Genomic DNA, 57,671 nt, shown 5'->3' with positions numbered 1-57,671 from the left:
TTGTTAAGCACATGTAGACATACTCATTAATTTTTTGTCTAAATATTTTATAAGATAGAACACGTAAAACAATAAGTTAAATTTTCACACTGAATCTGTAACAAACGTAAGAGAGGGCACTCCAACAAAAAGTTTACTTTCTAAAAAATATAGGGAAAGCTACTTTTTGCTATCAAAAGTCCCATTATAATTCTTGAATAATTGTAATCAATCAAAATGTTATTATTCCTATCTAATAAATGTTAGGACGTTATAACATTATTTTATTAACAAAATTTCATTATAACTATTGTTAGCTGTTTAGTAGTATATCGACCTAACAACACGAAAGGTTTAATAGATCCACATAAACCCATAATTTTTAATTGATTTTTAAGAATAGTTAGCATCCCAACTCTGGTGTACAAAATTGGGTATCTCTGAAAAGCAAAACCTCTTATTCATGTTTTCTTATTTTACAACCACTACATCAATGTAATAGTATATTAAAAATGATAAGTATTTAATTTAAGTCTAATTCAATATAAGAGGTGTATACTTTGTCCGGAGAAGTGTATAAATATAAACGTCCAGGTACCAAAAAACATTTTCACTTAAAAGAAGCAGACGTTTTTATGTTAACAGTTTTATATTACAAAAGAGCTCTTACAACACGACAAATCACAATGTTATATAGTGCATTTGAGGGAAGAGGATGTTCTGAAGCTAGCATATTTACAAAGCTTGATCGATACTCACAATACGGAGCTTTGCTAACTAAAAAAATAGATAAAAGGGATGACAGCATTACGAAACGCGCCTTGTTTGCCTTAAAAGAAAAAACAATTGAATTTTTAATGGAGATAGGGAGAATTCCTAAAAAAAGTTCCAAAAGAAGGTACTCACGAGCAACTTCTTTTCACACAGTATGTTCACGCGAAGTCATTATCCGTACTCTTCTAGCGACTACAAAGAAAGCTCAAACCAATGAAGTATTATATAAAATGGATATTCGTTCTTTTTACCAGAAACAAAATATGACAATTGAGGATGACCAGTTGCCTTTAATTCCTGATGAACATATTTCATATCTAGGTAAAAATATCTATATCGAGATGGATATGTGTAAAGAAACAAATGCTACCTTAGTTGAAAAAGTAGGTAAGTACATAGAATTTTCACAAAAAACGAATGAGAATATAACCGTTGTTTTTGTTATGTACGACAAATCTATGTTCCTTGCTGAAGATGCTGAACCACCATACGTGCGGATGAAAAATCTATTATTTTCGATACGGAAATATCATGAAATATTAATGAATCTACCCAATCTACATGTACACGTATGCTCACTTAAAAATGCTGGAGATGTAATTTCAGATATCATCCTTGGAAAAGATGATAATCAAAACTTTGAACAAGATATTCTTTTATCTTTATCTCAACGTTCAGTAGGAGATGCCGATTGGCGTTACACATTTGTTGAAAGGGTTCAAGCGTTCAAAGAACCAATAGATGGAGGCCTTCGACGAACGTATAGGAGAGATAAAGATGTTATCCAAGATTTCTTCTTTATTTTCGGGAATGAAAATGATTACCGGATGATTGCTAGACTAGACGATGTCATATTTTCAAGAAAAGAAGGGGACGAAGGCGTTCCACTTGTTGTTATTTATCCGAAGCGTGAAAAACCTAGAGATATTCTTTTAATGAACGCTTATCACAACGTTCTACTGCTATCCTTACAAAATGAAAGTGTCACTATAGAAGCGGATGAACAGATCCTGGTACGTACTGCAAATAACATTCATCCGAAAAGACGTAAACTTGTAGAATTATATTAATCTGTTATTTTCTATATAAAACTATATAATTTTATTGATTTTTATTATTTAAAGTGTTAGAATAGCGTTTGAACATATAATGAAAACTACAATCAAATCAGAACATATGAAATTAAGGCAAGCGACACACGCTGTTTTTACAGTGGGTGTCGCTTGTCTTTTTTTATATGGAGAAAGGTGGAAAATGATAATGAATTTACAATTTGCAACAACAACGAATGGGGGAGTGCTCTCTGCAAGAGAAGCATTTAAGAACCCAGAACTTGTACTTAAACATATTACAGAAGAGGGTGCAACGTTTAATGTTTCTCTACAAGATATCCAAGTTCCAGGAAAGCCAAATTACTTTTGGTACGATGTCATAATTGAAACGGCAACAAATAAAAAAATAGAGGTGAATATTGCAGTACTTTCTCAAGAAGAATATGACCAACTATGTGAAAGAAATAGTATTGATTTATATTTAAAACAAACCGAAGATGCAGCGAAATTCTTTTTAGAAAAATCAAAAGAGCAATTTAAACCTGAATTCAATAATCGCTTCACATTCCATCATAAAATTAAAATATACCTGTAAGATGTAGGTGATTTTCTATGGGGACACTTAAACAACGGTTACCGTTATTTACTACACTCACCTTAATTAGTGGATTTATTTTTTCATTTGGATTCGGTCTAGTAAACTACATAAAGTTACTTTACTATGCATTTGAACCACCATCTTATCCTATAGAAATTACATATATACCGCTTATTTTAATGTTCTTCTCTTTACTATTAGGAGAATTTAGCTTTAGGTTTTACAGCCGCATTCCTGCTTTACATGTCAAAAATGGAAATTTGTTAATCTTAATCACCTCTCACATTGCAGTTGATATCCAATTTTTATGGTTTGCAACTGCTCCGATCCATGCAAAGGTTATTCCTTATCTCACGGATAAATCAAAACATATCGATTTTGGTGAATATGAGGCAATAGGCCAAGTTTTAACAGGAAATTTCCACACAATCACTTTGACTTTTGTATTTTTACCTACAGTATTTATGATTTTGTTTACACTTTGGTATAGTGGCCATATTGTTCGTTACCGAGGAGAGATATTAAAGTGGGCACAACAATACGAATATAAAAATCACAAGTTACAAAAATGGTTTATTGGCCAAGAAGAACAAATATATCCTGATGTAGAAATTGGGCCTCATATTGAGCATAAAGAGATGGTTCGTATTAAGGGGAAAGATAGAACGCTAAATGGAATTATTATTGGTCCGATTGGTTCTGGTAAAACATCAAGTTTAATTATTCCTATGATAAATCAAGATTTACACTGGATGGTGCGTTTCATAAATAAGTTTGAAACAGCGTATAAAAAGAATGATTATGATACAGAAGAAGTAAAAGGAACATTTTTAAATGGTGTGACTGTTATTGAACCTAGTAATGATTTGTGTCAAAAAGTATATAAGTTGGTACAAGCACATAAGATCCCTGCAAGTTCTGTTTACTATATCGATCCAACTAATCCTAATACCAAAAATATAAACATTCTGCGAGGACCAGTTGATAAAGTAGCAGAGGTTTTCGCAATGGTTATTCAAGGTTTGTCTGAATCTAACAATGCGTTCTTTGAACAGGCCCAGCGTAACCACCTTAAACAACATATCTATTTACTAAAACTACACAACCCACAAAAAGATGTTACCTTCGACGACTTAATTGAGATGTATGATGATGTAGAACGTGTCCATCGTATGCATAAGCTTTTAAAGGTACAAGTAGAGAAGTTATATGATTTTGTTCAAAGCGGGGATGCTTCACGTGACCAAAAAAATGAATATAAAATTATAAAAGGTATTGATGAATGGTTTGATAATACCATTCGTGAAAAAACAGGCTTCCAAGGAGAAACAGCAGTTTATAAATCAGGGAAATATCGCGGACAACCAATGCATTATGACAGAGAAGAAGAATATGTTAAAGGTTTACGTAATATCTTAAAAGATTTGGCTTCTAACGTTTTAATACGACGCGTTTTATTTGGAACATCCGATTTTGATTTCGATGTTCATTTAGAGCAGGGTGGCATTTTACTTGTTAATACAGCGAAAGGGGAGTTAGCAGACCTTTCTAACGTATTAGGAAAATTTGTATTGCTGAGTATGCAGAATGCGGTATTCCGTAGAGAACCAAATGTCTCACCTTACCATCACATAATTGTCGATGAGTTCCCGGATTATGTTGTGCGGCCGTTTAAAGAATTCCCTGCACAATCTCGTAAATATAAAGTAATTTTAACAATCGCTAGCCAAACACTATCGCAATTAGCTCTCGACTTCACAGAGCAATACATGTTTACTTTACTAGGTTCGTTCCGTAACAAAATGATATTTGGAGATGTAACACCATATGATGCAAAAATTTTCTCTGACATGTTTGGTGAGAAAGAGGAATTTAAAGAAGCGGAATCTGAACAGGGTATTTCTCCTATGCAAGAGTATCCAGTTAGTCGACTAGGATCAACCTATCAAAAAACGAAAGAAGTTGTTATGTCACCAGGAGATATCATGGCACAAGGTGCATTCATCTGTGCTGCTCGTATTGTACAAGACAATCATGTCCAACCCGTACAACAAATTACGAGTAACTTTGTACCAAAAGAAGAATTTGCTCAAGCTATTACACAGGTAGATGAAGGTATGGGCCGATATTGGGAAAATGAACGTCTTCGTCTTATTAATGAATCTATTGCAAAAACAAATCCTATGAAGCATGTAGACGCAGAGAACATGAAGAAAATACAACCTTTGTCATCTATGCAAGAGATTACGATGGAGCAAGATAACTCTATAGAAACAAATGGGGAGCAACAACACATTGTATCATTGGAAGATTATAAGGAAAACAAGTCTCAAAATGAAACTCTACCTAATGATCCTGCAGAAATGAGCCAGCAGGGAAATGTCGGTGATGAAATTGAAAATAAGTTGTATGAAGATATTAAGGAATTTATTATCGAATCACAACAAGTCTCGCCATCTCTTCTGCAAAGAAAATTCAAGATTAGCTATATGAAATCTATGCAATATATTGAGAAGTTAGAACAAAATCTAGTTGTAAGTTCTTACACAGGGGATGGTCCTCGTAAAGTATTAATTTCAAATAATAGTAGTACATCAGAAGAAACAAGTGTTATTACTACTCATTCATCTGACAATACTATTTCACCGGAAGTAGCAATTCCAATTGAAGGCGAAGGAATCAAACAAGAGGAAACTAGCTCCTTTAAGGATATTCTATACGACGATGTTTTAAGTTTTGTGAAGGAATCGGGAAGTATCTCTATATCTGTACTACAAGACACGTTTAAAATTAGTTATACACGTGCATCGAGATTAATAGAAGCCCTACAACGAAATGGTGAACTGCCTGTAATAGCAGAAGAAACACATCTAGAAAGTATAAGCTCTGATATAAAAGAACTGGTCGTGAAAGAAGATATTAAAGAAACCATAGATATAGAATTACCTTCTATGGACGAATGCTATGAAATAAACATGGAGGTAGCAGAACTAAACAAAGAATTACCTATTACTATGTTAGAGCAAGATTGGAATAAAGATTCCATTATTCATTCCGTGATTCCTGATGAGACCGAAACACTGTTTGAAGAATTCCCATCTGATGGACCTCCCGTTACAATAACAGAGGCAGAAGAAACACATGTAGAAATCAACACGGTTCCAGTTGAAGAAATGCTTAATCATACCGAAGAAAATAAGCTAGATGAAGATGTAGCAAAAGTTTACGAATCTATTAGTATTACGGTTCAAGAAAACTTAGAAAAAAATAGAGAAGATCATTCGAAAAATGAAGAGAAGCAACCGGAATATAAACCTATGAGTTATAAAGAACGCCAAGAGCACTTAAAATCTCAGCAAAAAAATAAGAATAATACTACGCAGTCGCTGGTTAATAAAAATGAGAAACCAAAGCACAAAACATCTAACGTAATGAGTAAGGAATTGAACAATTTCTTTGATTAATAGTTTTTAAACCTCAAATTAAATCTAGTATTGGTATAGTCAGCATTTCAGAAAAAACCACGCTAAGCCAAAAGAGGCTTATTTTTTAAGCAGTTTCTTAATTCGGATCAGTAATTGTATCTAAAAATAAAGGAAAAATTGCATGATAAAACATTTTTACATCTTAAAATCACATTATTATAAAGATATTTGGTAGTCTTTAATTAGCCTTTAACTTAACCTCAAATTTAAGGGAGATGTATAAATGAACATCGGTAAACAGATACAATACTTTCGTAAACGGGATAACATGTCCCAAGAGAAATTAGCAGAAAAAATTCATGTTTCCAGACAATCTATTTCTAACTGGGAAAATGAAAGGAACTATCCAGATATTCATAATTTACTAATGATGAGTATTCTCTTTAATGTCTCCCTGGATGATTTAGTTAAGGGAGATGTAAAGATCATGAAAGAAGAACTTCAAAAATCAACTTTCTTTAAGTGGAGTTACATCATGTTAGCATTAATGCTTATACTTCCTATTTCTATTGCACCTGTATTTTACTTTTTTGGTTATTATGGTCTTATAATACCTGTGGTACTTACGATTTTGCTTATGTTTTCATTACAGCAAGTTGAAAACATAAAAAAAGAGCATAATTTAAAAACTTATCGTCAAATAGTTGATTTTATAGAGGGAAAACCTATAAGTGAAGTGAAGCCTAATATAAAAGATAAATTATTAAAAATAAGTTTTATGCTTGCAAGTGCTTTAATTAGTTATAGTTTGATTTATTTAGGATTGAGTGTATTTGGAAGATAACTTAGAAAACTATTAAAAGTCCTCCGGATTGTTTAACTGGAGGACTTTTGTGTTTACATAATTATGGTTATCAGAAGTAAAATTCAACTCGAAAATAGCTAATTTTATCAGTTGTGGAATGTCTGAAAAAAATCAAACTAATGATATTGTCGAGATCCTTTGGCAACTTCTTGCTGTGATAACTATCATAGTGATTTTTTCTCCAGCAACCACTATTAGTGGTTAATTACCATAAGGACTTATTTTTGAAATTTGCTATTTTTTAGAAAGCATGTTAATTTAAGAAAGACCTATTTTTGTTCGGTTTAAGATTAAGAATAAATTTTGTTTTTCGTCTAATGTATTTGAGCAAGGGTAGTAACATATGTGTGGGTATCCACACTAGGAGGCAACAATTATGGAACAAGGTAAAGTAAAATGGTTTAATGCAGACAAAGGTTTTGGATTCATCGAGCGTGAAGGTGGAGAAGATGTATTCGTACATTTCTCAGCTATCCAAATCGACGGTTACAAATCTTTAGACGAAGGACAAAGTGTAACGTTTGAAGTAGAACAAGGACAACGTGGCCTACAAGCTACTAATGTTCAAAAAGCTTAATATTAGTTCATGAAAGACCCTCTTGTAGGGTCTTTTTTTGATTTTGTTATAATCAACTTTTTAAGGGGATTTGGGGTGCTTAACTTTTAATGAAAGAGAAGATGTTAGAAATCATAATTTTAGCATTATGGAGTACCGCCACATGCCCATCAACTTAAGATTTTAAAGTAGCCCCTAAACGAAAATTTTTCTTTTTTTAAATTGATTGATAGTAAACAAGAAAGGTTGGCAAATTACCAATCTTTCTCGTTTGGAGAGTTTTAATTTTCAGTTATCAAACCAAAAATAACCAAAATAATATCCTACGCAGTATTCTCCTCATGACTTTTTTTCTAGAGTTTAACGGTTTTTGAGAATCTTTGTAACAGAACCCAATATTTCATTTTAAATAACTTTAGGTATCAATAAAGAGAATTTATCATCCTTGCAACATTTAAATAATCAGAAATTTTAGACGGATAAAGGGATTGTATGATAATATATTTATATGCATTACTTTTCCATATTTACAATAAACTTACACACGATTAAAAATATTGAGGTGATTCATTAGTGGTTAATAATACGTGTGAAACTAGAAAGTATAATTCAATACATAAAAAACGTTTTTATAATTCTGTTTTTTCAATCCCTTTAGTTGCTTTAGCTTTATTTATATTATCTTCTGTACAACTAGAATTAACTACTTTTTTGCTTATTACTTTTGTTTCTGTTGTTATAGTGCTCTTTCAATTGATTTATTTTTACAGTAAATGGAAAGTTCTGTAAAAAGTTAAATTTTAGTCAGTTACTAATAACAGTTCTAATTCATTGTACACCGAAAAGAAGGAAGCGTTCCTTTTGTCAAAATGATAGCAAGCATCTAATTATTACGCTCTTCTCCGCAGAAAGTGAGGTTCTGACCATGACGAGACGTTCAGAAGCTGAACATTGGAACGAGGTGTTTGCCGATGTGAATCTCGGCAAGCCACAAGTAGATTTTTGGCTGGAAAAATACGAGCCGATGCTAGAATTGGCCCCAGATGGACCGGTCATTGATCTTGGCTGCGGATATGGCAGCGACTCTTTGTTTTTAACAGAACGAGGTTATCGGGTCATCGCCTGCGACTTCTCCTCTGAGTCGTTGGCGATTATACGCAAATATGTGCCAGGCGTTGAAACAAACCTATTCGATATGACAGGAGGATTGCCGTTTCCGGATGGTAGCGCGAGGGCGGTTGTCGCGGATTTGTCCCTGCATTATTTTCACTGGGACGATACTGTTTCTATTGTTAGCGAAATTGCGAGAGTTGTCGGCACTGGCGGATTGCTGCTAGCCCGCTTGAATTCCACATGCGATGTTCATTACGGTGCCGGCCAGGGCATCGAATTGGAACCCCGTTATTACGAGCATGAGGGGCGGCGGAAACGTTTTTTTGACGAAGCAGATATGCGTCGGTTGTTTGACGGATGGGCGATCAACGTGTTGACTGAAACGGACATGCACCGCTACCGGAAGCCGAAAATTTGCTGGGAGATGGCAGCTTGCGTCCGCTGATGGCGGGGGCTGTGTGTGCCGACGAACTTGCCGATGTGAATCCGACCGTCGGGACAGCTGGTCGAAAGCAGCCAGACAAAAAGACTCAAACCTTTTTTGTTCCGCTCACGGGGATCGATAATGCAATAAACCAAAAAACTAGTCAATAACACTTTATTTTCGTGTTATTGACTAGTTTTTTGGTTATAAAGCCGGATTAGTATAAATTTTCCTCGAACATAGTTAATTAAACAACTTAAAACTACATTGAATACATGTAAACAAAGTGACAACCATTGATTTAACAATGATTGTCACTTTGGAGTTAAGATAATCGGAAAAAAACCACGCTAAGTAAAAAATAAAATAAGCCATCCATTTGGACAGCTCATTTACATAATTCTCGTTATTGGAAGTTAATTATATTTTTCTACGTACTAAATAAAAAGCTAAGGAACCAATAATAATAGGTGTAACCAAACTAGAAGAATATGGATTTTTAAGAAGAAAGAGTATAAGTATATAGATAACAGCTAGTCCTATAAATACAGGAATTCCAAATCGAAATTCCCTACATTGTTTTATGTTCCTGTATAATACTTCTCCAATTAGGCAAGGTACAAGATTTAGTATACTACCATATATGATGAGAATTATAGTGAATCCAACTATGTTAGGCAAACCCAAATCATTCTGGGAAGAATAACTAGGATCAGAAATATATGGTATTAAGAACCATATGATATTAAAAGTAAGCAGACTTGCAGCATAACTATTTACAAATTTTTCCGATTCAATTACAAATTTTTTCAACGTAATCATCCTCACAATTTCCTAATATTATCTTCATTGTATGACAGTTACCATTAAGTAAGATAGATAAAATGTGAAATGAATACCCTATACATGAGAGGTTAACATAACGTCTCATTATCGGTAGCAAGGAAAAAGGGGAATCCTTAATCTCAGAAGGAATCCCCTTTTTTATTTTCTATAAAGCTATTCATCTTTTTATACATTCCTATTCTAGCACGGTTTTAGGTTTCTCGTTTGTTACTGGATTACTCGAAAAATTGTATAAAATTTTGCATACTCTTAGCGTGGTTTTTTCCGAAATACTAGCGGTCCCCCTAGTAAGGCTGTATTCTAGATATTGATTTAACCTGTAGCAAACTTATGATTTTAAAATTATTCTTGCATTTGAGTATAAATACCGTTATATTTGTATTAACAACTATATAAATAAAACATAATTTACGTGAAGGACACACCTTACGTACCATCCCAACGGTACAGGTGTGTCCTTTTTTACGTTCTAGGAGGAAACTATAATGGCAGAAGATAAGACAAACACTCAAACTGTAGAAGAACTTGGAATGGTTTTTAAATCAGAGAACCCACAAGGTGAAACACTGTTAGAAACAAACTTTAATCAATTTGAGCGAGTACGTGAACATGAACTAGAGGAATTAGCCCGTATGAAACGTGAGCGTACTGTAGGAAAAGGCTTAATTACAGTCGTATCCGAAAAGCTATTCCCGACTAAAAACGGAAAGTCTGAGCGTATACAAGTGCTTACAATGCAAATTGGTTCTCATACAACAGCATATTGCCCAATTACAGAGGCAGGTATAAACATTCCTAAAAATCCTCAATGGTTAGTAGGTAGAACAAAGCCTGTTATCATTGAACACTTCCAAAAAGCGGAAGAAGTCAACTTTGCAGTTGTATCTATCACAGCAGGGGAAATAGCACTTCAAAAAAGGCTATATGAAGAAGTAGAAACACAAGAAGGAAATAAGGTATACACAGGAACCGTTTCTGGACATATACCATCTGCACAAACTGTTCTAGTTGAAGTTCATGGTGTAACAGTAGGGGTAAGATATTCACAATGGTCTCATTCATTCGTTCGCTCTGAGGATATTGTAATTGGTAATATTGTAGAGCTTGTCATCGATAAAGTAGTAGAAAAGAATGGCCGCTATGAGTTTAGAGGGAATAAAAAAATATTAGAAACAGATCCAATGGAGAAGCTATTAGAACTAAACAAACGCCGTGACCGCTTTATAGGTAAAATTGTAGGTGTAGATGCAATTGCTGGGATTTTCGTTGAGGTGGCACCAGGTATTCAGTTTAAAGGACTAAAGAGCCGTAATCTAGCTAATCCAACTCCAGAAGATGCGATTAATCAAACAATCGTTACATGTGAGCTGCTTAATATTGATGCTAAAAATAAAAAAGGAACTGTGCGTATCCTAAATTATCCCCAAGGACAGAGTAAAAAATCTAATTCGTCAATTTACCAATTTTAATGAATGATTATGCGTACAATAGAGAAACAATTGTCTACTTATGTACCATCTATTCCTCATTTATCAAATGGGGATGTACAGGGACTTCAAATATATCGAATACATGAACTGGATAAATCCTATGTATTCCATTCTTATGAAGAATTGGTTAAGTTTAAGCAGCGTTTGACAGAGGAACAGTATACCATACTCACTTTCATTGGTGTTCATACATCTGTTCGATTCAATCATTTACTATATTTATTCAAGAACAAATACTCACGTAAGAAAATAAATGATGCACTTCAAGGATTACTTTACTATCGCCTAATTGAAAAATGGCGGGTTAAGAGTTTTGATATGGAAATCTTTGAAGAAACATATACATTATCGGATAATGGTTACAAGCTCTTAAAATACTGGAAAGGTAATATGTTCTTCTTTGCTCCAGAGCGTCTTGATAATCACGGTAAATATGTTCATCTACGCTATTGGCATGATATAGACCTACTTTGCCACCTGCGTTATGCTCATTCCTTTATAGGGCACATTATGCATCCATCTATTAGTAAAGGGGTTTTTACCCCTCCTTTAAGTTTTGCTGCGCAGGGCGGAGTAAATCAAGAATTTAATTTTGTTGTATACTCTACCTTATTAACAGATAAAAAGGATCGCTTAAGACAAATTATCGCTAGATGGAGAGATTTCGTAGAGTCAGGTAAGGATATTATTATGAATGATTTAGGGAATAACCCTACAATCCTAGTTATTTATGTTTCTACTGAAAAACAAGCAAAGCAAATTAATAATGAACTACTACTCGATTTAATTCCTGGTAAAGTATTACTATGTATAGGAGAAACATTACATGTAGAAGGATTACAACATGCCTTTTATCAACCTCTTGCAGAAGGAAAGATTAAGCAATTAAATACAAAGCTATTCACAATAAACTAAGCCACCCTTACAAGCTATTGCTTTCTTTTAGAGGGTGGCTTGTTTATTGCATAAAAAGCACAAAATATTTAAAAACAACTTAAGAGAACTAATTATCCCGTGTCTACCTCTATACAAAGTACGGATTTTACGAAATAATACTACTTGATGCCTGTTTTAACAACAACAATAATATATACAGATGTTGTTATTATTAAAATAAAATATACAAGAAAGGAGTAATACATTGCTACGCATACAAAGAGGGTACATGTTCGATCCAGATGATAATGAAGTAATTGTAAATGAAATTTTCTACGATGCTGCTTCAGCTAAAAAGCTAGGAAGTAAAATGGGGGTATTTTGTGCAGTAAAACTACCTACTGCTATTTTTCGAAAGGTTCAAGAAAATGAAAGTAAGTCCTATATAGAAAATATTGAAGTTAAAAAAGAAACCATTAGAGAAATACTTTTTTATTTAGACCAAAATCAAAAACCAGAAAAACTTTATTTTGAAATGCAGTACATGAAGTAACACCGAGAACCGAAAATAAGAGGGGATTTGTAGCAGGGGAAGCAGGGACATTATTATTCAATACATATAACAACTGCATATAAAACCTCTTCTTATATTCGTTCAATTAAAACAATTGAATACAATATAAAAATAGTTTAATATAAACGTATGTTTATTGTTTAATTGATTCCGTTTATTCCCACGCCTTATGAGTTGTGGTTGAGTTGTAGAAGCAAGTTGTGTTCTTGTTTCAATTATGAAAGGGCTTCTTTGAGCCGATTAATGTATATAGCTTATTTTGCTATGCACATTTTCAATCGACTTAAAGAAGCCCTTTTTATGTTGTCTTTAAGTTAGGAATCACTTGTAAATAGACCTTTTGGGCTAATAATATGCTAAGTGAAAAAAGCACATATATTGTGCTTTTTTATTTAAATTAGAGGAGGGGTCATATGAAACTTTACAAAGTACGGCATAAGAAAAAGAATGTAAGAGTAATATGTGCTCGTATTTCTTATGAAGCAGTAAGTTTTATTTAAAGGAAGCGTACATGATTGCGATTGTGTGGAATAGCTAAACTGTCAAAAATTAAGTTCAACCGAACAAACTAAAGTCATTCATAATGGATATGAAACATTAAGATTACTACAGGATACCTGTAATGATATAAAAATTACTGGCAGTCCTTATACTCTTGTAGGAATAGTACAATAAAGAATGAATTCATAGCCTAACTTTTTAGTATTGTTAAGATTTTTTGAATTCAAAACGAAAAAAAGATATTTAATGCTAATTTATGGTAGAGTAGAGAAAGAATGGAATATGCAAATTATGAAATAGGGAATTTATATAGAAATAAGGTACTCGTTGCAATGCTAAAAGCACAAGGAATTAGAAAACGAAATGTGAGAGGAGCACTATAATATGATTACAGTTAACCGAGGATATATGTATGATCCAGATGATAATGAGGTTTTAATTAACGAAATTTATTATGAAGCTGCTACCGATACTAAGTTAGGAAGTAAGATGAGGAGTTTATCTTACACAGTTATTCCTAATGAAATTAAAGAAAAAATAGAGGCAGCTGATTCATTATCTTATATGGAAAACATTGAGGTGCCTCAACAATTGGCTGCTGTATATCAAGATGAAATTAACATGTATGGAAAACCGGAAAAATTGTACTTTGAATATACAAATATGTAAGAGACGAGAAGACATTGAACTAATTGGTTCAATGTCTTTTTTTCTGTAGTTTATGAAAAAAATGAATAGGAAAAGATATTTGTTCATTTTTGAGATGAAGTAACGTTATAAAATAACCATATCAATTTCCTGGGCCAAAAAGCTTTTAAGAGAATAATATCAACCGATGAATTGGTATAAATGTAAAAAATATGAGAGTGTAACTATTAGACAATCCTAAATTACAACATAAATTAATACCCCAAAAACGTATGTAATGTCATCCTCAATACTATTAACTTAATTATTATAAAATCATTTTTATATTAAAATATTCAAAAAGTCTGTCACGAAATATTCAGATTTTCAGGGTTGCTATTTTCATATGATTCCATTTATTATAATCATCGAGATATCTCCAAATAATGGAAAAATACTAGTGTAGCAAAATAATTTTCAATTGTCTTTGCATTAAAATTTAAAAGGGATGAGAGGGAACGGGATGCTAAACAAACAAGTAATCCTTCAAGTAGAAAAAATAAAGAAAGCTTATGAAACCGAGGCAGGAACAATCCAAATTTTAAAAGGAATGAGTACTCAATTTTATTCTGGAGAGGTTGTTAGTATTATTGGCCCTAGTGGAAGTGGAAAATCCACACTACTTGGAATACTCGGATCATTGGATACACCTACCGAAGGACGTATTATTATTGAACAACAAGATATTACCTCCATGTCAGAAGAAAAGCTAGCTGATTTCCGTGCCAAAAAAATCGGTTTTGTTTTTCAATCGTATAATTTAGTCTCAACAATGACCGCTCAAGAAAATGTTATGATGGCGCTTATGTGCGCTGGAGTAAAAAGCCAAAAAGAAATGATAACAAAGTCTAGGGAAATGTTGGACCTTGTTGAGATGGAAGAACGATATCACCATTTACCAAGCCAGCTATCCGGGGGACAACAGCAGCGTGTAGCAATTGCTCGTGCATTAGTAAATAATCCAACCATTGTTATTGCTGATGAACCAACCGGGAACTTAGATTCAAAAACAGGAAAAAATATTTTGGACTTGATTTTTCAACTACGTGATCAACTCCATATGACATTTATTATCGCTACACATGATACGCATGTGGCAAAACTCTCAGATCGTGTTTTAAAAATGGAAGATGGTCTCCTAGTTCAAGAAACTCTTAACAACCATACAAAATCTAGTAAACAAGAAGGTGGCATAACATCATGCTACTAAAATCTGCACTACGTAGTTTAGCGCGTAATCGTTTAAGAACTTTTTTTACAGTGTTCAGTATTTTAATAGGGGTAGCTAGTTTCTTTTCTATGTCCATGTTGGTAGAGCTAGTTCCTCGATCTATTCACGAATCTTCTAAAATCCTTTTAGGAGGGGATGTGTCAGTCCAGTCCTATTTGAAACCGATGGATCGTGAGACTCTTATTTCTTCCATACCTAAAGAAGAACAGAAAGCGCTCACAACTTCTTTATTAGGTCAAATTATGGTCAAATCTGATCAAAAAACAACAAGCTTAATCGTAAAAGGAATTGAAACGAATCACTATCCTTTCTTTGGTGATAATCTGTTTCCTAAGATTCGCACTTTACATAAAGATGAACTTCTACTCTCCAAAAATACAGCTGACCGTTTGCAAGTCAAAATAGGAGATCGAGTAGAGATTCCTAATCGTTCTACTGGGGCAATGTCCTCATATAAAATCAGTGGTTTAGTAGTGGGTGTCCAAGAATCCTATGGCGATGCTTCGATTTTTGGAACTGCCTATTTACATTTAGATCAAGTACAGCAACTCTTAAATGTACCTACAGGTACATTTAATGAAGCATTAATCTTATTAAATGAGAATGTTAATACTACTTCTTTTAAAAAGAATATCCAAAAACAATTACCACAAAGTAGCATAATAGATGTTCAGGATAAAGAACTAGAGAGACAAAAAGATTTACGGATGTTGTTACCATTTCTTCAACTTTTCAGCGTATTAGCCCTTGGAATTGCTGCTATTACTACTTCTAACACAATGAAAGTCATTATTGCTTCACGTACGCATGATATCGCTGTTATGAAGTCAGTAGGAATGAAAACTAAATATATTATTCGATATTTTCTATTAGAAGCATTTTGGTTAGCGATTCTCGGAACAGTTGGTGGGATTGTACTTGGCTTATTAGCTAGCGTTTGGCTAACTTCATATCTAGCAGACGTGCTTTCACTACCTCTACATTGGGGAATTTCATGGTCTGTAATTTTCACAACCATTATTGTGGGATTAATTGTAACCTTCGTAGCGTCTTGGATACCTGTAAAAAGTGGCATGCGTGTATCACCACTTCAAATGTTACGTGATACCGAGAATACAACTGTGAATTATACTTTACCATTTAAAAAGAAATTTCAACTTTTTATATTTATTTGTGGCATTCTTTCTATTTATGTTTATAATATAGCTTTTACAACAAATACAAATGGCAACGCCATCTTTAAGTGGTTTCTTGCTTTTTTACTTACAAATGCAGTTTTATTATTTATTTTTGCTTTTATCCGTTTTATAGGATTTATATATTCTTTATTATTTAAGTTAATTGGTGCTATGAAAAACATAATGCCACAAACTCTATTCCTTGCTTTACACAACATGGCTACTACAAGTAAACGAAGTGGTTTATTGGCAGTTACTTTAACTATTGGTGTTGTTTCTGTTGTCTCTAGCCATGTATTTGCAGACAATTTAATTGAATCAGTTCAAGGCCAATTGGAAAAAGAAGCAATGGGAAATCTTCTTATTACCAGTTCCATTCATGATGAAGAGAAAGTTGAAAAACAACTAAACTCTATTAAGGACATAAAAGGATGGAAAAAAGGATATCAACTAGATGGAAGACTCCAAAATATTAACGGGGTAGACGCAGCATCTATATTTACGGAAAATGCAAAAGATGATAAATTTTTTAGTTCAACTAAAATTTCTATAGAGAGCGTGGACACAACCCTTAATTCTAGAGCTTATACAATTTCTGAAGGACATGATTTATCTCTATCGGATGTAAAAGGGAAAAAAGCAGTTCTTTTGGACAGCTATAAGAAATTAGGTATGAAAATTGGCGATACAGTTGACATTCAAATTGGAAATGAATTAGTAAACTACGAAATTATAGGTTTCTTTAAATCTGGTGTAGTTAAAACAGTTGGCATACGTATCCCAACTGAAACATTAGCTACATATGGGAAACCAAGCCGAATTACTTATTCCTTAGATAGTGATCCTCAAAAAACCAATGCTATATTAACAAAATTAAATAAAAAACTTCCTAGTTCAGCAATGGCATATTCAATTGCCGCTACAGCAATCGATAGTCTTCAGTATATTATTCAAATGCAAAGTACTTTCTTCTCAATTGTAGCGCTATTCGCATTTTTAACGGCTGTTCTCACAATTGGAAATCAAGTTGTCATTCGCTTAATGCAACAGACACGAGATGTTGCTATTATGAAAACAATTGGTATGTCTTCTAGTAATTTGATGAAATCCATTTTATTAGAAAATACGATTATCTCCCTATCAGCCGGATTAGTTGGTGCTGGAATTGCATTAGCCTTTTCAGGTATCATTTTGCGCTTCTTGTTCCAAATGCCGATGAAAATAGATATGACTTGGTCTATTTTAGGCATACTTTTATCTGTTATAACAACAATCATTGTGGTGTGGATAGCAGCTAAACAATCATTATCAGCTAAACCTATACACCTTTTACAAAATAAATAAATAAAAAAGCGTATTGTGACTAGGGGTCAAAATACGCTTTTTTCCATTCCTAACATATTAAAAATAATAATTATCTCAATCAACTTAGATTCCTTAATTACAACTTTTTATATTTAAAAAGTTGTAAAAGCTAGAAAATTTCTTGCTATAGTAACCTCAATTATGAAACATATAGAGGTATTATTAGCTTATTTTGCTATGTACATTTTTAATCAACTTGAAGAAGCCTTTTTTGTTGTCTTCAAGTTAGGGCTTTTTGTATAGCTGTTGCGTATTTTCTTTAGTTAAGGAGACAGACTTAGTTAATCCATTTCCTCCAGATACCACGAAGGTATTTCTAGCAAACTGTATATGGCTCATATTAAGCGATACAAGCTCTTTCAAAGATAAGGCATAGTTTACTATTAAATTGATTATACAAACGTTTCTATCCATAATTGGAGCTCGATATTTAGCCTGTCTTTCAGTTAACCTCTTTGTCTTCATTCAAGTAAGCAGAAAAGGCTTCTAAGAGTTTCTCTAAACTAATTGTCACCTTCATTATAATCACCTAGTTTCTTTAGGTGTATTATAACAGAAAGTAGGGTGAAGACCTGCTATCGTCTTTTGCTGCGCATATTAAAAAACAAACGGACAAACAAGTTTTTGCTTTTTGATATGTTGATTATTATTTACAGAGCCAAATGAATAAGGCTATCATCATACTCCAAAAAGGAACTACAAAGACTATTCCCCAAAATATCCCTTTGAAAAATCTAATCTCGTTATGCGTATTCATTTCTATATAAGTTGTATCTTTTAGTACAGCCATATTTAATCCTCCCAATAAGAATTGTTTACTACAATAAAAAAAGGACAAACCTGGCCCTGATAGGGATACGTAGGTTTGTCCTTTTGTATGAGGGTAATGATATCTTTAATTACCATTATTATAACTAAATTAACAAATATTTTCAATTAGGTCTGACATCTTATTAACAATCATACTAGTAATAATAAAATCTATTATAAATATATATCTTATATATTAAAAAGAAATAAAGATAAAACTATTATAGGTTATCAAAAATAGGGGAAAGATCTACTCCCACAAGGGAAAATTTCATGTTAGAACGTAAAAAATCATAAATAGTAGAAAATGTATCCGTAGATTCAATGATTAATAGGTTTTTAATTCTACAAAAAAGCAGAAAGAAAATCATATGTTTCTACATAAAATCGGAAAGAAATTAATACAAATCACTTTATATTTATCCAACTATGGAAATAGGCTTTATCTTCTTTATTTTGGTAAATAAGGAAGTATCTAATGTTCAATTATCCACATGTTGTTCAGAAAATGTAGCTATTTGTTAACATAACTCAGTATTTACACGTAATTCACATTATTATTGATGATTTTTATTAGATGAAATAAACGACACTAGTATTATCAAGGATATTGGAAAAATATTATTCACATTTGAACATTTTTGTCCTCATATCCACTGTTTTTAAAAATATCCTTCTGATTTTTTGTAGGTATAATAGGATAGGTTTTATTACAGACGAAGAATCCCCATTAGTATTATGTGGAGAGTTATGGATAGAAAGAAGAGAACTTGTATAGAAATGCATAAAAAAAGACTCCATTTTACATGAAGTCCTTCTGATTTGGTATGTATAAATAGAGAAGTGGAAAAGGGTATTAATAAAACAAACACGAATAGCCCTCTACTTTTAATTTTTTCAAAAATAGAGAGCTTGTTGCTTTTATTTTATTTCTATTGCGGTTAGCACCTGATCAGGATCTGTTATTGTTACCCCAGCACGTACTAAACGTTCGAAGGTACGCATAAACTCTAGTAAATTAAACTGCTTTGGTAGCTCAATAACACGAAGTTTTTCTTGTGGCAGCTTATCAATTGCCTCGATAAACCATTCACGCACATCACTTGGAATCGTGCGTTCTTTATGACCACGAACTTTTAGTTTTTCACGCATTTCAATTTCTAAAGCGATATATGCATGGAGATTTACTCCCTGATCATATGCATATTTTCTAAATAACGTTTCTTCCTGGTATTTTAGATAATTACGGTGATAAGACTCTTCCGTCACCGGTACCGCAAACTTCTGCTTCAGTAGTGCATGCACATTTTTAAACATCTTCTTAATGTTATGAAGAGAGTACATAGAATAATGTAGACCAAAATTAAAGACAGCTTGCTCACGATCACTATTTCTCTCTTTTGGTATGTGCTGCGCAATAAGAGGGTAGATGCCTTCTTTCGCCGCTGTATCGAGAATTTGATATTGAGATGTTTGATGCAATAGTTTTTTCAATGTATATACAATTTTCGTTGGATATCCTTCTTTTCGATCAACCATGTCACGTAGTCCACGAATTACACTTCGAATTTGACGATGACAAGTATGCTTTAATACATGAATGAACTTATTCATGTCTGCAGACAGTTCACCGATATTCATTTCTTGTAGAACTGATTCAATGAATTTCGCTTTACGTGCATAAGTAGCTTTTGGTGTAAATGGATCCCTATGTTGTTCTTCTCCAGCTTCTTTCGAACATAAGAAGTCTGAATGGATAGACAGATATAATGTCGTATATCGTTTTGTATGCTTAACACCTTTTTGCATTTTACAAATTTTGAATAGGGGATTCCCCGTACATGGTAATGCAGTTGTTAATTCTTCGATAACCGCATGAATTTGGTGCGGATATTTTTTATGTAAGAAACGATACATCCCACCAAAGTGAGTTTTGTTGCCTCTTTCATCTTGCTTGTCCAAAGAACGTTTTAAAGTTGTTTCTGTATGTTGTTGCATTGCGATATCTAAGAATAGCTTCTTAGCCGCTACAGATAGTTTAAAGAAATCCTTTGTAAATACAACCGGACTAATATATACGTACGGATTTGCTTTTTCTGTTTCCTCATTCATAAAATGAGTCAGTTTAATTGTATATCGGCCATCTACGCCATTTTCAATGGAGATAATGTTATGTAAGTTTAATTTCTTTAATGCGATATAGAATTGAGAGTGTTGGATATAAGCAAATTCTTCTTTATATTGCTTGTAATCTTCCCACATCATATGTATTGTTACATTTGGAATGACACCATTTGTATAGCATTTTTTATGTAGGTACAAGAATACTTCAAGATCTGCATTCGTAATACCGTATAATTTATGTTTTCTTCCGGTTTTTTCTGCAATTGCAGACATTGCGCGACGTGAAAAAGATGGCTTGGCTTTTTCGACAAAGCCTTCTACGTCAGCGATACGTTCTTCGTATGTCATGTGCTGCAGAATATCTTCTAAATATGTATCTTTATAGCTGTAGTACTTCTCCTCAAATGTTTCCACAAATTTTTGCCAAGATTTTAATGTTACTAGTACTGCATTAGTTGTTTTCCCATTTAAGCTACGTTGATTACGTATCACAAATGATTTCCCCATCTTTTTCACCTCCGTTCTGCAAAATTCGAAATGTATGCCAGAATACTATAAAATATACCAATTTTGATTATAGCAAACCGAAAATTGGCGAAACGTGCCCCTTTAAGAAGAAAAAAGGCAACTTGCAACAGCCCCTAAAGCCAAGTGTGTCAAGGGATTGGAGAATTTCATTGATTTTTTTTGTGTTAAGGATACCGCAAACGTGTTGCAAGTTATGTGATATGTATAAAGGTAAGTGAAAAAGTGCCTAAACCCTTGGTATATAAAGGGTTAGAGTGAAAATGGCAGGGAAGTTAGGGAGAGGATACCGCAAACGTGTTGCAAGTTTGTGAACGCAATTATTAAAAATGGATTACAATGATTAACCTTGATATAAAAGGACTTGTTCGCACTTATAGATTAAAAGTAGGGAAAGGATACCGCAAACAGTGTTGCATCTTGTGAGAAAAATAAGGGTATGCATACCGCAAACGTGTTGCAAGTTGTGTGATATGTATAAAAGTAAGTGGAAAAGCACCTAAACCCTTGGTATGTAAAGGATTAGAGTGAAAATGGTAGGAAAGTTAGGGAGAGGATACCGCAAACATGTTGCATTTTATGTATGTAACTTATTCAAAATATGAGAAAAATAGCTTGATAACTTTAAAATGACATGATTTTTTTTAAATTACTTGGTTGAGAAATAAATTATACTGTTGCAAGTTGAAAGAAATAGGGAAAGGATACCGCAAACGTGTTGCAAGTTGAGTAGAAATAGGGAAGAGAAAAAGCAAACGTGTTGCAAGTTAAAGAGTTAGGGAAAGCAAAGCGCAAAAGGAATGTAAGTAAGGAGAGATAGGAAAAAGAAAGAGCAAACGTGTTGCAAGTTGAAGAGTTAAGGAAAGCAAAGCGCAAAAGGAATGTAAGTAAGGAGAGATAGGAAAAAGAAAGAGCAAACGTGTTGCAAGTTAAAGAGTTAGGGAAAGCAAAGCGCAAAAGGAATGTAAGTAAGGAGAGATAGGAAAAAGAAAGAGCAAACGTGTTGCAAGTTGAAGAGTTAAGGAAAGCAAAGCGCAAAAGGAATGTAAGTAAGGAGAGATAGGAAAAAGAAAGAGCAAACGTGTTGCAAGATGAGGAGTTAAGGAAAGCAAAGCGCAAAAGGAATGCAAGTAAAGAAGAATAGGAAAAAGAAAGAGCAAACGTGTTGCAAGTTGAAGAGTTAAGGAAAGCAAAGCGCAAAAGGAATGTAAGTAAGGAGAGATAGGAAAAAGAAAGAGCAAACGTGTTGCAAGATGAGGAGTTAAGGAAAGCAAAGCGCAAAAGGAATGCAAGTAAAGAAGAATAGGAAAAAGAAAGAGCAACTGTGTTGCAAGTTGAAGAGTTAAGGAAAGCAAAGCGCAAAAGGAATGTAAGTAAGGAGAGATAGGAAAAAGAAAGAGCAAACGTGTTGTAAGATGAGGAGTTAAGGAAAGCAAAGCGCAAAAGGAAAGCAAAGCGCAAAAGGAATGCAAGTAAAGAAGAGTAGGAAAAAGAACGAACAAACATGTTGCAAAATGAGGAGTTATGGAAAGAAAGACGCAAAATCTTATAAATATCTGTTACAATGTATTAAATAAAATAGTAGTAAAGAATTTATGATAAAAACTACTTTGTTGTGATTCATGGTTTAGGGAGGAATATAAAGTGGATAACTTATTACAAATGTTTCGAGATGCCTTGCTAATCTCTGAGCCAATTTATAAAACGAATGAGCTAGTATGGAATAAGTGGAATGCATACTTTAAAGATGTTGAAAACAATAATAATAAAGTATTAACCTCACCTCATGCTTCCCCATCATTTACTGCATTAGTGTCTTGGCTAGAAAAAAAGGAAGAATCCGGTACTACATTAGTACAAATTTATGCCAAAATTGATTCCTATAAGGAAGAAATATATAAAGAAATTGAAGGATTTATAGACAAAGAATTTCAAAATGTAGCATCTTCAAGTTCCATAATATTAGAAAATGATCAAAATATAGAAGAGACCAACATAGTAAACCACGAGGATTATTATGAGGTAAATAACTCTGCTGTTTATTATAAATTAAGAGATGGAATTGCAAAGAATCAATTTGAAGAGGATGACAATACCAAAGTTTTACAATATCCTATTGAAACGAAGTCTTCTAATGGGATGGCTCAACTTTCTTCACATAAAGACGAGGATTTAAGACTTACAAATATTGAAGAAGCTGCCCGATGGAATACCCTTGTTGATGATGTAATGAGTAATATGGATGATTTAACGGCAGATTGTTTAGATGCAATTACAATACAGTGGATCAACGAAGCAAAATCTCCAGATGAGTTTATTGATTTTTCATATGAGCAAGTTTTAGAAATGTGCAACATTCCAAAGACAGTCGTTAAAAATAAAGAATATTATCGAGCTGAAGATAAAATTAAAATAGCAAAGAGAATTGCTGCTTTAGCGAGTATTTTTATCTATTTAAATGATGAAAATGAGGTTGTAGTATTAAATGACCGCGATGATGAAGGAGAACGACTAGAATTAAAGCGTGAGGTTGTTAAGAGATTATTCGTATTAGATTCGGTTGTATTGTGGAGACATAGTGTTACAAATGAGTATATGGGTATTGAGTCTTGTCGTATTAAGCCAGGCAGCTTTTTAACTAATTACTTATATGGATCAAATAATACAACGGCGTTATTGTCTAAAAAAGCACTTGAATATAATAGTTATAGACATAAATATCATAAAAGGTTAATTCGATATTTAACGTGGCAATGGAGAATTAGGCAAATGTATTCATCATTGAAAAAGCCTTATTCTATAGGAGGGGACAAGGGATTACTAGCAGTAATGGATATTCCAAAAGATTGGAAGCCGAATCGTATTAAGGAACAGCTAGAAAATGTTCTAATGGATTTGGAAAATGAGAAAGTAATCTCTCATTGGGAGTATAGTGATCCGCTGGATGAACAACAAATTGGGAAACGTAATTGGTTTAAAAATTATTACACTAACTTAGGAATAACGATTTTACCACCTGAAGAAATGCTGCAATCAATGGATAGGGTAATTGGAAAGAAGAGTATAGAAGAACCTCAGGAACAATTACCTGAAGTAACAGTTGTTAAAGAAATAAAGAAGACTGTGGAATCAGTCGAACAAATAGAGAAAAAGATCCGTGATCAAATACTGAAAGTACACAATGAAAAAAAGGTAAGCATTCGTGAAATAGCAGATGAAATTAGTATTTCTCCGTCTACATTATCTAGATTTTGTAATTATAAAACAAAACGTTTATCTAAAAAAGCACTAGAAAAGCTAACGAAATGGTGTGAAAGACAAGAAATATTAGAAAAGATGTAACATAGACTAAATATTTCTTTTAATAATAGTCCAATTAAAAATACACATACATTATGTATGTGTATTTTACTTATTACCAATTATAAGAGTCTGAATTTTCTTTATTAATGGTGGTTTTGGTGGGCGAAGGCCCCACTGGAAAGTCAATATAGTTATGCTGTTTAATCCACTGCAATTAAATTTCTTGTCTTATCGATATGGTTCAGTAACATACGATACTCTTCTTCATACATAGTTATACGTTGTAGAAGAGATTGATTCTCTGCTTCTAAATTTTCAATTTGATTTTGTAAATTTGTCAATTCATCCGCTTCTTTATAATTTTGTAAAAAGAGAATAATATCATCTAATGTCATAGACAAAGAGTTTGTTTCTTTTTCTGGTTGGGAGAGAGGAATGTTGTTTCCCTCTTTTCGGTTTTGTTTTGCTTGTTGTATTTCTTCTTCGTATTGTTTTCGCACGTATGAATTCCAACGGAATCCGCAAGCAGAAGGTGTCCTAGCTAGTAGTTTTGCTACTTCTTTGAATGCAGCTAACTGTGTTCCACCGTTACGAATATACTGAAGTACTGTTGATGCGAGAAGTAAATCGTTATCATTAGTCCAGGAATCTTGTCTTGAAATTACCACGTTTTAACCCCCATATATGTTTTATATTACATATATGCAGTTACTTAAAATGATAGAAGCTCAATCTCTCTTAAAATAATTAGGGGTAAGTTTATAGAAGTAAGTATTATTTTCAATGCAAAATTACATATAAGGTTGACTATTCACTATAGCTGTAACTATAATGGTTACAGTTATGCGGCTGAATTAATAGATTGGATTAGCATGAATTAGTTGTATTAGTGATGTATAAACAAATATTAAAGAATGAATGGAGCTGAAAATATAGTCTTACATATAAAACGTTTTTATAAAAAGAAATTAGGTAATATACATTTTTTTATAATCATATATTAATTAAAAGAGGTGCACGTTTTGAAAATTTTTAAGGGAATTCTAGTTTCTTCAATTGCATTAACAGCATTTAATGGGGTGGGCGGAATACTTTCAAGTGAAAAATCAGAAGTTGCCTATGCAGCTACTTATAATAATTCAAATAAGCAATTGAATTCTAATGTACATAAGCAGGTTACTAAACAATTAGTTTTGAAATTTAAAAATGAAGCGAATTTACCATATCAGGATGGGATAGAAAAATTCATTAAGGAAGAAAAACTAGATCCTGACTTAATTGAGATTTTAGCTCAATACCCAAATGTAACTATAAATCGACTTTTTAGTTCTTTAAATCCTAAAGAAATTAAAAATCTAGGTAAAGAAATAAAAGATTCAGATCACATTTCTTCTAATTTGCTAAACTATTATATTGTACAAACTCAAGATGATATTGATGTACAAGCATTACTTACAAAAATTGAGAAATCATCTCTTGTTGAAATGGCGTATCTACAGGAAGAAGAAGTACCACCAGAAGAGCGTTTGCCAAATTTATCTGTTAACCCATATGATGAGCCTAGACTAACAAGACAAGGTTACCTTGAACCAGCGCCATTAGGAATTAATGCACCTTATGCCTGGAGCATAAAAGGTGGAGATGGAAAAGGAACTACTTTCGTAGATATGGAGTATGGGTGGTTATTTAGTCATGAGGATTTAGTGAATCAAAAGATTGAATTAATATCCGGACAGAATAGGATTGAACACCATGATCATGGTACTTCAGTCTTAGGGATTGTTTCGGCAGAAGATAATAACATAGGTGGAATTGGAATTGCACCGAAAGCTAAGGTAAAGGTTGTATCTCAGTTCAGGGATAACGGAAATTATAATACAGCTGATGCTATATTAAGTGCAGTTAACAATATGCAAGCTGGAGATATTCTTTTATTAGAAGCTCAAGCAACTTACGAAGGATATGGAGATAAGAATTATTTTCCTGTAGAAGTAAAACCGGATATATTTGATGCAATTCGTCTGGGAACAAATAAGGGAATTATTATTATTGAAGCAGGTTCAAACGGCGGAAATGATTTAGATCAATTTAGAGACCGTAATGGTAAACAAGTTTTAAATCGTAATAGTCCTGATTTTAAAGATTCAGGGGCAATTATGGTTGGGGCAGCTTCTGCAAGGGTTCCTCATAAACGTTCATATTTCTCTAATTATGGTAGTAGGGTGGATGTATATGGATGGGGGAATGCAGTAGATACAACAGATGCTAAACCAAGTGAATTTACAACAAATTTATATACATCTAGCTTTAGTGGAACATCTAGTGCATCACCTATTATTGCTGGTGCTGCTGCATCAATTCAAGGAATTGCAAAAAATAATCAGGGAAAGGTATATACACCAAGCCAGCTTAGGGATATTTTAAGTGATTCTAGTACCGGAACGAAATCTAATGATCCAATTAATGATAAAATTGGTGTTTTACCTGACTTAAAAGCCATTTTATCTAAACTTGGTTTTTCACCAAACTTAGGTAATGATTCTTCCATTGTATTTCCTGAGGAGCAAGAAATAAATAAAGGGAATGGAGGTTCTACTATTACGTTCCCGAAAGAGGATTCCGATAATAGTGAAGGAAACTCTAACTTCATTTTCCCAGAATAATAGAAATATCTTCTATTAAGAATGAGGCAAAATAGTTTACTCAATAAGAACAAAGGATATGAATTCAATAGAAATATGAATTCATATCCTTTTAATTATGCTATTTTTACTACCTTACAAAAACGTAATGTTAGCGTAATGGAAATGAATTTTGGCAGCCAATAGATTAGGATATAATTTTTGTGAGAAAAGATATGAGGTGAATAATATGAAACGAATAGTGCTTATGTGTAGTGTTTTTGTGATGTTTACTGTGTTGTTATCGGGGTGTAATTTAAATCGTCTTGGTACAGATACATATTATGTGCAAATTACCAAGGATGGTGAAAAATTAAAAGAGAAAAATGTAAATGGGGATACGACTTACGAATATAAATTACCTGGATTTGATAAGGATGGTAAAGAGAAAGAAATGGAGTTTACAGCGTTAAAAAACCTTCGTAAAGAAGCGTTTTTACGTATATATTACTCTGAGAAAAAGGGTGTGAAATCTTGGGAAGAAGTTAAAAAAGACGAACTCCCTACAAAGGTAAAAGAAAAATTAAAGGTGGATTAATATATAATTCTTTGTTAGAGCAATATATCCTCAAACTATTAGAATGTATATTGTGAAATAGGCTAAAGTTCTTTAGAGTTGTAAAAGTAAGAGGCTGACAGTTATTGTCAGTCTTTTACTTTTGTAGGAAGGAAATATAAAAGGCATTTAACAGACAAGTGTTGGATTATTAACAATTATTTAAAATCTAAAGCTACAATATATCTACTCCTGAACTATAATAATTTTAGGTCAGAAATAAGCTTATAATTTTGTGAGGAGTTAAATACTAAAAAGGCTTAATTTTGTTTAAGTATTTGTAGTCGTTTAAAGGATTTATGATTGGTTATGATATAATAAAATTCAAGTATAATAAGGGGGATTAATTAGATGATTTTTCAAAGCATGATAACAGCTATTATAGAAAAATTACAAGAGACGGTGAATCCCTATTGGATAATTGTGTTTGGATCAACGGCTGAGAACAGAGAACGAGAAGATAGTGATATTGATATAGCTTATTTAAGTGACACAACTTTAGGGAACTATGAACGTTTTTTATTAGCACAGGAGTTAGCTAACATTGTTCATAAAGATGTTGATTTAGTTGATTTATCCGAAGCTTCTACAGTTTTTCAAGCTCAGATTATACATACAGGAAAGACAATATTTTGTTCGGATGAAAGACGTAAGGTCATTTTTGAAATGAAAACCTTAAAAATGTATTCAAAATTGAATGAAGAACGACAGATAGTATTTGATGATATAAAGAAAAGAGGTTCTATATATGAAGAATGAGGTTATTTTAAATAAAATTTCTACAGTAGAGCGTTGTATAAAAAGAATCCAAGATGTGTATGGAAATGACCCTGAAAATTTAGAGGATTTTACAAAACAAGATTCAATAATATTGAACATACAAAGAGCTTGTGAAGCAAGTATTGATTTAGCGATGCATATTGTTGCAGGGAAAAAATTAGGACTACCCCAATCTAGTCGAGAGGCCTTTGATTTATTGGTTACAGCAGGATTACTTAGCGCGGATTTAGCAAATAAGTTAAAGGCAATGGTTGGATTTCGTAATATTGCTGTTCATGATTATCAAAGTGTAAATTTAGATATTGTTCGTCAAATTATTGAAAAACATTTAACTGATTTTAAACTATTTACGAAAGAAGTAATGGGGATATTGGAATTTTAGGCGAAAGAACGGAATAATAGAGTCTAGAAAGAAAGCGGTCATAAGATAAGTTTGTTCATGCTGTAGTAAAGCTTTGCATGGAATGTGTGTAGATAATAGTAGGAGCAATATCCATATACAATTTTATCAACAAATAAGTAAATATTTTTAAAACTAATTTTTATACATATAATGTATACCAAAAACAAAAAAGTTTCCTTATGGAAACTTTTTTGTTTTTGGTAAATTTACAACAGTTAATTAATATACAGTTTTTTAAAAAAATGACGAATCATGTCAAATCATCTTCGTTTACACGAACATGAACGTAGGATAAAAAGGAAGCATATCCAAAATAATTAAAGGAGCTGAAAAAATGATTAAAAAACTTATTATTGGTTCTATTGCTTTAGGCGCAACAATAGGAGTGAGTATACCTACATTTGCTGCAACAATACATTCTTCATCACAGCTTAAAGAAACTCAAAATTCTTATGTGCAATCTCTACATTCTCCATGGCAGTATTTAGGGCAAACTTCAAGGGAACTTCAAATTAAAAGTAAAGATCCAAAAGTACTAGCTTTTGAACTAGCGAAAGAAGCGCCATTTTACGAGGAAGAACTAGTAGACATATGTTCTGTAATTTTAGATGCGAATGTAGATGTTGTATATTGGACAAGTAAGGAATGGGTTAGATTTGAAGCAGGAAATTATGAGTTTAAACATGAAATTAAAATTTTTAGAGATAAAGAACGTCAGAAATTAATTACTGCACTAGAATCTTAGATCTTTTACAAAAAAGAAGCTACCTTTAGTATGCTATACTCCCCTCATAGTAGATAGGAAAAAGAAAACACATTAACCTATTTACTATGGAGGGGATTTTTCTATGGGTAAAATTAGAGTCACTGACGATGTAGAATATAAGAAAAAAGTATTGGATGTATACTAAAAGAATGTATGAGGTATAAATAATTGAGTCTTTTTTTGTTTAATATGTGTACGTTTATTACTGATGAAAATCGTACTACAATTACATCCATGGCTTATATTGTAGGAGTATGTCCTTTAGTATTTTTTAATACAAAAGTTTCGTAATAAACATTTACTGATTGTGCTATTTCATACGACTTTAAGATAATTGAAGAAATAAATTGGATTAGGCTAAAAGAATTTAGGTTTACTTTGTACAAGTAGATAGTAAAATGTTATAGAAAAATAAGGAAAATAGTTATAAAATAGGAAACTGGAAGGGACTTTCCAGTTTGTTTTTGTTGTGCGAGATAAAGATGGCCAAAGATGAGAGCTTAACAATTCTTTTCTTTGTCTAAAACTAACACTTAACATAATGGATCTAGAAGGTATCAGTACAAATGGAAAAGATGAAGTAATAGAAGGTAAACGTCTTCCTACTAATAGATTTCCAAAATCAGCTGGATATATAAAAGATGAGATTGCAAATGGGAAAAACTGATATTTGTACAATAGATCAGAATTGGCTTCAAAAAATAGAAATTAAACTTTAGCATTATTATTCAAAAGTGTCATAACTATTATTTCTTTAGTTCTGCTATATAAAAGGGTGTTGAAAATTAGCTGCATTTTAATGCTGATTACAATAGCATCATGCTTTTGCATTTGTATACATGAATTCTTAGATTAGTTAAATTATTGCTTTAATTATAGTGAAACTATCAGTATAAAAGGAAATAAACTCTATCAAACAAAAAAATTGAAACGTTTGATTGAATGACAAGTATGCTATTTTAATGTTTAAGTTAATAACAGAAATAGAACCTTTTAATAAGTTACTACTTTGTTTTTGTATTGTTGAAAATAAGAAAGGTGAAATCAATGAAAAAATATTGGTATAAGCTATCGTTGCTTCAGAAAAATGTATTACTAACGGTATTAGTAATTCTGACGCTTGTGTGTAGTATGGGGGCGTTAAGTTTTAACATGTTTCAAAATAGTATGATGTTTATATTTGAAAGGCAGTCTTTTGAAACAGGAGATACATTAAAAAATCAATTAGATCTGGAAATAGTAAGAGATGTAGCAAAAGACCCCACAGCACAAAGAGTGAAGAAAGAAAAATTGACAGAGCAATTAGATAAAGCTATAAAAAATATGAAAAGTGTCGGACAAACATATGTTACAGGGGCCAAGCTAAATGATAAAGCTGAACTAAAATTAGTAGCTTTGGATACAGAATTAGCAGATACGGTTTCTGTAAAACTAGGTTCTGTAAAAACAGGTGACTATTATGAGCATCCTACTCATTGGAAGAAGACATACGACCAAGTAATGAAAACGAAACAGGCACAAATAACAGAAGTGTATGAAGATGTATTAGGTACATGGGTAACAATTTTAGAGCCTATTACTGATGAAAATAATAATATAATTGCAATTGTTGCAGCGGATATAGACGCTTCTATTATTCCTCTTACAAAGAAAGAATTTATAGTGAACGGTTTACTATTTATAATCACTTCATTAACAATCGCAATTACAATTCAAATATTCATCTCACGAAAATCTCTATCGCCTTTAAAGGATTTACAAGAAGGGTTACGTAAAGTTGGTAAAGGGGATTTAAGTATTAAATTGAATGAAAGGTCTGATGATATAGGAATAACTAATATCTATTTTAATAACACTATTAAAAAGTTTAATAGGATTATAGATAAAGTAAGGCAGACTGCTGAACAAGTTTCAACATCCTCACAGGAATTGTCGGTAAGTACAAAAGAGAATAGCATAGCCTTTAAAGGAATTGCAAGTGCTATTACAGGATTAAATTTAGGAGCACATTCTCATGAATATGTAGTGCAAAAATGTTTAGGAATTATTCAAGAAATGGAAAGTAAGATGAAAGAAATTACAGGAGCTGCAAAACAAGTTAGGAATGCTTCGGAAGACATGGAACAGCATTCTGGAGAAGGAAAAGATTTGATTAAGCAAATTGTGAATCAAATGAAAAGCATCCAAGATACAGTTCAAGATGTATCTTCTAGTATGTATGCATTAGAAGCACGATCTAAGGAAATTAGTGAAATTCTTAATGTAATTACAACTATGTCAAATCAAACAAGTTTATTAGCTTTAAATGCTTCTACTGAAGCCTCATGTGCTGGAGAGGTGGGGAAAGGATTTACAGTTGTTGCGGATGAGGTACGTATATTAGCGGAAAAAACCGAGGCATCTGCAAGGGATATAGCTAAATTAATTGGTGAAACCCAAGCTGAAACAGAGGAGGCTGTAAGATCCATACAGAATGGTTCAAAGGAAATAGAATCAGGAATAACACTTGTTCAAAGTAGTGGTGCTTTCTTTGAAAAGATTTCAGGATCTGCACAATCTGTTACAAATCAAATTAAAGCGATTTCGAATAATTCAAGTGACATTTTAAAAGATAATCAAACTATTGTTAAGGTTGTAAATGAATTATCACACATTGCAAATACATATGTGAATAGCAGTGGTAATGTAGAAACAAGTATGAAAGAGCAAGAACTGTATGTACAAGATATTGCAGAGTTAGCAAATTCTTTAAATTGGCTCTCCCAAGAGTTACAGGAGTTAATAGGGGAATTCAAAAGTAAGTAGGATTGGAGAAGGTGTAGGTATGACCTATACCTTTATTTATTCCCACATAAGGGATGAAAGCTTAGGTATATATGTAAAATGGCTAAACAAATAATTTTGTTGCATATTTTGTTGGAAATAGAGCATGATATTACCAAATTCAACGGAGGTGTTTAAAAAATGCAAATTCGCGAAAATAATAATTCAAACGAAATCTTAATAGCAGCTGCAGCAAGTGCAATTGAACAAATGAAATATGAAATTGCTCAGGAGTTTGGTGTTACACTTGGACCGGATTCAACAGCAAGAGCAAATGGTTCAGTAGGTGGAGAAATTACAAAACGATTAGTTCGTATGGCGCAAGAGCAGTTATCTGGTCAATATAAAATTCACTAAAGTTAAAGGTATATCCCATGGAAGAGGGATATACCTTTTTAATTTGCCTTTAAAGAGGATAGTGAAAATTTTTACTGCTAGTTAAATTTAGACACTGCAAATTTGGCTGTGAAATTCATCTTCTTCATGTAAGAAGAATTTACTCCTGCTTGAAATTGAACAGAAATATTACCGTCTGTTTGTGCTTTGAATACGCGACCGTATGGTGAATTAGCATTGTATGTGCCAATTACTTGATCATCCGCATCAAAGACTGTATAAGAAATTGGGAACCCGGAATTTTGTACAAAGACCGTAAGTTCTTCCCCTTTACTAAGATTAAATGATTCTTTTTGAGAAACTTCATAGGAACTCATAGAGTAATATTTTGTAACTTCTTGAATGTCTAAGTTCGTAGTTGCCGCACTTGCTTTTGGTGCCTCTGCTCCTGGTAAATTCATACCTGATAGTACTGCAATTCCTAATGCCCCTGCTAAAATAACTTTTTTCATAATGCTAGTTCCTCCTTTAATAAATTGTGAGATTTGAAGACGAAGTGAAAATATCACTTCTTGAAACCATTATAGTTACAATGAGAATGATTTTCAATGAGATTTGATATGTAATTCTGCATACATAAGATGTCGATATAAGGTAATCTATCTGAAGTTTAAAGTATTCTTAAATAAGGAGAGAACAAATTTTCAAAACTATGAATGTGATGGTAGCTGATTTTTACATACGTTGGTTCTATAAGTGAATATTTTGTTGTTTTTTTATTGTGCATTCATTGTATGTAAATAATCACTCAATTGTTGATAAAGTTGTATAATTTGGGATTATTAAACAGTGCGAGAGGTTATATGTTATAATAAAGCTGCAATAAGGTTCAGCAACCTAATCTTATTGTGTATATTTAGCCTATGTATGTCGTTTGTATTAAAAATAAGAAGTCTCTCAAAAAGAGGCTTCTTATTTTTGGTATGGAGGGGGATTACAGATGATTGATTATTATCAAATTTTTTTATTTACTATGGCAGGTATTGCCTTGTTTTTTTATATACAACATGCTGGAAAACCAACGAAAAGAAACAAATACAAGTTCATTTTCATAGTATCTTTATTTTTCCTTTTAAATTATTTATTTCTTAAATTCGTATAGGAAAATGTAGGAGGGGATACGTTTTTATTCTAAAATATAAATTTGTTATTTCTGATTCGTTATAGAGCATTAATAGATTAAAAGGGGATACATACTTTGGTTATTTAAAAGAAAACGAAATAGAAAGTATATTTAGGGAAATTTAAAAGGCCTTGTCATTATAGACAGGGCCTTTCAAAAAGGGAAACAATTGACAACTGAAGGTGACTTCATATTACCATTTTTGGTATTTTAATTCCAGGTATTCATATTGAGAAATAAAATGATTATTTTGTAGAGTGTGAGATGGGGGATACTGCCTATCAATTTTTCAGGATGGGAAGGCATAAGCAGAATTTTTTATTTGCTTTAAACAAGCGATAGAAGAAATACTTTTGCTTAGTAAAGCGTGTTAATTATAGTTCAAAGTTATGTAAAAAACTGTTTTCAGAATAGGTGTCCTTTTTGTTTTAAGAAAAGAATATATTTTCTCAACAGGACAAATGGTAAACATCTATAAGTACTATTTATAAGGATAATAAGAAAAGTAGAAATTAATAATAAAGGAGAATGCGAAATGAAAACAGTAGTAACTGATAGAAATCTAGCTGAAATCCGTGAAGAAGACGTAGATGTTTTAAAGGTAATGGCACATCCGGTTCGATTACAAATTGTAAATGAATTAATGAAACATAAAATGTGTAATGTTACGCAGTTAACGGAAATATTAAAACTCCCACAATCTACTGTTTCACAGCATTTATCTAAATTGAGGGGAACCGTACTCCGTGCAGAAAGAAGAGGATTAGAGATGCATTATTATATAGATAATGCCAAGGCCCGTCAGATTGTTGGAATTTTAGGTTTGTAGGTTAATAATAAGCAAAAAAGTTTCCTGTTATAAAGTAGGGAACTTTATATATATATAATAATTTTATTTTGTGAGGATTCCTATGTAAATAAGAAAATATTGTTCATAGAATTTCTGTACCTTTCAAAGGAATGTAATGAAATAAGATCTACTAATTTGTTTTCAATAGAGCTTATAATTATGTTTATGTTATTAAATATTTTTTTGGTTACCTATATTGATGGAATTTAGCTAATTCATAGGAAGATGTGGAGTAGGTTTACTATTTTCTTTATAAATAATAAACCTACTGTATTAACTGAGTTTTCTTATAAGAATTATAACAAATTATTTTAGTAATAAACAGACTTGAAGTTACTTCCTAATAAATCGTAAAATTTACATGTAAGGTAAATACAGGAATATTTGGAGGTTGTTATGAAAAGGATATTAGCAAAATCATTATTAGGTATTTCAGCATTTTCTCTATTAACTACATCATTTTCTATGAGTACGCAAGCAGCGACTCATGAATTAGATAATGTACCGGTTATTAGTGTAGAAACAGTAGAAGATAGTAAAATTGAAGTGGCAGAATTTAATCAAGTAGAACGATTTGCATTCCCATTAGCCATTCCTGTGATTATTTGGGGTGCTAGAGGCGCACAAGTAGTTCATAAGGTATGGAAAGCAGGTAAATTAGTTACAATTGGATCTGCTGTTGGTATTTCTGGAATGAAAGCACAAGATGTCATTGGTAAATATAAAAAAGGTGCTATTAATAAGGAATTTCCAGGCTCAATGAAAAATAAAACTGTGAAGGAGATTGAAGATTTAGCTAAAAAAGGAAATAAAGATGCGAAAAAGGCAAAAAAATTACTAACAGATAAGAGATTTAACAAGGGTGATAATAGAAAATGAGTATAATTACTAAAAGTGATATTTTAAATAAAGTAGATTCATTTTTTTCTTATGAAAGACCTACGAATAAATCATCAGTAAAAATTTTAAAGCCAAATGAGAGGTTACTATCTTTAAAGCAAAATAGTCAAGAAGATAATATAGATAAAATTTGGTATACCGAGTTTCAAAAATTATACTCTAATAATGCAGTTGTTAATTGGACGGATTTACCTAATAGCCAGTGTTTAGAGTATAAGGTTTTAGCTCACAGTAATCAGAAAATTTTAGATGATGATATTGAGTTAATTAAATTATTAGGCGGAAAAAGAGTGGATTTAAGGATCTTTATTAGTTTACTTGGAGATTATTATTACTGTATGTTAGAAGAAACTAGCTATATCAAAGAAACAGACGAATGGAAATTCAATAATATAAGTGATAGTGGACAATACGTTGAACTTCTAAAAGAGACTAAAATGTTTATGGATAAAAAAGGTTTTAGTTATATCTCTAAAGAGTTATTAAATACTACATTAGAAGGTACAGAAACAGAATATATTTCTTGTAATAAGGTCACTTTATTTAATTGCTTATTCTCTGAATTTGAATCTATAGATTAATAATAGGATGATAGCTTTCATTTTGATTAATAAGCTATGAGAAACTTTCTTAAAACAATATTAATTATTAGGTTACTGTCAAATAGATATATAGACTAAAAAACCTTCCTTAATGGAAGGTTTTTTAGTGCTTAATTTAAGTAGGATGGGAATAATATGTAAAAACCTGATAGTATAATATATAATTTTAGGAGAGTAAAAAATATAGGAGAGACCAATTGAGTTATCAATTAAAGGAGATTGTTACATGTATAATTGTAATCAATGTGGAACAGAAATAATTACGCAACTGCAAGATAGATATAGAGAATATTGCCCGAAATGTGAAATGCCTAGGCCGAGTAGCTTATTGTATTATAATTTATATGAGCTGCTGGGATATATGGAAGTTAATGAATACTTGAGTAAGGAAAGTATGCTACATAACTTTCTAAAATGGGAATTTGAGTTATCGAAAGGAAATATATTTAAGATGTATTTAGATGTAGAAAGATATGATCAAGTCGGGGATGAGAATTTTACAAAACAATTAAAAACATATATGAAAGGGCTCCGCTCAAAATTAAATGTCAAATATGAGCATGATTATATCTGGGTTAAGGTTAATTAGTAGGGAATCTACCTATAGTGTGTTCTAGTTTGAAAAGATAGTAAGAAATAGAGAGGAGACTAATAGTGATGGAAGATTTACAAAAGGCAGTAATAAAATTTCGAGATGAGAGAAATTGGGGACAATTTCATAATGCAAAGGATTTAGCCATTTCATTGAATATAGAAGCTGCGGAATTGCTTGAGACTTTTCAATGGAAATCCAGTCAAGAAGCGACGGAGACTAAAATGGAGGAAATGAAAGAAGAAATAGCTGATGTAATGATTTACTTGCTTCTGTTAAGTGATCAATTAAATATAAATTTAGAAGAGGCAGTACACTCTAAGCTTATAAAGAATGCCGAAAAATATCCCGTAGAAAAAGCATTTGGAAAAAATAAAAAATATAATGAACTCTAGAAGAAGAAGAATAACTTTTTTACATATTATTTAACATTAAGATTATATTTTATCAACTTGGTTTAACTTGCCAGATACAATTTATTACACTATATTAGTAGAAACTTACAAAGGAGGTTTTAAAATGGAAATTAGTATTAAAAAACTAGATAAAAAAATAGACAATCGAGAGAGTATTAAAAAAATAATAGAATTATGGAATCTAAACGCAATAGAAACTGCAGATTGTGAATTAGAGGAAAGTCATAAAAAAGGGATTGAAGAGCAATTAGTGGAATTGATTCAATCAAGATATGGTGCGGTTTTTGTAGGAACTGATGAAACTAATAATCTAATTGGTTATGGAATTGGCTCAATAAAGCAAGATTTGGTTACAGATATGTTATATGGTCAAATAGAGGAAGTTTATGTGAAATCAGAATATAGAAGACAGCAAATTGCGCAAAATTTAGTTGGAAATATAAGCAATTGGTTGAATCAAGAAAATGTCTCTTTGATTCATGTCTATGTTGACTTAGCTAATAAATTGGCATTGAATTTTTGGGAGAATACAGGATTTGAAAAAGAATTTTTTCTGTTATCTAATAGTTAATCAATATAATGAAAGTATAAATAAAGATAGGATCACTATAATAATAGCATTTCGCTACTATAGTGATTCTATTTTTATTTATAAGAAAATAAAGGTTGAAAGTCATTATTTAGAAATATTTAACAGAATATTCAAATTACTTGCAGAGGAATAAGTGCACTTACACCTTATGATTTAGGGGTGGAATTACATAAATTACTTATATTTACATAAAAGTATATAAAGTTGAAAAAATAGATTAAAGAGACCTTGTTTAGAAAATATTTACATTTTTATCAATAGTAAACAAATAATTCAGATAATTAATAAAAATACATTTTTTTGTTTATATGTGTTGATAAAATGTTGTTTTTTGGATATAAATACATCCATTTGTAGAATTTTGATGTTAAATGTAAAAAAAAGTAGTTTCTTGAGTAGTTTACATTCTAATTTCTTGTGTATAAACTTCAACTTAATTCCATAGAAAGGAGGGAGAGAAGAAAAATGAAAAAATTAGAAGCAGGGAAAGTAAAGGCATATGGATTATTTATGGCAGTAACATTAGCAAAGAAAAACAAACCAGGTGACGGAACAAGAACAAAAGGAATTCGCAAAGGACTATAAACGTTCTTAAATAAAGAGGATAGGAGGGAAGAAAAATGAAAAAATTAGAAGTAGGGAAAGTAAAGGGATACGGATCGTTTATGGCGGTAACCTTAGCTAAGACAAAGAAGCCAGGTGATGGCACTAGAGCTAAAGGAGTCCGTAGGCGTTAAAAATTGTAAAATAGAAAACTTGATTTATGAACTATCTAAGAAGAATAGTAGAAATCTAGTTCTACTATTCTTCTTAAAAAATGAAGGAGGAGACAATTATGCTGTTAAAAAAGAATTCTAATACTGTCACTTCTATTGCTAATGAGGAAGAGACAATTGTGTTGCATATTAGTGAAGGTGAATACTATGGCCTAGAGGGTGCTCATAAAGAAATTTGGGATAATTTTAATCAGAATTTATTTGAAAAAAAATCAATTGTAGAAGAATTTTTATCTAAATTCGATAATTCTAAAGAGGAGATACAAAAATTAGTGGATGAAAGTGTAATGGATTTAATTAATTATAAATTAATAATGGTTGTTGATAAATATGAATAACTCTAAAGAATATTTTGTCGCTTTACATAATTTGGTAAGAGGATTGTTAATTGAGGATTCATTTGATGTTGTGTTTAATAAAGTCTCCATTCAGTTCTTTCCAATGTATGAAAGTGCTAAAAGGAGAAAAGCAATGCCGATAAATATAAAAGAACTGATAACATTTAGTAAATATTTATATGAAATGGATGAACAAGACGCTTTAATCGCCTCATGTGTATCTATTTCTTTAACAAATCAAATTGTCCTATATTCAAATGGAATTGATGCAAAATTAAAAATTGGATTTAAAAAAATAGATGAAAAGTTACATTCTCATGCTTGGGTTGAGTTGGAGAATGGGGAAGTTATTGATCCTCAAAATCATCTTGGGAAATTACAAGTAATGCATATATTTAAAATGAGAGATGGAGTTGAAAGGTGGGTTACGGAAAATGAGAATGTGGATAGCTATGTGGGGAGAAAATAATACTATAAAAAAACAATGGAGCAAGAATTTAAGAAATTGGTTAAGTTCAATGAAGATAAGTAACCAACTTAATTTTGATAGAGAGGGATTTTTTTTAAGTGAAGTTGATTTCTCTTATAAAAATTCTCATAAAAAGACCAATGAGCAAATTTCCTTTTTAGCTACTCCATTAATTATGAATGGTGTACTAAGTGATTCCTTAAAGCATTCTTATGTTGAAAGTTTAACATCAAAAGCTAGGGAAAATCTGTATAAGGGTTTAACATCAAATATAGATTATCAATTACAAAATGCTAATGGGGATTTCACAATTACATATGTTGATCGAAATATGGATAATCTTGTAATAGCTAATGACATTTATGCGACGAGGCCAATCTATTATTATAAACATCCAAATGACGATTTCTTTTGTGCATCAAATGATTTAAGAACGTTGCTATTAAATTATGAAATTCCTTTTACAGTTAATTACAACGCATGCTTAAATTATCCAACTACACAATTTGCAATTAGTGAAGCGGAATATAGCAATGAAACATTTTTTAAAGGTATTTATCGATTACCACCAGCCTCAATTTTACAATGGAATAAAAATGATAAATTAAGTATTCGTTCGTATTGGGGACTAAATAATCTACTTAATAAAGTAAAACATACGAATATTACGGATTATGTGGATGAGTTCAGACAGACAATGCTTGATGTTGTTCAACTTCGTATATCAGATAAAAAGACAATTTTAGATGTAAGTGGAGGCTTAGATTCAGGAAATATTTTAGGAGCTGCAATTGCCAATGGCTCAAGCTCCTCTATTTTTGGAGTTAATCTATCTTTTGAATCTAACGATATGTCATTTAGTCATGATAAAGAACTTGTAACTAAGTTATTACAAGACTTAAACATTGAACATGCCATTATTATGGGGGATGATATTAACAAGATTTTAAATGCAGAAATAGGAAGAGATCCGATGTGGTATATAGATGGACCTGATCCACGAGGGAATCCTTTGTATGATGAAGTTGTAGCAGCAATCTCTATTGAAGTTGGTGCCAATCGTTCCATATCTGGCGATGGTGGAGATTATGTAGCGAGTGGAGAGGAATTAGTCATTGATTCTTTACTTAGACAGAAAAAGTTTAAAGAAGCAGTATCTAAATTATGGAATTGGTCTGATAAAAAGGTAGGAGGATTCTTAGATAAAACATTTACTTATGGAATTGCACCATTTATTCCAGGTTTAAACGAGAGGTTATACTATAAGACCGTTTGGGCTGAAAAAGTGGAAGCAAATATGCCATTTTTTACCCCAGAACATATTGAACGTGAAAATAAAGGTAATCAAAGAGAGTATGAGCAGTATAAAAAAAGTAAGGATTTTAAACTTTGGGGACACCGATATCACTATGATTACTTATATCCAAGGGCAAGATGTTTAGATACAACTAGGGTAGCAACAGATTATATGTACCCGTTTTATGATAAAAAAATGATTGAACTTAGTTTTTGCGTTCCACCTGAAGAACATTATGATTTACTAGAAGGGCATAAAAATGGATATTATAAAGGGTCTAAACAATTGATGAGAAAAGCGTTTAACGATGTTTTACCAGATTATTTATTGAATAGAAAAATAAAAACGACTTATGCACACATGGCTAGAAAATGTTTATTAAATGAAAAACATAATATTTTACAATTGTTCTCAAAAGATAAAAAGAATTTTGTAGTGGAATTAGGGATTATTGATAAGGAGAAATATAGGGACCACTTAATTGCAATGTTAATAAGATCTAATGATCCAAATAATGATTTAGGGATGAGTTTTCAATATTTACGTTCTGTTTTAGAGTTAGAAATTTGGTTACAAGAAGTTGAAAAGGGAAGAGATTATATTTTAGAAAGAAGTAAACCAGTGAATCCTCGTAATATAGGAAAGTGTATTTTTTCTTCAGAATTAAGACAAGCAACATTCTATTGAAAGTAGAGGAGAGCAATGTTTAATTTTTGTAAAGAGCGTATGCTCAACTTTAAAAATACGATGAGCATAGCTTTTTTTTTAGGGAAAATAATATGGAAATCTAGTCCGATTTTGGTCATAATTTTGTTAGTTTTACTTAGTGCTGAGGGTTTAATTGTTGCTATACAGTTATTTGCTACAAGGGAGATTCTGAATGGAATTAAAAATGCAAATCCTGGTGATACATACGTGTTTATTTGGGGAATTGTATATTGTTCAACTTTTGTTATAGGAATTTTCTCTGTATCAATTACCAGTTGGATTCAAAAGTTATTAGGTGAAAAATCTATGTTAACAATTAATACGACACTTTTAGAAGCTATAGAAAAAATGCCAGGTATGCGTTTTTTTGAAGAAACGAAATATAGGGATAAACTTGAGACTTTAAGAGACAGTACTAGTTGGTTACCTATGCAAATAGTTGAATCAACGGGCAGTGTAATAACAGGAGGAATTTCTTTAATTAGTATCATCATAGTAGTTGGTACGCTTTCTCCTCTTTTAGCAGTGATATTAATTGTAAGCGCTATTCCTTATGTCATATATGCAAATAAATTTACTGCAATGGAATGGGTATATGAAAATGAATTTGCATCAAATCGAAGAAAGATGTCCTATTATAGGGATAATTTATTAATAAAAAATACCGTACAGGAAGTTAGATTGTTTAATTTGGGTGAATTTTTTTTGAAGCAATATAAAGAAACATTTGATGTAGTATTTTCAGCATATAAAAAAATTCAAACAAAATCTTTAATTCCAATTACCTTAACTGGTTTATTATCTGGGGGAGTAGCTGGATTAGGGTATTTGTGGATAACTTATAAAATAAGTAATGCTTCTTTAACAATAGGAGATATCGCTTTATATTTAACTGCCTTATTTCAATTAAATGTATTATTAAGAAATGTTTCCAATGAATTTGTTGAAACACTTGAGCTTTGGAGAATGGGGGGAGATTTTCATGATTTTGTTAAATTAAAGCCGGATGTACAAATCTCTACAAATTCAAAATTTGTAGATTTGCATGAAATGAATATTGAATTTAAAAATGTAAGCTTTAGTTATCCAACTAATAATGAACATAAAATTCTAAGAAATCTTAGTTTTAGACTGAATGCAAGGCAAAGTACAGCCATTGTAGGAATGAATGGTGAAGGGAAAAGTACAATTGTAAAATTACTTTGTCGATTTTATGATCCCAATGAAGGGGAAATTCTAATTAATAATATAAACATAAAAGAAATAGATATTCAGCATCTTCGTAAACATATTTCTGCCATCTTTCAATCATTTGGAAAATATGGTTTAGCAATAGATGAGAACATTGGAATTGGTGATTATGAAAGTATAGAAAATAAGAAACAAATTCAAGAAATAGCTAAACGTGTTGGTATACACGAGAAAATTAATAGTTATACAGATTCCTATAAAACAATGGTAGGAAATGAATGGAATGGCATAGAGTTTTCAGGTGGACAATGGCAAAAAATAGCATTAGCTAGGGCGTTTTTTAGAAACGCTTCTACCCTAATAATGGATGAACCTACAGCCGCTTTAGATATTAAATCAGAAGAGCAATTGTACAATCAATTTTATTTATTAACGAGACAAAAAACAGTATTATTGATCTCGCATCGTTTTAGTACTGTAAAAATGGTGGATTCCATTATTGTAATTAAGGATGGAGAGGTTATTGAACAAGGTTCACATGAAGCATTAATGGCTAAGCAAGGAGAATATGCAAAAATGTATTTAATGCAAGCATCTAGTTTTTCTTTAGAGGGGACTGTGAAAAATGAAAAGTCTCAATAAGGTATATTATGCTTATAAATTTACAAGGGAAACATTGGCTTCTTTAAAGATGCTATGGAAAGCTGATAAAGTGGGATTTACCTACATTATGTTCATTAAAATACTGGAATCAATTATTCAGCCATTGCTTATTTGGTTAAGTACTAAGGTAATTGATGATTTATCAAAAGACCCTGCAGCATTATTAAATTCGAATTTCACGTTTTGGATAATCATTACATTTATTATTCTCACAATCACTGCAGATTTGTTTAATCCTTTTTTTGAAGTGAAAAAAAGGTTGTTAGTAGCGAAACTACAGATGTATATCGATGTATTAATTATGAAAAAAGCTAATACATTGGAGAGCCTTGAATTTTTTGAAGATAAGGAACTTTACAATAAAATAAGGTCTTTTAGAAATAATGAGTATTGGATTACAATGTGGATTGATTTAATCATGAAATCATTTGGAGGCACTGTAAAGATTATAGCTAGTGTTGCATTACTATTTTCTCTCTTACCGTGGTATCCATTTCTTCTTTTAGTAGTTTCTATTCCAAAACTTATTAAGGAGGTAAATTTAAATCAAGCAACATTTGAAGGTAGGCCAGAATTAATGGAATTAAGGAGGAGAGCTGAATATTATACGTCAGTTCCTTTGCTACCACAATTAGCGCAAGAGGTAAAATTATTTCACTTAACACCTTTTTTTAAAGAGAAATATGTTAAGACGGTACAAAAGCTGTCAGCAACTTTAAGTAAAGATCAAAGAAAATTAGCTGTTCATAGTCTGCTTTGGGGGCTAATACAATCATGTGTAATTTCCTTCAGCATAATTTTTATTATTTATAGTGCGATTAATAATGAAGTATCAATTGGAAGTGTAGTTTTATTTTTAGGTATGACCATCCAATTATGTGAAGGCGTTAATGAGTATTTTGCATTAATTGCTATAGGGGCTAGGGAAGGAAGACATTTAAGGAACTTACTGAATTTTATTCAACTTCCTAATCCTAAGACAGTAAATTCATCTTTAGTAGAGAGTCAGGAGAAGGATTCGGGTTTCTATTTATCGCAAGTGGATTTTTCATATCAAAATTCAGAAGAAAGTTCTCTAAGTATAAAGAAATTGCACATACCTCAAGGGAAAATTACTGCATTAGTTGGCGAAAATGGAGCAGGAAAAACGACGCTTATTAAATTATTATTAAGACTATATAATCCGAGCCAAGGTTCGATTTACTATAATAATAAAAACTTAAACGATTATGATTCAACTGAATACAAAAAAAAGTGTACTGCAGTTTTACAGGATTTTGTAAGGTACGAAATGTTACTAAAGGAAAATATAGGCCTTGGTGATGTGAAAAATATTAATAATATTCATGAGATTCAACTAGCAAGTGATAAAAGCAATGTGAAGGAATTGCTTCCTACTTTGACAGATGGATATGACACTCAATTGGGGAAATTATTTGGTGGACAAGAATTATCAGGTGGACAATGGCAAAGAATTGCAATTGGAAGAGCATTTATGCGTGATAAAGAAGCGGAAATCTTAATATTTGATGAACCAACTTCAGCACTTGATCCATACGCTGAAGATGAAATATTAAGAGTTTTATCAAATTTGGCGGATAATAAGACTGTTATTATTGTAACGCATAGGTTAAGTACTGCAAAATTAGCAAACCATATCATTTATTTGGATAAAGGACATGTAGCAGAACAAGGAACCCATGAAGAATTAATAATTAAAGATGGAAAGTATGCAGAGCTGTATTCTATTCAAGCTAAGAAATACAGCTAATATTTTAATGTGACCATTCATTTTGTCGACTATAACTCTATACATTGTTTTATGTAAAATCTACTTATAAATCAATTTACAAGTAAAAGGGGATTTAAAGATGAAAAAAACGTATAGGATAATATTAATCATAATATTTTTAATAGGGTTTTGTAGTTTAGTAGAGAATAATGTAATAAATGTTTCAGCGGATACAAATAATGTAAATAAAGCAAAATATACTGTGATGGTTTATTTGGATGGTTCTAGTTTAGAGAGTGATTTTGAGCTAGCTTCTGAAGATTTAAAAGAGATGCTGAAGATAGGCTCTTCAGAAGAAGTTAATATAGTTATGGAAACAGGTGGAGCAAAAAAATGGCATACACCTGCGATTAATCCAGAAACTAATCAAAGATGGATAATTCAAAAAGATTCCCTACAATTCATTGAGGATGTTGGACTTAAGAATATGGGAGAATCATCTACACTTAGCGATTTTATGATTTGGGGTATGGAAAAGTATCCAGCAGAAAAATATGCTGTGATTTTATGGGGGCATGGATCGGGATCTGTATATGGATATGGTCATGATGAACGATTTGGATTGGATCCACTTACATTGCCTGAACTTGAAAAAACGCTTAAAGAAACTTATGAAAAAACAAGAAAAAAATTAGAGATTGTAGCATTTGATGCTTGTTTAGTTACAAATCTAGAAACTCTTAGTTATATAAATCAGTATGCTAATTATGTTGTTGGTTCAGAAGATATGGTTCCAGGTCATGGTTTAAATTATATATATACATTTGAAAAATTATTAAATAAACCAAATATGAATGGAGCAGAGTTGGGAAGAATCATAGCAGATGGTTTTTATAAGCAAGCCATAGAAAATGAAGAAGAAGATGATGTAGCTATGTCTGTGATAGATTTGTCTAAGGTAAAACCTATTAAAAAAGCTTTTGATGATATAGCAAGATTATTGAAAGTAGATGTATTAAATGATGATAAATTTCAATCTATCCTTACTGCAAGACGTAATGTAGAGGAGTACGGAAAAATGGATGGCCCAGAGGATTCAGAAATGGTAGACTTGGGAGATTTGGCAAAACAAATGTATTCTCAGTATCCATTTTATTCAAGAAGAATTATGAGTGCAGTTGATCAGGCTGTAGTTTATAATGTGAAAAGCCCTTGGAAAAAAGCTACTGGTATTTGTTTATTTTTCCCTTTAGGTGACAGAGAGAGATTTGATGAGAAATTGAATCTTTACAAAAACAATAATTTCTCCAAAGATTATTATGATTTCCTTGAAATATTTATAGGGAATCTAAAAAATAATCAATTCATGAACGTGAGCAACGAATCTATAAATACAAATATAGTAAAAAAATTTTGATGTGACATATACAGGAATTTAAGTAAATGAAAAGTCAAAAAGGAATGTAATAAAATTAAATGAATAGAAAAGTAGTAGTATTATAGTTTTTGAAAATATCTTGATATGGATATACTTTTTTTGTAATATATAGGTATATTATTAGTTTACTTGATTCCGTTTATTCCCACACCTTATGTGTTGTGGTTGAGTTGTAGAAGTAAGTTGTGTTCTTACTTTAATTTTAAAAGGGCTTCTTTGAGCCGATTAGTGTAAATAGCTTATTTTGCTGTGCACAATTAATCGACTTGAGAAAGCCCTTTTTGTTTTGGTTGAAACAAGTATGAAAATGTATTTCTGTATACAATAACAGAGTAAAAAAGGAAATTTATATAAGGGGAGAACAATTACGAGTAAATTATTTATATATAAGGAGATTAGGAGAGGGATATAGTTTTTTCAATGTTAATGTATGAATAGTTCATTGTACAGTTTTTGCAATTAAATATTAATGAAAGATAGGTGGGGATGAGTATGAAATTTAAAACAGAGGAAGAACTATTAGCATTTACTGAAGGAATTATTGGGAAGAGTTTTAAAGAAATTGATACAAAAGGAATCTTACAAGGAAATAGTAACGATAAAGGAATATTGGGTAAGGTTGTTGAGACGGGATTTTACGATTATGAATTAAATAATTGTCCTGAGGCAGACTTTGGGGAATTAGGAATTGAGTTGAAAGTTTCTGGTTTTAATAAACTTCGAAATGGATTATGGTCGGCAAAGGAAAGAATTTCTTTAAGCATGATTAACTATAAAAATATTATTCATGAAGAATATGAGTTTAGCAAAGTTGTTTCTAAGAACAAAAAGTTGCTCATTATTTGGTACGAATATATGAAAGGTGTTCCATATGGAGATTTTATAATTCAAGATTTTCAACTCTATGATATGTCGCAAGATGAAGCAATAATCCGAAATGATTTTTATACAATAAAGCAAAAAGTGCTAGAAGGATTTGCTCACAAATTGTCCGAGGGTGATACCGTTATTTTAGGGGCAGCCACAAAAGGACAGAAAGGACAAAAAGCAGAACAGCCTAATTCAGAAATCTTTGCACCTACAAGAGCATTCTCATTAAAAAACTCTTTCTTTCGTGGTGTTTTGAGAAGCCATGTAGAAAGAACGGACAGAGGTGAAAAATCTAATGTATTTGTAACACCTGAAGGATACATTTGGAATCAACTAAAACCGTATAAGGGGATGAATCAATTAGATATATTAAATCTTTTTGAGAAGCGTAATCCAGCAAAAAAATACCTAACAGTATTAGTAAAATAGTATCTAATAGGATAGTAGGTGCAGATAAGGAATTACCAGAGAAGCATGAGGTATTCAGTAAATCTAATTTTTAAATTAAAAATATATCAATTCGAGAAGACAACAGTCCTATAGAAAAAGCAACGTTCAGAACTTTGCAACTTGCAGATTTTGAAATTTCTTGGGAAGAGTCTTCCTGGAAAATATTTAGTATTCTCGTTGTATTATAACCTTGTATTGGTCGTGAAATACAGAAGAAATGTATTTGATAATGATATGTCAGACTATGCAAAAGATATGTTTGTTCGACTATCTGAAAGCTATAACATCACATTAGTTGAATGGAATCATGATATAGATCATGTTCATATTTTGTTCAAGGCACACCCTAATACAGAAATGACAAAATTCATCAATGCTTATAAAAGTGCAAGCTCTCGACTTATCAAGAGAGACTTTCCACAAGTGAGAAAGAAACTATGGAAAGAGATGTTTTGGTCAAGAAGTTTTTGCTTACTAACTACTGGTGGTTCATCAATAGACGTAGTAAAAAAATATATTGAAAATCAAGGGGGAAAGTGAGGTGAAATGATATGACAAAGCATAATAAAGCATATAAATTCCGTTTGTATCCAACAGAAGACCAAGCACATCTTATGCGTAAAACCTTCGGTTGTGTACGTTTCGTGTATAACAGAATGTTAGCCGAACGGAAAAAAGTATATGAAAAACACAAAGATGATAAGGAACAACTAAAAAAACAAAAGCTTCCCACTCCTGCGAAATACAAAGCAGAATTTGAGTGGTTAAAAGAAGTTGATTCATTAGCCTTGGTAAATGCTCAACTAAACTTGCAAACTGCCTATAAGAATTTCTTTAGTGGTCAAAATGACTTCCCAACATTCAAAAGCAAAAAAGACAGAAAGTCTTATACAACGAATGTAGTGAACGGAAATATTATGTTGCTTAACGGTCATATCAAATTGCCAAAACTGAAAATGGTACGTATCAAACAGCATAGAGAAATACCACAAGACCATGTAATCAAGTCATGTACGATTTCTATGACACCTACTGGTAAATACTATGTGTCTATCTTGACTGAATACGAAAAAGAGATTGTACAAAAAGAAATAGAAACAGTTGTTGGATTAGACTTTGCGATGGATCGATTATACGTCAGTTCTGAGGATGAGAGAGCCAATTATCCTAAGTTCTATCGTGAATTGTTAGACCGATTAGCAAAGGCACAACGAGTATTATCAAGAAGAATAAAAGGTTCTATTCGTTGGAATAAACAACGTATCCGTGTAGCTAAGTTACATGAAAAAGTAGCGAACCAACGTAAGAACTTCCTTCATCATAAGTCTAAAGAGTTAGCTATTCATTTTGATGTTGTAGCTATTGAAGATCTAAATATGAAAGGAATGTCGCAAGCACTTCATTTTGGAAAAAGTGTCGCTGACAATGGTTGGGGTATGTTCACTTCTTTTTTAGCTTATAAATTACACGAACAAGGCAAACAACTTGTGAAAATAGACAAATGGTTTCCTTCCACAAAAACATGTTGCAGTTGTGGAAATGTAAAAAATATGTCATTGTCTGAGCGAGTATATTCTTGTATATGTGGTGTAAATCTCGATAGAGATTATAACGCAGCTATCAATATCAAAAATGAAGCAATACGCCTATTAGCGTTAACATAGATAGCAATAAAATAACCCTTGGAACGAGGGAGTTAGCTCGGTTGTCTTAGGACGAATTCGTTAGCTATCAAAAGTAACGACTAACCGAGAAGCCCCCACTTCAAACAGTCCATTAGGACGTTAAGTGGCGGGTAGTTCACGGTTACATTTACTCCTGAAGAAGTGGATGAGTTTGAGAAAACTTATAACATGATAAAGGAGACAATTGAAACAGGGGACATTCGTAAACTTCCAAAAGCTTCACATGATTTAGGAAAGGGGCTTAAATTGGTTGTTTCAACAAAAGGAAGTGGTACAGGGGGCTATGAGAGATTTTTTGATGATACAAGAGAAACATGCTTTATGTTAAATAAAGATTTTATTCATCAGAAGTTTAATGAAGATGTGATTCTAGAGTAGATACGTAATCGATTTACGAATTAAATTACAGCAAAACAATCATATAGAAGTTTCGTAGACGACATAAACGTTCTAATTATAAGCGGAGAGAATGGAAGTCTACTGTAAATTAACAAAAACGTATCAATTGATACGTTTTTTGTTGTTGTTCTAGTAAATATGATGTATGATTTGAAAGGGGAAAGAACTTGAATGCGCATTAGCTTACAAAATAAGGAGACAAAAAAGCACACTAATTTTACAATTGGTGAGGTTGAGCAGTACATATTTGAGTTTAAAAAATTAATTAAAAATAATCGATTTACGATTTCTCGAAATGAAAAAAGGAAAGAGAATATTGAATTTTTAGAGGCTTATAAGATTAATGTTAGTAAAGTGAAAGAGATTCTTCTTAATATAGGAGTACATGATTTTTGTTATGCAGTTGAAATGAAAATCCAAATTTTGCTTATGAAAAATTGTATATCTTCTGTCCACAATATGAGCTAGATAATTGGGGACAAAATAAGTCGGTAGACATATATGTTAAGACGAATCTAATTGAAAATAAGGACAGGAACAAATACATGATTGTTGTTTCTTTTCATAAAGGGAATAAACCAGTCACTTATCTTTTTAGATAAAGTTAAGTGACTTATGGTTCTATAATGAGGGAGGATTTTTATGTTGGTTTTATGTGAGTGTTGTCGAGAAATGGTGAAGTATTCTACTAAAGATGTTCCAAAAATGACAGTCATTAGAGGGAAGCAATATCATTACGTGGGTAAAGAAGCAAAATGTGAAGAGTGTAAATCTGAAATATTTGTTCCTGACATTCATGATTATAATTTAGAACAATTAGATCATGTATATAGGCAACAGGAGCAGTTAGTTACTATCTCTGAAATAAAAGAGGTTTTAGAGAAATATAAGATTGGAAAACGTCCATTGTCTTTACTTTTAGGTTGGGGTGAAGTTACCTTAACAAGGTATGTAAATGGGGATATTCCGACAAAGCAGTACTCGGATATATTGAAAAGATTAAGTAGGGATCAATCTTTTATGCTAGATATTCTGGAAAGAAATAAAGGTTTAATTACTCAAAAAGCATATAGGGTTTCTAAAGAAGCGATTGTAAAGCTGCAGGAAAATGAGAATTTTACTTCTACACAGACTACGAAAATTGAGGCAGTTGCTAATTATTTGCTATATAAAAATGATGATATTACTCCTTTAGCTCTTCAAAAGCTTTTATACTATGCACAAGGATTTTGTAGGGTGTTTACTGGAACATATTTATTTGAAGATGATTGTGAAATAGGAAGTCACGGCCCGGTATATCGAGTTATTTTTGATAAATACAAAGGATATCAGTACGACAATCTTGAAGTCAATTATGATAGTACAAATCAGTTAACTCAAATAGAAAAGGAACTATTAGATTATGTAGTTAATACTTTAGGCTGTTATAGTGGGAAGAGTTTAGAAAAAATGATTCTATTTAACTTACCATGGGCAGTAGCTGATCTAGAATTAGAAGATAATAATTCTGGTAAACCTATCATGGAAAAAGAGGAGATAGATAATTGTTTTAATACAATGAAACAGGCATATAATTTAGTTACTATTTCTGATATTAAACAATATAGTATAAGGGTATTTGATAATATAAACAATTAATTGTTGTAATTATATTATTTTTAATATGAGTGATATATCGATTTTTTTACTGTTAACCAAACCCCTGTAAAGGTATTAAAAGATAGTAATAAATACAAAGGATAAGGAGTATAGAATATAAACACTTTTAACATGATGTAAATATGCATATTAAATAAAATGTAAAGTAAATTAATACATTATATGGTAAAATGATATATGTGAATACGTCTTATGAAGTAAATTTTATGCTTTGGACCTTTAGCTCAGCTGGTTAGAGCAAACGGCTCATAACCGTTCGGTCGTAGGTTCGAGTCCTACAAGGTCCACTTATAAACAAGGAGAAAGCACTCAAATGAGTGCTTTCTCCTTGTTTATAATAAATAAAGGGGATTGTGACATGAAAATAATTGATTTAGAGACAGAAAGAAAAAAGAAGGAAAAATTAATGGTAACTATTCCAATTATAGAACTAATGTATGGAGAAAAAGGGGAAATTGAATTTAAAGTAGTAGGAAAAAAAGTTGTTCCACAATCCATGCTTGAGAATTAAACTACTTTACTTCTTATAGGCTGTAGGAATGTTAAGTGAGAGATTTCTAAATATGGAAACCTCGTGGATACTAATAAAAGGAAAAACTAAAAGTTATGTTCGAAATGGAGGTGAATTTGTAGTGATAATGGTATATTCCTTGTAAAATACATAAAAAGACCGTCACAGTATTGTGACGGAAAATAGAAAAATTCTGATGACTTACTACTATTATTGTTTATTTGGAGTTTTTAAAGCATCTAACACTATTTTGGTTGCTTCTGCAATAAGCTTATCATCGTATTTAGCATCCTCTTTATCATGATTAGAAAGTATCGCAAGAACAATTGGCTTTTTATTTGGTGGCCAAATAATTGCGATATCATTTCTGGTTCCATAAGATCCCGAGCCAGTCTTATCAGCTACTTCCCATCCTCTTGGAACTCCAGCACGAATTAAGTTGTCTCCCGTAGTATTTCTTTTCATCCAATCTATTAATAAGCTCCGTTTCTCAGTTGAAAGTACATCTCCTAGCGCGAAAGCCTGCAGACTAGAAGCTAATGCCTTTGGGGTACTAGTATCATGAGTGTCTCCTGGGTGCACTTCGTTTAATTCTGGTTCAAAATGTTCAGGGTTTGTAACGGTATCTCCTATTTCTCTCAGTGATTTTTTGAATTCACTAGGCCCACCTAATTGTTTAAGAATAAGATTTTGTGCCGTATTATCACTATATCGAAGGGAAGCATCTGCAAGCTCTTTCAGAGTCATACCTGTATCAACATACTTTTCTGTAATTGGATTGTAATTAACAAGATCTTCACGAGTATACAAAATTCTTTGATTTAGATCTTCTATCGATTTCTTTTGTAAAAGTACTCCCACGGCTAGAGCTTTGTGGGTAGAAGCGTATGCAAACCGTTCATCTGATTGATAAGTAACAGTTTGATTCGTATCAGTGTCCAAGGCATAAATACCGAGTTTAACATCAAATTCTTTTTCAAGCTTAGAAAAAGAGTGATTAACTGTATTTTCTTGTTTGGTTTGTTTAGGCGGTTCAGATTGAGTATTACTATTGGAACAGCCTATAAGCGTTGCGCATGAAAGAAATAATACAGGTACAATCTTTTTGTAAGGTAACATGTTATAAAATTTGTTTAAGACTATCATAAATTTTCAACCTCTTTCAAAAATATATGGTTTTTGTCTAGGTGTTCTAAATATCAATACAATTAAAGAGTGTATAGGGTAACACTCTTCTTGCATCACTCTTATTATAAACACCTGTTTTATATGTATAATTAATAGACCATCTAAGTAGCAAGTTTGTTCCATTTAAAAAAATAAGAAGATGTTTTTGGAAATCATCACCTGAAATAATGGACATTTAGGGTAAAGGGAATTTACTTTAATTCCATAGTTGTGGAAACGTCAAAGTAGAAATTTAATGTTTTTTGTAAAAAAGAATTGACTTTCGAATACGTTGTAACTAATATGGTTACATAAGGTGTAACTTATTCAGTTACAACAACTTCCTTTTTTAAGAAAAAAGATTTATATATGTAATTAAGGATAGCGGTCTATACGTTGTCGTTCAGTGCAGAAAATTACTACTATATTAACAACTATGCATATTCTTAACGGTAGTATTTTCTGCTTTAGAGCCAAAATGTGCAGTGTTATCTTTTATAAATAATTTTAGTGATTTTTTTTTGGAAGGATTAGTTTTTGGGGAAAATAATAAGGTTGCTAAAAAAGATGCATTTTTACAAACCAAAAAGCTAGCTAAGAATTTTTAAGTGATAGCTGAACTAGCTAATAAAAATAAAGGTAGGAGATTTAAATGGAGAAAAAACAAGATAACCTTATATATGTATGGGACGCATATTGTGGATGGTGCTATGGTTTTTCAGAAAATATTAAAGGATTTTACAAAGACCACACTGAAATGCCGTTAACAGTTTTATGTGGGGGGTTATTTTTAGATGATCTACCAATAAAAAATTTCTCATATATAGAAGAGGGAAATAAAAGAATTAATCAACTTACAGGCGCAGAATTTGGTCCTTCCTATCAAAAATTGGTGGAAGAAGGTACTTTTAAAATGAATTCAAAAGATGCTGCAATTGGCTTTTCAGCTTTACGCTCATTAGCACCAGACCGTTTGTTAGAATTCACGTCTGCTATGCAAAAAGCGTTTTATTATGATGGACAAAGCCTAAGTGATCCTGAGACATATCGTAAGATTGCAATTGAGCATGGTTTGGACCCTGAACAAGTATTAGAGCGTTTAAATGCGCAAGAAACAATTGTAGATGTCCAAAATGATTTCAATAAGGTTCGACAGCTTGGGGTTAATAGCTATCCTTCATTACTTTTACAAAAAGATAATCAAATTATTCCTATTGGTGGTGGGGTAATGACGCCAGATAAAATTGAAGCACGTTTTAAAAATTTATACTAAGAAAGTTTAGGCTTTAGTAGTAAACATGTTAGCTTACGCCAACTGACATACATTTCCCGAATATTTGCTGGTGCTATTACACTTTCAGGTGAATTGAAAAGGGAGCTTCTGTCGGAATAAGACAAAAATATGGTAACTAATTAATAACTTAAACAAAAGGAGAATAACATTCTATGTTTAAAACAATTGATATAAATCAAAAAGATGTAAAATTGACGGTGTTTAGTTCAGACGAAAAAAGTTTTATGGTCACTGCAACTTTAGTTGAGAAAGCAGGACATGCATTTTTAATAAACTCAAAATTTACTCAATCTGATTCGAAAGAAATTGTGGATTATTTGAAAAACAATAACTTATCTCTAGATAAAATCTTTATTATCCATGGGGATCCTGATTACTATTTTGGGTTAGAAAGTATTAAAGCTGCTTACCCAGATGCTATAGCGTATGCTACAGAGTCTACGGTTGAACATATTGTTCATTCTGTATTAGGGAAATTGAAAGTTTGGAAAGATGCACTTGGAGAAAATGCACCAAGTAATGTGGTATTACCACAAGTGTTTAAGGAAAAATCTATTGATTTTCAGGGACTTACATTTGAACTAGTAGGCTTAGATCATTACAGAACTAGCTTATTTAACAGAGAACTGAAATTATTAATTGGGGGAATAGATGTATTTAACGAAATCCATCTATTCTTAGCAGATACTAGTTCAAAAGCAGCAATGGAGGCATGGATTGAGAACTTGAAAGTATTACAGGCTTTAAATGCGGACGTAATTGTACCGAGCCATGGATCAATTGAAAAATCCTTAGATAATCAAGCGATTACTGCAACTATGGATTATTTAAGAACTGCAATTCAGGCTTCTGAGGAAAGTAAAACTTCAAAAGATTTTGTAGCAAAACTTGAAACAGCATATCCAGGCTATGCTAATAAAGGTGTATTAGAATTAAGTGCAAAAGTTGTAACAAAAGAAATGCCTTGGGGTTAATGCTATGAATAGATATCAAAAACTATTACATGAAACATATGTGTTAACTGGTGAAGGAAAAATGGATGCTTTCAAAACGTATTTAAGTGAAAAGGTATCTTGGACAGAAGCTGCTGGCTTTCCATATGCGGGCACTTATATAGGTCCTGATGAAGTAGTGAAAAATGTACATGAACGTCTTGGAACTGAATGGGATAACTATAGCGCTAAAGATGAAATTTATGCTTTTAATAACAATACTGTTATTGTGTATGGAAAATATAGTGGAACATATAAAGTAACAGGGAAATCATTCATAGCAGATTTTTGTCATCTTTATGAGTTTGATGAGAACGATAAGGTTAAAAAGTTTATTCAAATTGTGGATAGTGCAACTGTTAATGAGGTATTAAGTTAGAGTTACTAGTTTCTGACATGCCTAGTATAGGGAGTATTGTTAGGAAAGATGGATTTTCCTAACAATATCTCTTACATCACATTCTGGGTAAGGTTTATCCTTTATCGAGTGTGTTATCGAATATGAATCATAAAATTAGAAGAGGTAGGTATATATGAAAATAGAGAAAAATTTAATAGTAATAATTATTTCTGTGTTTATTTTAGGAATTGTGTCGACTTTGATATTTCAAGCTTCAACTGGTAATACCAAAGGTCATTCAACAAAGAGCGAGAATGTTGCACCAGTATCGAAAGATAATGTGACAGAAAAAGAAAAGAATAAAAAGATGGTAGTTGATTTCTATAATGAAGTTTTTAACAAACATAATATCGATATTATCCCTAAATATGTAAGTGAAGATTATAAGCAACATAATCCTTTTGTTGCTGATGGACGAAAAGCCTTCATGGATTTCTTTAAGGAGGACTTTGTAAAAAATCCAAATTCCTCTGCAGAGATTAAACGTGTAATAGCTGAAGGAGATACAGTTGCTCTTCATGTACATTCTCGTACTAATTCTCAAGATAAGGGAGTTGCTATAGTGGATATTTTCCGCATAAAGGATGGAAAAATCGTCGAACACTGGGATGTAATTCAAGAGATTCCAAATGAGGCAGCTAATAATAATACGATGTTTTAGGTAGAAAAAATATATAAACTAAATTCAAATTTCTAACTCAAGACTCCATTTTGATTAACCTTTTTTCAAAATGGAGTCTTCTTATTTTTCATATGGGTTTGTGGAACATTTTTGATTATACTTTATTTCAACTCAATATTTGTATTAATGAGGTTTAATTTATAGGTGATAAAATTGATAATACTCTTGATGTATGAGTCACATAGTAGTAAAAACTCTCCTATAGGCAAGAAGAGTTTTTTAGTGAGTTTATAGCATTCTGGAAGGAATTAGTTTTTTTATCACTAATAACAGTAAATAATTATATATAAATATAATGTATTTATGTTATTATGTTTATATTGGAAAATAAAGTATATTTTTGTTCGCAAAAATAATTAGGAGAAGAAGGGGAAATAGCATGAAAATGAAAAAAATGATTTTAACAGGTGCAGTACTTGCAGCAACAACTTTAACGTCTTTAACAAATGTACAGGCAGATACAACTTTTAAAGATGTTCCTACTGATCATTGGTCATATAAAGCAATTATGGATCTAAAAGAGAAAAATATCGTAGCTGGTTATGGAAATGGCATATATGGTTTCGGTGATAGTATTACACGTGGTCAAGTTGCTAGATTGCTTTATGTATACTTGAAACCAGTAGATGTAGATGCTAAATTTCAAAATCCATTTACGGATATAAAAGGTACTATGTTCGAAAAGGAAATCTTAGCAATCACAAATGCAGGGATTATGAGCGGATATGGTAATGGAAAGTTTGGACCAAATGAGGTCCTTAATCGTGAACAATTGGCAGCTGTTCTAACACAAGCATTTCAATTAAAAGCAACAACTGTCACAACTTTCAAGGATGTTGACAAGAATTATTGGGCTACGAAGGCAATCAGTGCATTGCAGGAAAGTAAAATTGCTGCTGGTACAGGAAGTAACTTATTCGAGCCAAAAAGAGTTGTAACACGTGAGCAATATGCACAGTTTCTATACAATGGAATTAAAAGTGTGAACAAACCAGAGACAAAACCAGAAACAAAACCAGAGACAAAACCAGAGACAAAACCAGAAACAAAACCAGAGACAAAACCAGAAACAAAACCAGAGACAAAACCAGAGACAAAACCAGAGACAAAACCAGAAACAAAACCAGAGACAAAACCAGAGACAAAACCAGAAACAAAACCAGAGACAAAACCA

The 57,671-nt window shown here is 31.9% G+C and carries 52 protein-coding genes, 1 tRNA gene and 1 pseudogene; 47 read left to right on the top strand and 7 right to left on the bottom strand.

Going from position 1 to position 57,671, the window contains the following annotated elements:
* Positions 1-539: 539 nt before the first annotated feature.
* From FS802_RS17350 to FS802_RS17325, 6 genes are all read left to right on the top strand, one after another.
* Positions 540-1,823: a replication-relaxation family protein gene (locus FS802_RS17350; RefSeq protein WP_098654140.1), complete on the top strand. Its 1,284-nt coding sequence runs from the start codon at positions 540-542 to the stop codon at positions 1,821-1,823.
* A gap of 190 nt (positions 1,824-2,013) precedes the next feature.
* Positions 2,014-2,400 carry a hypothetical protein gene (locus tag FS802_RS17345; protein ID WP_255291790.1) on the top strand — a complete coding sequence of 129 codons (387 nt, stop codon included), beginning with the start codon at positions 2,014-2,016 and terminating at the stop codon, positions 2,398-2,400.
* 17 nt (positions 2,401-2,417) lie between these two features.
* Entirely contained in the window at positions 2,418-5,867 is a 3,450-nt protein-coding gene (locus FS802_RS17340; RefSeq protein WP_144525256.1) for a DNA translocase FtsK, read from the top strand.
* Between the two features lie 244 nt (positions 5,868-6,111).
* Positions 6,112-6,672 carry a helix-turn-helix domain-containing protein gene (locus FS802_RS17335; RefSeq protein WP_098654138.1) on the top strand — a complete coding sequence of 187 codons (561 nt, stop codon included), beginning with the start codon at positions 6,112-6,114 and terminating at the stop codon, positions 6,670-6,672.
* A 397-nt stretch (positions 6,673-7,069) separates the two neighbouring features.
* Complete coding sequence (locus FS802_RS17330; RefSeq protein ID WP_000434817.1) at positions 7,070-7,270, top strand: cold-shock protein; 201 nt, start codon at positions 7,070-7,072, stop codon at positions 7,268-7,270.
* Between the two features lie 904 nt (positions 7,271-8,174).
* The gene (locus FS802_RS17325) at positions 8,175-8,807 is read left to right on the top strand and encodes a class I SAM-dependent methyltransferase (protein WP_176536113.1); all 633 of its coding nucleotides are present in this window, start codon (positions 8,175-8,177) and stop codon (positions 8,805-8,807) included.
* Between the two features lie 399 nt (positions 8,808-9,206).
* Here FS802_RS17325 and FS802_RS31625 read toward each other — a convergent pair whose 3' ends face one another.
* Positions 9,207-9,608 carry a hypothetical protein gene (locus FS802_RS31625; protein WP_098132048.1) on the bottom strand — a complete coding sequence of 134 codons (402 nt, stop codon included), beginning with the start codon at positions 9,606-9,608 and terminating at the stop codon, positions 9,207-9,209.
* A 509-nt stretch (positions 9,609-10,117) separates the two neighbouring features.
* On the opposite strand from FS802_RS31625, the gene FS802_RS17310 reads away from it, so the two are divergent.
* The 6 genes from FS802_RS17310 to FS802_RS17280 all read left to right on the top strand — a co-directional run bounded on the left by FS802_RS17310 (position 10,118) and on the right by FS802_RS17280 (position 17,513).
* Positions 10,118-11,101, top strand: a complete 984-nt coding sequence (locus tag FS802_RS17310) for an RNA-binding protein (protein ID WP_144525254.1) — start codon at positions 10,118-10,120, stop codon at positions 11,099-11,101.
* A 9-nt stretch (positions 11,102-11,110) separates the two neighbouring features.
* Positions 11,111-12,037, top strand: coding sequence for a hypothetical protein (locus tag FS802_RS17305; protein WP_098822893.1), 927 nt, complete (start codon positions 11,111-11,113; stop codon positions 12,035-12,037).
* A gap of 226 nt (positions 12,038-12,263) precedes the next feature.
* Entirely contained in the window at positions 12,264-12,551 is a 288-nt protein-coding gene (locus FS802_RS17300) for a hypothetical protein (protein ID WP_098654134.1), read from the top strand.
* A 906-nt stretch (positions 12,552-13,457) separates the two neighbouring features.
* The gene (locus FS802_RS17290; RefSeq protein WP_098654133.1) at positions 13,458-13,742 is read left to right on the top strand and encodes a hypothetical protein; all 285 of its coding nucleotides are present in this window, start codon (positions 13,458-13,460) and stop codon (positions 13,740-13,742) included.
* 481 nt (positions 13,743-14,223) lie between these two features.
* The gene (locus FS802_RS17285) at positions 14,224-14,970 is read left to right on the top strand and encodes an ABC transporter ATP-binding protein (RefSeq protein WP_098654132.1); all 747 of its coding nucleotides are present in this window, start codon (positions 14,224-14,226) and stop codon (positions 14,968-14,970) included.
* On the top strand, positions 14,961-17,513 hold the full coding sequence (locus FS802_RS17280; protein WP_098654131.1) for an ABC transporter permease: 2,553 nt from the start codon (positions 14,961-14,963) through the stop codon (positions 17,511-17,513). Before FS802_RS17285 ends, FS802_RS17280 begins: the two co-directional genes overlap by 10 nt.
* 255 nt (positions 17,514-17,768) lie before the next feature.
* On the opposite strand, the pseudogene FS802_RS31620 reads toward FS802_RS17280, so the two are convergent.
* The 3 genes and pseudogenes from FS802_RS31620 to FS802_RS17270 form a co-directional block, all read right to left on the bottom strand.
* Positions 17,769-17,999 (bottom strand): annotated as a pseudogene (locus FS802_RS31620) (integrase); the annotation flags it as partial.
* Between the two features lie 181 nt (positions 18,000-18,180).
* Positions 18,181-18,324 (bottom strand): hypothetical protein, encoded by a 144-nt coding sequence (locus FS802_RS31150; RefSeq protein WP_165915447.1) that lies wholly within the window; start codon positions 18,322-18,324, stop codon positions 18,181-18,183.
* A gap of 941 nt (positions 18,325-19,265) precedes the next feature.
* The gene (locus FS802_RS17270; protein ID WP_144525252.1) at positions 19,266-20,975 is read right to left on the bottom strand and encodes a hypothetical protein; all 1,710 of its coding nucleotides are present in this window, start codon (positions 20,973-20,975) and stop codon (positions 19,266-19,268) included.
* 1,662 nt (positions 20,976-22,637) lie between these two features.
* Between FS802_RS17270 and FS802_RS17260 the strand changes: the two genes are divergently transcribed.
* Positions 22,638-24,335, top strand: a complete 1,698-nt coding sequence (locus FS802_RS17260; protein ID WP_070169524.1) for a helix-turn-helix domain-containing protein — start codon at positions 22,638-22,640, stop codon at positions 24,333-24,335.
* Between the two features lie 161 nt (positions 24,336-24,496).
* Here FS802_RS17260 and FS802_RS17255 read toward each other — a convergent pair whose 3' ends face one another.
* Positions 24,497-24,964 carry an RsfA family transcriptional regulator gene (locus FS802_RS17255; RefSeq protein ID WP_070169525.1) on the bottom strand — a complete coding sequence of 156 codons (468 nt, stop codon included), beginning with the start codon at positions 24,962-24,964 and terminating at the stop codon, positions 24,497-24,499.
* Positions 24,965-25,318: 354 nt separating this feature from the next.
* On the opposite strand from FS802_RS17255, the gene FS802_RS17250 reads away from it, so the two are divergent.
* From FS802_RS17250 to FS802_RS17220, 7 genes are all read left to right on the top strand, one after another.
* Positions 25,319-26,959 (top strand): S8 family peptidase, encoded by a 1,641-nt coding sequence (locus FS802_RS17250; RefSeq protein WP_144525249.1) that lies wholly within the window; start codon positions 25,319-25,321, stop codon positions 26,957-26,959.
* 208 nt (positions 26,960-27,167) lie between these two features.
* On the top strand, positions 27,168-27,515 hold the full coding sequence (locus FS802_RS17245; protein WP_000822914.1) for a YxeA family protein: 348 nt from the start codon (positions 27,168-27,170) through the stop codon (positions 27,513-27,515).
* 369 nt (positions 27,516-27,884) lie between these two features.
* A complete protein-coding gene (gene mntA, locus FS802_RS17240; protein WP_046956012.1) occupies positions 27,885-28,292 on the top strand; it encodes a type VII toxin-antitoxin system MntA family adenylyltransferase antitoxin in 408 nt (135 codons plus the stop codon).
* Positions 28,282-28,695 carry a type VII toxin-antitoxin system HepT family RNase toxin gene (gene hepT, locus FS802_RS17235; RefSeq protein WP_046956013.1) on the top strand — a complete coding sequence of 138 codons (414 nt, stop codon included), beginning with the start codon at positions 28,282-28,284 and terminating at the stop codon, positions 28,693-28,695. The genes mntA and hepT overlap by 11 nt, the downstream gene beginning before the upstream one ends.
* Positions 28,696-29,050: 355 nt before the next feature.
* The gene (locus FS802_RS17230) at positions 29,051-29,461 is read left to right on the top strand and encodes a hypothetical protein (protein ID WP_048563556.1); all 411 of its coding nucleotides are present in this window, start codon (positions 29,051-29,053) and stop codon (positions 29,459-29,461) included.
* Between the two features lie 1,068 nt (positions 29,462-30,529).
* Positions 30,530-32,287 (top strand): methyl-accepting chemotaxis protein, encoded by a 1,758-nt coding sequence (locus FS802_RS17225; protein ID WP_088113154.1) that lies wholly within the window; start codon positions 30,530-30,532, stop codon positions 32,285-32,287.
* 159 nt (positions 32,288-32,446) lie between these two features.
* Positions 32,447-32,662 carry an alpha/beta-type small acid-soluble spore protein gene (locus FS802_RS17220; RefSeq protein ID WP_001167047.1) on the top strand — a complete coding sequence of 72 codons (216 nt, stop codon included), beginning with the start codon at positions 32,447-32,449 and terminating at the stop codon, positions 32,660-32,662.
* Positions 32,663-32,739: 77 nt separating this feature from the next.
* Here the strand turns inward: FS802_RS17220 and FS802_RS17215 are convergent, their stop codons facing one another.
* Positions 32,740-33,153, bottom strand: coding sequence for a hypothetical protein (locus FS802_RS17215; RefSeq protein WP_144525247.1), 414 nt, complete (start codon positions 33,151-33,153; stop codon positions 32,740-32,742).
* Between the two features lie 1,206 nt (positions 33,154-34,359).
* Between FS802_RS17215 and FS802_RS17210 the strand changes: the two genes are divergently transcribed.
* The 22 genes from FS802_RS17210 (at position 34,360) to FS802_RS31145 (ending at position 51,962) form a co-directional block, all read left to right on the top strand.
* Positions 34,360-34,653 (top strand): ArsR/SmtB family transcription factor, encoded by a 294-nt coding sequence (locus FS802_RS17210; protein ID WP_098720729.1) that lies wholly within the window; start codon positions 34,360-34,362, stop codon positions 34,651-34,653.
* 417 nt (positions 34,654-35,070) lie between these two features.
* Positions 35,071-35,553, top strand: coding sequence for a hypothetical protein (locus FS802_RS17205; protein WP_098720730.1), 483 nt, complete (start codon positions 35,071-35,073; stop codon positions 35,551-35,553).
* On the top strand, positions 35,550-36,155 hold the full coding sequence (locus FS802_RS31615; protein ID WP_257150676.1) for a hypothetical protein: 606 nt from the start codon (positions 35,550-35,552) through the stop codon (positions 36,153-36,155). The genes FS802_RS17205 and FS802_RS31615 overlap by 4 nt, the downstream gene beginning before the upstream one ends.
* Before the next feature lie 247 nt (positions 36,156-36,402).
* Positions 36,403-36,765, top strand: a complete 363-nt coding sequence (locus FS802_RS17195) for a hypothetical protein (RefSeq protein ID WP_098800072.1) — start codon at positions 36,403-36,405, stop codon at positions 36,763-36,765.
* Between the two features lie 68 nt (positions 36,766-36,833).
* A complete protein-coding gene (locus tag FS802_RS17190; protein WP_088113151.1) occupies positions 36,834-37,163 on the top strand; it encodes a nucleotide pyrophosphohydrolase in 330 nt (109 codons plus the stop codon).
* 124 nt (positions 37,164-37,287) lie between these two features.
* A complete protein-coding gene (locus FS802_RS17185) occupies positions 37,288-37,755 on the top strand; it encodes a GNAT family N-acetyltransferase (protein WP_088113150.1) in 468 nt (155 codons plus the stop codon).
* A gap of 486 nt (positions 37,756-38,241) precedes the next feature.
* Entirely contained in the window at positions 38,242-38,361 is a 120-nt protein-coding gene (locus FS802_RS32070; protein WP_435051948.1) for a lariocidin family lasso peptide, read from the top strand.
* Positions 38,362-38,396: 35 nt separating this feature from the next.
* Positions 38,397-38,513: a lariocidin family lasso peptide gene (locus FS802_RS32065; RefSeq protein WP_423778875.1), complete on the top strand. Its 117-nt coding sequence runs from the start codon at positions 38,397-38,399 to the stop codon at positions 38,511-38,513.
* A 98-nt stretch (positions 38,514-38,611) separates the two neighbouring features.
* Positions 38,612-38,890 (top strand): PqqD family protein, encoded by a 279-nt coding sequence (locus FS802_RS17180; protein ID WP_016135746.1) that lies wholly within the window; start codon positions 38,612-38,614, stop codon positions 38,888-38,890.
* On the top strand, positions 38,883-39,359 hold the full coding sequence (locus FS802_RS17175) for a lasso peptide biosynthesis B2 protein (RefSeq protein WP_016135747.1): 477 nt from the start codon (positions 38,883-38,885) through the stop codon (positions 39,357-39,359). The genes FS802_RS17180 and FS802_RS17175 overlap by 8 nt, the downstream gene beginning before the upstream one ends.
* Positions 39,325-41,343: an asparagine synthase-related protein gene (locus tag FS802_RS17170; RefSeq protein ID WP_180230928.1), complete on the top strand. Its 2,019-nt coding sequence runs from the start codon at positions 39,325-39,327 to the stop codon at positions 41,341-41,343. Before FS802_RS17175 ends, FS802_RS17170 begins: the two co-directional genes overlap by 35 nt.
* A 15-nt stretch (positions 41,344-41,358) precedes the next feature.
* A complete protein-coding gene (locus FS802_RS17165; RefSeq protein WP_144525245.1) occupies positions 41,359-43,197 on the top strand; it encodes an ABC transporter ATP-binding protein in 1,839 nt (612 codons plus the stop codon).
* A complete protein-coding gene (locus FS802_RS17160) occupies positions 43,181-44,989 on the top strand; it encodes an ABC transporter ATP-binding protein (protein ID WP_144525243.1) in 1,809 nt (602 codons plus the stop codon). Before FS802_RS17165 ends, FS802_RS17160 begins: the two co-directional genes overlap by 17 nt.
* 100 nt (positions 44,990-45,089) lie before the next feature.
* Positions 45,090-46,367 carry a clostripain-related cysteine peptidase gene (locus tag FS802_RS17155; RefSeq protein ID WP_144525241.1) on the top strand — a complete coding sequence of 426 codons (1,278 nt, stop codon included), beginning with the start codon at positions 45,090-45,092 and terminating at the stop codon, positions 46,365-46,367.
* A gap of 513 nt (positions 46,368-46,880) precedes the next feature.
* Positions 46,881-47,687 carry a MutH/Sau3AI family endonuclease gene (locus FS802_RS17150; protein ID WP_260989074.1) on the top strand — a complete coding sequence of 269 codons (807 nt, stop codon included), beginning with the start codon at positions 46,881-46,883 and terminating at the stop codon, positions 47,685-47,687.
* 150 nt (positions 47,688-47,837) lie between these two features.
* Positions 47,838-48,248, top strand: coding sequence for an IS200/IS605 family transposase (gene tnpA, locus FS802_RS17145; protein WP_033659952.1), 411 nt, complete (start codon positions 47,838-47,840; stop codon positions 48,246-48,248).
* An 11-nt stretch (positions 48,249-48,259) separates the two neighbouring features.
* Positions 48,260-49,372: an RNA-guided endonuclease TnpB family protein gene (locus tag FS802_RS17140; protein ID WP_144525239.1), complete on the top strand. Its 1,113-nt coding sequence runs from the start codon at positions 48,260-48,262 to the stop codon at positions 49,370-49,372.
* A gap of 189 nt (positions 49,373-49,561) precedes the next feature.
* Positions 49,562-49,771, top strand: coding sequence for a hypothetical protein (locus tag FS802_RS17135; RefSeq protein ID WP_257150678.1), 210 nt, complete (start codon positions 49,562-49,564; stop codon positions 49,769-49,771).
* A gap of 192 nt (positions 49,772-49,963) precedes the next feature.
* On the top strand, positions 49,964-50,260 hold the full coding sequence (locus FS802_RS17130) for a hypothetical protein (RefSeq protein WP_260989073.1): 297 nt from the start codon (positions 49,964-49,966) through the stop codon (positions 50,258-50,260).
* Positions 50,261-50,434: 174 nt separating this feature from the next.
* Positions 50,435-51,430, top strand: a complete 996-nt coding sequence (locus tag FS802_RS17125) for a type II toxin-antitoxin system antitoxin SocA domain-containing protein (protein ID WP_088107207.1) — start codon at positions 50,435-50,437, stop codon at positions 51,428-51,430.
* A gap of 234 nt (positions 51,431-51,664) precedes the next feature.
* Positions 51,665-51,738: transfer RNA gene (locus FS802_RS17120), tRNA-Ile, on the top strand.
* A gap of 71 nt (positions 51,739-51,809) precedes the next feature.
* Complete coding sequence (locus FS802_RS31145; protein WP_165613739.1) at positions 51,810-51,962, top strand: hypothetical protein; 153 nt, start codon at positions 51,810-51,812, stop codon at positions 51,960-51,962.
* Positions 51,963-52,172: 210 nt separating this feature from the next.
* Here FS802_RS31145 and bla read toward each other — a convergent pair whose 3' ends face one another.
* Positions 52,173-53,108, bottom strand: coding sequence for a class A beta-lactamase (gene bla / locus FS802_RS17115; protein ID WP_144525237.1), 936 nt, complete (start codon positions 53,106-53,108; stop codon positions 52,173-52,175).
* A 673-nt stretch (positions 53,109-53,781) separates the two neighbouring features.
* Between bla and FS802_RS17110 the strand changes: the two genes are divergently transcribed.
* The 5 genes from FS802_RS17110 to FS802_RS17090 form a co-directional block, all read left to right on the top strand.
* Entirely contained in the window at positions 53,782-54,402 is a 621-nt protein-coding gene (locus FS802_RS17110) for a DsbA family protein (protein WP_016135761.1), read from the top strand.
* 173 nt (positions 54,403-54,575) lie between these two features.
* Positions 54,576-55,397, top strand: coding sequence for an MBL fold metallo-hydrolase (locus tag FS802_RS17105; protein ID WP_098654120.1), 822 nt, complete (start codon positions 54,576-54,578; stop codon positions 55,395-55,397).
* Between the two features lie 4 nt (positions 55,398-55,401).
* Positions 55,402-55,794 (top strand): nuclear transport factor 2 family protein, encoded by a 393-nt coding sequence (locus FS802_RS17100; protein ID WP_016089859.1) that lies wholly within the window; start codon positions 55,402-55,404, stop codon positions 55,792-55,794.
* 154 nt (positions 55,795-55,948) lie between these two features.
* Complete coding sequence (locus tag FS802_RS17095) at positions 55,949-56,476, top strand: nuclear transport factor 2 family protein (protein ID WP_088113138.1); 528 nt, start codon at positions 55,949-55,951, stop codon at positions 56,474-56,476.
* A gap of 400 nt (positions 56,477-56,876) precedes the next feature.
* A partial coding sequence (locus FS802_RS17090) for an S-layer homology domain-containing protein (protein WP_186367220.1) occupies positions 56,877-57,671 on the top strand: 795 nt, incomplete at its 3' end.

The organism is Bacillus sp. DE0042 (assembly GCF_007680225.1).
GTDB lineage: Bacteria > Bacillota > Bacilli > Bacillales > Bacillaceae_G > Bacillus_A > Bacillus_A wiedmannii.
This window is presented reverse-complemented; position numbering and strand designations above follow the sequence as displayed.

Bases quoted from the DNA above. Each gene is read 5' to 3' on its own strand.
- FS802_RS17345 (WP_255291790.1), top strand. From the start codon at position 2,014: ATGAATTTACAATTTGCAACAACAACGAATGGGGGAGTGCTCTCTGCA.
- FS802_RS17340 (WP_144525256.1), top strand. From the start codon at position 2,418: ATGGGGACACTTAAACAACGGTTACCGTTATTTACTACACTCACCTTA.
- FS802_RS17335 (WP_098654138.1), top strand. From the start codon at position 6,112: ATGAACATCGGTAAACAGATACAATACTTTCGTAAACGGGATAACATG.
- FS802_RS17330 (WP_000434817.1), top strand. From the start codon at position 7,070: ATGGAACAAGGTAAAGTAAAATGGTTTAATGCAGACAAAGGTTTTGGA.
- FS802_RS17325 (WP_176536113.1), top strand. From the start codon at position 8,175: ATGACGAGACGTTCAGAAGCTGAACATTGGAACGAGGTGTTTGCCGAT.
- FS802_RS31625 (WP_098132048.1), bottom strand. From the start codon at position 9,608: ATGATTACGTTGAAAAAATTTGTAATTGAATCGGAAAAATTTGTAAAT.
- FS802_RS17310 (WP_144525254.1), top strand. From the start codon at position 10,118: ATGGCAGAAGATAAGACAAACACTCAAACTGTAGAAGAACTTGGAATG.
- FS802_RS17305 (WP_098822893.1), top strand. From the start codon at position 11,111: ATGCGTACAATAGAGAAACAATTGTCTACTTATGTACCATCTATTCCT.
- FS802_RS17290 (WP_098654133.1), top strand. From the start codon at position 13,458: ATGATTACAGTTAACCGAGGATATATGTATGATCCAGATGATAATGAG.
- FS802_RS17285 (WP_098654132.1), top strand. From the start codon at position 14,224: ATGCTAAACAAACAAGTAATCCTTCAAGTAGAAAAAATAAAGAAAGCT.
- FS802_RS17280 (WP_098654131.1), top strand. From the start codon at position 14,961: ATGCTACTAAAATCTGCACTACGTAGTTTAGCGCGTAATCGTTTAAGA.
- FS802_RS31150 (WP_165915447.1), bottom strand. From the start codon at position 18,324: ATGGCTGTACTAAAAGATACAACTTATATAGAAATGAATACGCATAAC.
- FS802_RS17270 (WP_144525252.1), bottom strand. From the start codon at position 20,975: ATGGGGAAATCATTTGTGATACGTAATCAACGTAGCTTAAATGGGAAA.
- FS802_RS17245 (WP_000822914.1), top strand. From the start codon at position 27,168: ATGAAACGAATAGTGCTTATGTGTAGTGTTTTTGTGATGTTTACTGTG.
- mntA (WP_046956012.1), top strand. From the start codon at position 27,885: ATGATTTTTCAAAGCATGATAACAGCTATTATAGAAAAATTACAAGAG.
- hepT (WP_046956013.1), top strand. From the start codon at position 28,282: ATGAAGAATGAGGTTATTTTAAATAAAATTTCTACAGTAGAGCGTTGT.
- FS802_RS17230 (WP_048563556.1), top strand. From the start codon at position 29,051: ATGATTAAAAAACTTATTATTGGTTCTATTGCTTTAGGCGCAACAATA.
- FS802_RS17225 (WP_088113154.1), top strand. From the start codon at position 30,530: ATGAAAAAATATTGGTATAAGCTATCGTTGCTTCAGAAAAATGTATTA.
- FS802_RS17220 (WP_001167047.1), top strand. From the start codon at position 32,447: ATGCAAATTCGCGAAAATAATAATTCAAACGAAATCTTAATAGCAGCT.
- FS802_RS17215 (WP_144525247.1), bottom strand. From the start codon at position 33,153: ATGAAAAAAGTTATTTTAGCAGGGGCATTAGGAATTGCAGTACTATCA.
- FS802_RS17210 (WP_098720729.1), top strand. From the start codon at position 34,360: ATGAAAACAGTAGTAACTGATAGAAATCTAGCTGAAATCCGTGAAGAA.
- FS802_RS17205 (WP_098720730.1), top strand. From the start codon at position 35,071: ATGAAAAGGATATTAGCAAAATCATTATTAGGTATTTCAGCATTTTCT.
- FS802_RS31615 (WP_257150676.1), top strand. From the start codon at position 35,550: ATGAGTATAATTACTAAAAGTGATATTTTAAATAAAGTAGATTCATTT.
- FS802_RS17195 (WP_098800072.1), top strand. From the start codon at position 36,403: ATGTATAATTGTAATCAATGTGGAACAGAAATAATTACGCAACTGCAA.
- FS802_RS17190 (WP_088113151.1), top strand. From the start codon at position 36,834: ATGGAAGATTTACAAAAGGCAGTAATAAAATTTCGAGATGAGAGAAAT.
- FS802_RS17185 (WP_088113150.1), top strand. From the start codon at position 37,288: ATGGAAATTAGTATTAAAAAACTAGATAAAAAAATAGACAATCGAGAG.
- FS802_RS32070 (WP_435051948.1), top strand. From the start codon at position 38,242: ATGAAAAAATTAGAAGCAGGGAAAGTAAAGGCATATGGATTATTTATG.
- FS802_RS32065 (WP_423778875.1), top strand. From the start codon at position 38,397: ATGAAAAAATTAGAAGTAGGGAAAGTAAAGGGATACGGATCGTTTATG.
- FS802_RS17180 (WP_016135746.1), top strand. From the start codon at position 38,612: ATGCTGTTAAAAAAGAATTCTAATACTGTCACTTCTATTGCTAATGAG.
- FS802_RS17175 (WP_016135747.1), top strand. From the start codon at position 38,883: ATGAATAACTCTAAAGAATATTTTGTCGCTTTACATAATTTGGTAAGA.
- FS802_RS17170 (WP_180230928.1), top strand. From the start codon at position 39,325: ATGAGAATGTGGATAGCTATGTGGGGAGAAAATAATACTATAAAAAAA.
- FS802_RS17165 (WP_144525245.1), top strand. From the start codon at position 41,359: ATGTTTAATTTTTGTAAAGAGCGTATGCTCAACTTTAAAAATACGATG.
- FS802_RS17160 (WP_144525243.1), top strand. From the start codon at position 43,181: ATGAAAAGTCTCAATAAGGTATATTATGCTTATAAATTTACAAGGGAA.
- FS802_RS17155 (WP_144525241.1), top strand. From the start codon at position 45,090: ATGAAAAAAACGTATAGGATAATATTAATCATAATATTTTTAATAGGG.
- FS802_RS17150 (WP_260989074.1), top strand. From the start codon at position 46,881: ATGAAATTTAAAACAGAGGAAGAACTATTAGCATTTACTGAAGGAATT.
- FS802_RS17140 (WP_144525239.1), top strand. From the start codon at position 48,260: ATGACAAAGCATAATAAAGCATATAAATTCCGTTTGTATCCAACAGAA.
- FS802_RS17135 (WP_257150678.1), top strand. From the start codon at position 49,562: ATGATAAAGGAGACAATTGAAACAGGGGACATTCGTAAACTTCCAAAA.
- FS802_RS17130 (WP_260989073.1), top strand. From the start codon at position 49,964: ATGCGCATTAGCTTACAAAATAAGGAGACAAAAAAGCACACTAATTTT.
- FS802_RS17125 (WP_088107207.1), top strand. From the start codon at position 50,435: ATGTTGGTTTTATGTGAGTGTTGTCGAGAAATGGTGAAGTATTCTACT.
- FS802_RS31145 (WP_165613739.1), top strand. From the start codon at position 51,810: ATGAAAATAATTGATTTAGAGACAGAAAGAAAAAAGAAGGAAAAATTA.
- bla (WP_144525237.1), bottom strand. From the start codon at position 53,108: ATGATAGTCTTAAACAAATTTTATAACATGTTACCTTACAAAAAGATT.
- FS802_RS17110 (WP_016135761.1), top strand. From the start codon at position 53,782: ATGGAGAAAAAACAAGATAACCTTATATATGTATGGGACGCATATTGT.
- FS802_RS17105 (WP_098654120.1), top strand. From the start codon at position 54,576: ATGTTTAAAACAATTGATATAAATCAAAAAGATGTAAAATTGACGGTG.
- FS802_RS17100 (WP_016089859.1), top strand. From the start codon at position 55,402: ATGAATAGATATCAAAAACTATTACATGAAACATATGTGTTAACTGGT.
- FS802_RS17095 (WP_088113138.1), top strand. From the start codon at position 55,949: ATGAAAATAGAGAAAAATTTAATAGTAATAATTATTTCTGTGTTTATT.